This window comes from Streptomyces sp. NPDC006798, assembly GCF_040635975.1.
GTDB lineage: Bacteria > Actinomycetota > Actinomycetes > Streptomycetales > Streptomycetaceae > Streptomyces.
The window spans coordinates 53293-108431 of sequence record NZ_JBEYIS010000002.1 but is presented as its reverse complement, the minus strand read 5'-3'; the positions used below and the strand labels follow the sequence as shown (position 1 = coordinate 108431).

Annotated in this window: 57 protein-coding genes and 1 riboswitch (2 of these 58 only partly in view); of the genes, 23 read left to right on the top strand and 34 right to left on the bottom strand. The window is 72.8% G+C overall.

Features of this window, described 5'->3' with window-relative positions:
* The 4 genes from ABZ714_RS01680 to ABZ714_RS01665 form a co-directional block, all read right to left on the bottom strand.
* Positions 1-274, bottom strand: partial view of a hypothetical protein gene (locus tag ABZ714_RS01680; protein WP_358823105.1) — the start only. It extends 1124 nt beyond the left edge of the window; 274 of the gene's 1398 nt are visible here — the first part of the coding sequence; its start codon is at positions 272-274; the stop codon falls past the left edge of the window.
* Between the two features lie 354 nt (positions 275-628).
* On the bottom strand, positions 629-1123 hold the full coding sequence (locus ABZ714_RS01675) for an NUDIX domain-containing protein (RefSeq protein ID WP_358823104.1): 495 nt from the start codon (positions 1121-1123) through the stop codon (positions 629-631).
* A 9-nt stretch (positions 1124-1132) separates the two neighbouring features.
* Entirely contained in the window at positions 1133-1456 is a 324-nt protein-coding gene (locus tag ABZ714_RS01670) for a hypothetical protein (protein WP_358823103.1), read from the bottom strand.
* Positions 1449-2006: an RNA polymerase sigma factor gene (locus ABZ714_RS01665; RefSeq protein WP_358823102.1), complete on the bottom strand. Its 558-nt coding sequence runs from the start codon at positions 2004-2006 to the stop codon at positions 1449-1451. Before ABZ714_RS01665 ends, ABZ714_RS01670 begins: the two co-directional genes overlap by 8 nt.
* 281 nt (positions 2007-2287) lie before the next feature.
* Here ABZ714_RS01665 and ABZ714_RS01660 point away from each other — a divergent pair, with 281 nt between their 5' ends.
* Positions 2288-2761 carry a carboxymuconolactone decarboxylase family protein gene (locus tag ABZ714_RS01660; protein WP_358823239.1) on the top strand — a complete coding sequence of 158 codons (474 nt, stop codon included), beginning with the start codon at positions 2288-2290 and terminating at the stop codon, positions 2759-2761.
* Positions 2762-2822: 61 nt separating this feature from the next.
* Here ABZ714_RS01660 and ABZ714_RS01655 read toward each other — a convergent pair whose 3' ends face one another.
* Entirely contained in the window at positions 2823-3329 is a 507-nt protein-coding gene (locus tag ABZ714_RS01655) for a hypothetical protein (RefSeq protein WP_358823101.1), read from the bottom strand.
* Between the two features lie 324 nt (positions 3330-3653).
* Complete coding sequence (locus tag ABZ714_RS01650; protein WP_358823100.1) at positions 3654-4868, bottom strand: helix-turn-helix transcriptional regulator; 1215 nt, start codon at positions 4866-4868, stop codon at positions 3654-3656.
* A 235-nt stretch (positions 4869-5103) separates the two neighbouring features.
* On the opposite strand from ABZ714_RS01650, the gene ABZ714_RS01645 reads away from it, so the two are divergent.
* Entirely contained in the window at positions 5104-5643 is a 540-nt protein-coding gene (locus ABZ714_RS01645) for a DUF1062 domain-containing protein (RefSeq protein ID WP_358823099.1), read from the top strand.
* A gap of 691 nt (positions 5644-6334) precedes the next feature.
* Here the strand turns inward: ABZ714_RS01645 and ABZ714_RS01640 are convergent.
* Entirely contained in the window at positions 6335-6757 is a 423-nt protein-coding gene (locus ABZ714_RS01640; protein ID WP_358823098.1) for a DUF6223 family protein, read from the bottom strand.
* A gap of 219 nt (positions 6758-6976) precedes the next feature.
* Between ABZ714_RS01640 and ABZ714_RS01635 the strand changes: the two genes are divergently transcribed.
* From ABZ714_RS01635 to ABZ714_RS01625, 3 genes are all read left to right on the top strand, one after another.
* Positions 6977-8104, top strand: coding sequence for a sensor histidine kinase (locus ABZ714_RS01635; protein ID WP_358823097.1), 1128 nt, complete (start codon positions 6977-6979; stop codon positions 8102-8104).
* On the top strand, positions 8101-8763 hold the full coding sequence (locus ABZ714_RS01630; RefSeq protein ID WP_358823096.1) for a response regulator transcription factor: 663 nt from the start codon (positions 8101-8103) through the stop codon (positions 8761-8763). Before ABZ714_RS01635 ends, ABZ714_RS01630 begins: the two co-directional genes overlap by 4 nt.
* A 335-nt stretch (positions 8764-9098) precedes the next feature.
* Positions 9099-10358, top strand: coding sequence for a lipase family protein (locus ABZ714_RS01625; protein ID WP_358823095.1), 1260 nt, complete (start codon positions 9099-9101; stop codon positions 10356-10358).
* A gap of 92 nt (positions 10359-10450) precedes the next feature.
* On the opposite strand, the gene ABZ714_RS01620 is transcribed toward ABZ714_RS01625, so the two are convergent.
* The 3 genes from ABZ714_RS01620 to ABZ714_RS01610 all read right to left on the bottom strand — a co-directional run bounded on the left by ABZ714_RS01620 (position 10451) and on the right by ABZ714_RS01610 (position 12706).
* The gene (locus tag ABZ714_RS01620; RefSeq protein WP_358823094.1) at positions 10451-10858 is read right to left on the bottom strand and encodes a RidA family protein; all 408 of its coding nucleotides are present in this window, start codon (positions 10856-10858) and stop codon (positions 10451-10453) included.
* Between the two features lie 70 nt (positions 10859-10928).
* Positions 10929-11564 (bottom strand): response regulator transcription factor, encoded by a 636-nt coding sequence (locus ABZ714_RS01615; protein WP_358823093.1) that lies wholly within the window; start codon positions 11562-11564, stop codon positions 10929-10931.
* Positions 11561-12706, bottom strand: coding sequence for a sensor histidine kinase (locus ABZ714_RS01610; RefSeq protein ID WP_358823238.1), 1146 nt, complete (start codon positions 12704-12706; stop codon positions 11561-11563). The genes ABZ714_RS01615 and ABZ714_RS01610 overlap by 4 nt, the downstream gene beginning before the upstream one ends.
* A gap of 406 nt (positions 12707-13112) precedes the next feature.
* On the opposite strand from ABZ714_RS01610, the gene ABZ714_RS01605 reads away from it, so the two are divergent.
* Complete coding sequence (locus tag ABZ714_RS01605; protein WP_358823092.1) at positions 13113-13670, top strand: heme-binding protein; 558 nt, start codon at positions 13113-13115, stop codon at positions 13668-13670.
* Between the two features lie 179 nt (positions 13671-13849).
* Positions 13850-15250, top strand: coding sequence for a M1 family metallopeptidase (locus ABZ714_RS01600; protein WP_358823237.1), 1401 nt, complete (start codon positions 13850-13852; stop codon positions 15248-15250).
* A 147-nt stretch (positions 15251-15397) separates the two neighbouring features.
* On the opposite strand, the gene ABZ714_RS01595 is transcribed toward ABZ714_RS01600, so the two are convergent.
* Positions 15398-15973 (bottom strand): TerD family protein, encoded by a 576-nt coding sequence (locus ABZ714_RS01595; protein ID WP_358823091.1) that lies wholly within the window; start codon positions 15971-15973, stop codon positions 15398-15400.
* A gap of 247 nt (positions 15974-16220) precedes the next feature.
* Between ABZ714_RS01595 and arfB the strand changes: the two genes are divergently transcribed.
* Positions 16221-16652 carry an alternative ribosome rescue aminoacyl-tRNA hydrolase ArfB gene (gene arfB, locus ABZ714_RS01590; RefSeq protein WP_358823090.1) on the top strand — a complete coding sequence of 144 codons (432 nt, stop codon included), beginning with the start codon at positions 16221-16223 and terminating at the stop codon, positions 16650-16652.
* 274 nt (positions 16653-16926) lie between these two features.
* Positions 16927-17535, top strand: coding sequence for an ankyrin repeat domain-containing protein (locus ABZ714_RS01585; RefSeq protein WP_358823089.1), 609 nt, complete (start codon positions 16927-16929; stop codon positions 17533-17535).
* Here ABZ714_RS01585 and ABZ714_RS01580 read toward each other — a convergent pair.
* Together ABZ714_RS01580 and ABZ714_RS01575 are read right to left on the bottom strand one after the other, a co-directional pair.
* Positions 17492-18052 (bottom strand): hypothetical protein, encoded by a 561-nt coding sequence (locus ABZ714_RS01580; RefSeq protein ID WP_358823088.1) that lies wholly within the window; start codon positions 18050-18052, stop codon positions 17492-17494. The two genes, ABZ714_RS01585 and ABZ714_RS01580, sit on opposite strands and share 44 nt — an antisense overlap.
* Positions 18053-18816: 764 nt before the next feature.
* On the bottom strand, positions 18817-19290 hold the full coding sequence (locus tag ABZ714_RS01575; protein WP_358823236.1) for a flavin reductase family protein: 474 nt from the start codon (positions 19288-19290) through the stop codon (positions 18817-18819).
* Positions 19291-19996: 706 nt separating this feature from the next.
* On the opposite strand from ABZ714_RS01575, the gene cdgB reads away from it, so the two are divergent.
* Together cdgB and ABZ714_RS01565 are read left to right on the top strand one after the other, a co-directional pair.
* On the top strand, positions 19997-21673 hold the full coding sequence (gene cdgB / locus ABZ714_RS01570) for a diguanylate cyclase CdgB (RefSeq protein WP_358823087.1): 1677 nt from the start codon (positions 19997-19999) through the stop codon (positions 21671-21673).
* Between the two features lie 289 nt (positions 21674-21962).
* Positions 21963-23015 (top strand): CBM35 domain-containing protein, encoded by a 1053-nt coding sequence (locus ABZ714_RS01565; RefSeq protein WP_358823086.1) that lies wholly within the window; start codon positions 21963-21965, stop codon positions 23013-23015.
* Between the two features lie 38 nt (positions 23016-23053).
* Here ABZ714_RS01565 and ABZ714_RS01560 read toward each other — a convergent pair whose 3' ends face one another.
* Positions 23054-23905, bottom strand: coding sequence for a class II fructose-bisphosphate aldolase (locus tag ABZ714_RS01560; RefSeq protein ID WP_358823085.1), 852 nt, complete (start codon positions 23903-23905; stop codon positions 23054-23056).
* 19 nt (positions 23906-23924) lie between these two features.
* Complete coding sequence (locus ABZ714_RS01555) at positions 23925-24854, bottom strand: 1-phosphofructokinase family hexose kinase (RefSeq protein WP_358823084.1); 930 nt, start codon at positions 24852-24854, stop codon at positions 23925-23927.
* A gap of 642 nt (positions 24855-25496) precedes the next feature.
* Between ABZ714_RS01555 and ABZ714_RS01550 the strand changes: the two genes are divergently transcribed.
* From ABZ714_RS01550 to ABZ714_RS01540, 3 genes are all read left to right on the top strand, one after another.
* Positions 25497-25961 (top strand): helix-turn-helix transcriptional regulator, encoded by a 465-nt coding sequence (locus tag ABZ714_RS01550; protein WP_358823083.1) that lies wholly within the window; start codon positions 25497-25499, stop codon positions 25959-25961.
* A gap of 137 nt (positions 25962-26098) precedes the next feature.
* Positions 26099-26572, top strand: coding sequence for a hypothetical protein (locus tag ABZ714_RS01545; RefSeq protein ID WP_358823082.1), 474 nt, complete (start codon positions 26099-26101; stop codon positions 26570-26572).
* Positions 26573-26653: 81 nt separating this feature from the next.
* On the top strand, positions 26654-27556 hold the full coding sequence (locus tag ABZ714_RS01540) for a hypothetical protein (protein WP_358823081.1): 903 nt from the start codon (positions 26654-26656) through the stop codon (positions 27554-27556).
* A gap of 165 nt (positions 27557-27721) precedes the next feature.
* Here the strand turns inward: ABZ714_RS01540 and ABZ714_RS01535 are convergent, their stop codons facing one another.
* From ABZ714_RS01535 to ABZ714_RS01520, 4 genes are all read right to left on the bottom strand, one after another.
* Positions 27722-28471 (bottom strand): hypothetical protein, encoded by a 750-nt coding sequence (locus ABZ714_RS01535; protein WP_358823080.1) that lies wholly within the window; start codon positions 28469-28471, stop codon positions 27722-27724.
* Positions 28472-28745: 274 nt separating this feature from the next.
* A complete protein-coding gene (gene nagA, locus ABZ714_RS01530; protein WP_358823079.1) occupies positions 28746-29942 on the bottom strand; it encodes an N-acetylglucosamine-6-phosphate deacetylase in 1197 nt (398 codons plus the stop codon).
* Complete coding sequence (locus ABZ714_RS01525; RefSeq protein ID WP_358823078.1) at positions 29942-30880, bottom strand: ROK family protein; 939 nt, start codon at positions 30878-30880, stop codon at positions 29942-29944. The genes nagA and ABZ714_RS01525 overlap by 1 nt, the downstream gene beginning before the upstream one ends.
* A gap of 321 nt (positions 30881-31201) precedes the next feature.
* Entirely contained in the window at positions 31202-31792 is a 591-nt protein-coding gene (locus ABZ714_RS01520; RefSeq protein WP_358823077.1) for a helix-turn-helix domain-containing protein, read from the bottom strand.
* A gap of 140 nt (positions 31793-31932) precedes the next feature.
* On the opposite strand from ABZ714_RS01520, the gene ABZ714_RS01515 reads away from it, so the two are divergent.
* The gene (locus ABZ714_RS01515; protein WP_358823076.1) at positions 31933-32613 is read left to right on the top strand and encodes an SDR family NAD(P)-dependent oxidoreductase; all 681 of its coding nucleotides are present in this window, start codon (positions 31933-31935) and stop codon (positions 32611-32613) included.
* Positions 32610-32771, top strand: a complete 162-nt coding sequence (locus ABZ714_RS01510) for a hypothetical protein (RefSeq protein ID WP_358823075.1) — start codon at positions 32610-32612, stop codon at positions 32769-32771. The genes ABZ714_RS01515 and ABZ714_RS01510 overlap by 4 nt, the downstream gene beginning before the upstream one ends.
* 21 nt (positions 32772-32792) lie before the next feature.
* Here ABZ714_RS01510 and ABZ714_RS01505 read toward each other — a convergent pair whose 3' ends face one another.
* Entirely contained in the window at positions 32793-33059 is a 267-nt protein-coding gene (locus ABZ714_RS01505; protein WP_358823074.1) for a hypothetical protein, read from the bottom strand.
* Between the two features lie 50 nt (positions 33060-33109).
* Positions 33110-33448: a hypothetical protein gene (locus tag ABZ714_RS01500; RefSeq protein WP_358823073.1), complete on the bottom strand. Its 339-nt coding sequence runs from the start codon at positions 33446-33448 to the stop codon at positions 33110-33112.
* Between the two features lie 284 nt (positions 33449-33732).
* On the opposite strand from ABZ714_RS01500, the gene ABZ714_RS01495 reads away from it, so the two are divergent.
* The 3 genes from ABZ714_RS01495 to ABZ714_RS01485 all read left to right on the top strand — a co-directional run bounded on the left by ABZ714_RS01495 (position 33733) and on the right by ABZ714_RS01485 (position 35228).
* The gene (locus tag ABZ714_RS01495) at positions 33733-34050 is read left to right on the top strand and encodes a hypothetical protein (RefSeq protein ID WP_358823072.1); all 318 of its coding nucleotides are present in this window, start codon (positions 33733-33735) and stop codon (positions 34048-34050) included.
* Positions 34047-34355: a hypothetical protein gene (locus ABZ714_RS01490; protein ID WP_358823071.1), complete on the top strand. Its 309-nt coding sequence runs from the start codon at positions 34047-34049 to the stop codon at positions 34353-34355. Before ABZ714_RS01495 ends, ABZ714_RS01490 begins: the two co-directional genes overlap by 4 nt.
* 180 nt (positions 34356-34535) lie before the next feature.
* Complete coding sequence (locus ABZ714_RS01485; RefSeq protein WP_358823070.1) at positions 34536-35228, top strand: N-acetylmuramoyl-L-alanine amidase; 693 nt, start codon at positions 34536-34538, stop codon at positions 35226-35228.
* A 24-nt stretch (positions 35229-35252) separates the two neighbouring features.
* Here ABZ714_RS01485 and ABZ714_RS01480 read toward each other — a convergent pair whose 3' ends face one another.
* Positions 35253-35795: a GNAT family N-acetyltransferase gene (locus ABZ714_RS01480; RefSeq protein ID WP_358823069.1), complete on the bottom strand. Its 543-nt coding sequence runs from the start codon at positions 35793-35795 to the stop codon at positions 35253-35255.
* Between the two features lie 410 nt (positions 35796-36205).
* On the opposite strand from ABZ714_RS01480, the gene ABZ714_RS01475 reads away from it, so the two are divergent.
* Positions 36206-37606: a PTS transporter subunit EIIC gene (locus ABZ714_RS01475; RefSeq protein ID WP_358823068.1), complete on the top strand. Its 1401-nt coding sequence runs from the start codon at positions 36206-36208 to the stop codon at positions 37604-37606.
* 543 nt (positions 37607-38149) lie between these two features.
* Here the strand turns inward: ABZ714_RS01475 and aroQ are convergent.
* From aroQ to thrC, 9 genes are all read right to left on the bottom strand, one after another.
* On the bottom strand, positions 38150-38827 hold the full coding sequence (gene aroQ, locus ABZ714_RS01470; RefSeq protein WP_358823067.1) for a gamma subclass chorismate mutase AroQ: 678 nt from the start codon (positions 38825-38827) through the stop codon (positions 38150-38152).
* Positions 38828-38884: 57 nt separating this feature from the next.
* Positions 38885-39985, bottom strand: coding sequence for a Clp protease N-terminal domain-containing protein (locus ABZ714_RS01465; RefSeq protein WP_358823066.1), 1101 nt, complete (start codon positions 39983-39985; stop codon positions 38885-38887).
* A 281-nt stretch (positions 39986-40266) separates the two neighbouring features.
* Positions 40267-40677 (bottom strand): RidA family protein, encoded by a 411-nt coding sequence (locus tag ABZ714_RS01460; RefSeq protein ID WP_358823065.1) that lies wholly within the window; start codon positions 40675-40677, stop codon positions 40267-40269.
* 147 nt (positions 40678-40824) lie between these two features.
* Positions 40825-42378: an alpha/beta hydrolase gene (locus ABZ714_RS01455; protein ID WP_358823064.1), complete on the bottom strand. Its 1554-nt coding sequence runs from the start codon at positions 42376-42378 to the stop codon at positions 40825-40827.
* A gap of 93 nt (positions 42379-42471) precedes the next feature.
* Positions 42472-44004, bottom strand: coding sequence for an alpha/beta fold hydrolase (locus ABZ714_RS01450; RefSeq protein ID WP_358823063.1), 1533 nt, complete (start codon positions 44002-44004; stop codon positions 42472-42474).
* 1001 nt (positions 44005-45005) lie between these two features.
* A complete protein-coding gene (groL, locus tag ABZ714_RS01445) occupies positions 45006-46628 on the bottom strand; it encodes a chaperonin GroEL (protein WP_358823062.1) in 1623 nt (540 codons plus the stop codon).
* 364 nt (positions 46629-46992) lie between these two features.
* Positions 46993-47196, bottom strand: a complete 204-nt coding sequence (locus ABZ714_RS01440; RefSeq protein ID WP_005315736.1) for a cold-shock protein — start codon at positions 47194-47196, stop codon at positions 46993-46995.
* 551 nt (positions 47197-47747) lie between these two features.
* The gene (locus tag ABZ714_RS01435) at positions 47748-48026 is read right to left on the bottom strand and encodes a MoaD/ThiS family protein (RefSeq protein ID WP_358823061.1); all 279 of its coding nucleotides are present in this window, start codon (positions 48024-48026) and stop codon (positions 47748-47750) included.
* Positions 48027-48190: 164 nt separating this feature from the next.
* Complete coding sequence (gene thrC / locus ABZ714_RS01430; protein ID WP_358823060.1) at positions 48191-49498, bottom strand: threonine synthase; 1308 nt, start codon at positions 49496-49498, stop codon at positions 48191-48193.
* A gap of 17 nt (positions 49499-49515) precedes the next feature.
* Positions 49516-49680: riboswitch (SAM riboswitch) on the bottom strand.
* A 200-nt stretch (positions 49681-49880) separates the two neighbouring features.
* Here thrC and ABZ714_RS01425 point away from each other — a divergent pair.
* The 3 genes from ABZ714_RS01425 to ABZ714_RS01415 are packed head-to-tail and all read left to right on the top strand — an operon-like array spanning position 49881 to position 52924.
* On the top strand, positions 49881-50831 hold the full coding sequence (locus tag ABZ714_RS01425; RefSeq protein WP_358823059.1) for a glucosyl-3-phosphoglycerate synthase: 951 nt from the start codon (positions 49881-49883) through the stop codon (positions 50829-50831).
* Positions 50832-50870: 39 nt separating this feature from the next.
* Entirely contained in the window at positions 50871-51467 is a 597-nt protein-coding gene (locus ABZ714_RS01420) for a hypothetical protein (RefSeq protein ID WP_358823058.1), read from the top strand.
* 29 nt (positions 51468-51496) lie between these two features.
* Positions 51497-52924: a trehalose-6-phosphate synthase gene (locus ABZ714_RS01415; RefSeq protein ID WP_358823057.1), complete on the top strand. Its 1428-nt coding sequence runs from the start codon at positions 51497-51499 to the stop codon at positions 52922-52924.
* 475 nt (positions 52925-53399) lie between these two features.
* Here the strand turns inward: ABZ714_RS01415 and otsB are convergent, their stop codons facing one another.
* The 3 genes from otsB to ABZ714_RS01400 all read right to left on the bottom strand — a co-directional run.
* Positions 53400-54281 carry a trehalose-phosphatase gene (otsB, locus tag ABZ714_RS01410; RefSeq protein WP_358823056.1) on the bottom strand — a complete coding sequence of 294 codons (882 nt, stop codon included), beginning with the start codon at positions 54279-54281 and terminating at the stop codon, positions 53400-53402.
* Positions 54282-54291: 10 nt separating this feature from the next.
* A complete protein-coding gene (locus tag ABZ714_RS01405; protein ID WP_358823055.1) occupies positions 54292-54582 on the bottom strand; it encodes a DUF3263 domain-containing protein in 291 nt (96 codons plus the stop codon).
* Positions 54583-54655: 73 nt separating this feature from the next.
* Positions 54656-55139: the final stretch of an extracellular solute-binding protein gene (locus ABZ714_RS01400; protein WP_358823235.1), read on the bottom strand. Its footprint extends 770 nt past the window's final position; only the last 484 of its 1254 coding nucleotides appear in the window; its start codon lies beyond the right edge, outside the window — the gene reads right to left on this strand; it ends in the stop codon at positions 54656-54658.

Genomic DNA, 55139 nt, shown 5'->3' with positions numbered 1-55139 from the left:
CCGAGTTGTAGAGGTCCTTGAAGAGTTCGAGGGCTTCCCGGGTGGGGACGGTACCGCGCCGTTCGGCCACGTCGTGCAGCAGATGGAGCACGAACTCCCACGGCGGTACGCGGCGTCCGCCGAGGTAGCGGGAGACGGTGGCGGAGTCGTAGGAGCGGCGGACCGCGTACCGCCGGACCGAGACGCCCAGATCCGCGAAGAGTTCCCGTAACGCGCCCGCCAGCGCCGCGACCTCGGGTGCCGTGTCGTCGTCCATCGGCTTGAGTCCGGTCATGGTGTCGCCGTCGCCCCCCGTCCTCACCGCGTCCTGGCCGGGTGCTGCCGATCGGCCGGCAGCACCGTTGCGCCTGCCGCAGCACCGCGCCGTTCCGCGAGTCTGGGGTCATCGTCCCAGACACCGCGGATCAGGAATCAGGAATCAGAAACGGGGACATCGTCATGTCTCGTCACCACCGCCCGCCCGGCACCCGCCCGGCCTGCGGCGCCCCGCAGGGCCGGTGCCGCCATGTGCACGGGGAGGGATGAGCCCGTACGCCTCCGGAGGCGTACGTGACCGCAGGCGTACGGCCCGTCCCCGCGTCCGGAGTCGTACGGGCCCGCCCGTACGACCGCCCGGCGCCCCGCGCCCTCAGAGCCCGAGCCGGACCGGTTCCGCCGGGGCGCCCCCGGCCAGCAGGGCCGTCAGCGGGGTCGCCAGGTCGCGCGGGGCGAAGAGATCCGTACCGTCGTACGAGGCGATCTCGCGCAGCGGCCACCACCGCAGCCCGGTGACGTTCTCCGCGGCGAGTTCGGCCGCCGACAGGGTGCCGCGCGGCTCGAACGCGGCGGTGCGGACGAGAAAGAAGTCATTGATCACGCCGTCGTGGCCCCTGGCGTGCCCCGGGGCCACGACCTCCTGATGCCAGACGTGCGGCGGCTCGCCGTCCACCACGAGCCCGACCTCTTCCCGCAGCTCGCGGCGGAGCGCTTCGAGCAGGCTCTCGCCGGGCTCGATCTTCCCGCCGGGAGCCGCCCAGACCACCATTCCCGGCGGCTCGCGGATCGCGAACCGGCAGAGCAGGACGCGCTCGTCCTCGTCGACGATCAGAGCACGGGCGGCATGACGCAGCTTCACGGAGACCATCGCATCACGCTAACCTCCGCCTCCGCCTCCGCCTCCGCCTCCCGCCGGAACCCCCGTCCCGCTCAGGGTGAGTTCGCACCGCCCGTCGTCCCCGCAGCGCCGCCGCAGCCGCCCCCGGGACAGGGTCTGCGCCAGACCGACCGCCCAGCACATCGGGCAGCCGCGCAGCGCCAGCAGCCCCACCGGGGCCAGCAGCAGACTCCACGGGCCGAGCGGCGGCAGCAGCAGTACGGACCCGGCCAGCGCGCCGAACCCGGCCGCGCCCCGGGCCAGATGGCGGGGGACCGTACGGCTGGAGAAGTCCCCCTTCCGCCGCTCGTCGCCGTCAGACATCGGAACCACCTCGCGGGTCGCCCCCTTCGAGCGACTGCCGGACGGCGGCCCTGGCCCGGTGCAGCCGCGACTTCATCGCCGCGGTGCTCAGCCCGAGGGCGTCGGCGGTCATCCGCCCGCTGTACCCCTGCACGTCCCGCATGATCAGCACCTGCCGTTGGTCGGCCGGGAGTTCGGAGACGGCCCGCGCGACGAGTTCGGCCTCCAGCCGCCGCAGTACGTCCTCCTCGAACGACGGGACGGGCGCGTCGTCGGGCACGGGACCGGGCCCCCGGACCATCAGCCGGGCCCGGCGCAGACACTCGTTCCGTACGATCCGGAACATCCAGGACGCCAGCGCGCCCGAGGCCCGCAGCATCCCGATCTTCCGGTAGAGGATGATCAGCGCCTCCTGCGCGGCGTCCTCCGCGTCCTGCGGGGTGGCGCACAGGGAGTGCGCGAACCGCCGTACGTGCGGATGCGAGCCGGTCAGCAACGCGGCGACGGCCTCCTCGTCGCCGTCCCGGGCGGCGTCGACCAGCAGCTCACCGGGCCAGCCGGGGTCAGCCACGACGGCTCCCGTTCCGCCGCAGCCGCAGGATGAGCAGGCAGGAGCAGACGAGTACCGCCGCCGCGCCGCCGATGACGAGTGCCGTGGTCATGACCACCTCCGGTTCCGTACGGCCCGTGCGTCCGTACGCCCATGAGAGGCACGCTGCCCGCGGAAGGATTCAACCGGCCCGTGACGGATCCGGCGGCCCGGGGAGACGCAGGTCACACCGGGCCCTGTCACATTCCCGTGCTCCACCGAGTCATGTGAGTACAGGCACGACAACGACAGAGGAGCACATGATGGAAGCCCGGCTGAACCTCTTCGGCAGCCCCGTCGCGGCGAAGACCCTGAAGCACCTGGTGAGCGCGGGCAGGGCGATCACCCCGGCGGATCTGTCCGTCACCCTCCAGGAGCTGGTCAGGATCCGCGTCAGCCAGATCAACGGCTGCGGGATGTGCCTCGACATCCACACCAAGGAGGCCATCGCGGCCGGTGAGGACCCGACCCGACTCCACCTGATCGCGGCCTGGCGCGAGGCCACGGTCTTCACCGACGCGGAGCGCGCCGCCCTCGAACTCGCCGAGGAGGGCACCCGGATCGCCGACGCGGGCGGCGGCGTCTCGGACGAGGTATGGGCGAACGCGGCCAAGCACTTCGACGAGGAGCAGTTGGCGGCGCTGGTCGGCACGATCGCCCTGATCAACGCCTTCAACCGGCTGAACGTCATCCTCCGCCAGCCGGCGGGCGACTACGTCGTGGGCCAGTTCGGCTGAGCCGGTCACCCGGTACGGAGACCGCCGCCACGCTCCCGGCGGCGGCCTCCCGGGCCCGCCGTTAGGTGACGGTGGTACGGATCGCCCGGCGGGCGTCGGCCTCCACGGCCAGCGGATCCGCCCCGGCGGCGATCCGCCGGAAGGCTTCCACCCGCCAGTCGAGGGGCAGCCGCAGAATCCGCCGCGCCAGCTCAGGCGCGTCGACACCCCGCAACTCCGCATACCCCGGCATCGGCGGCAGCGCGCCCTTCCCCGCGTACGCCGCGGCCAACGCGACGGCCTCACCGAAGGCCAGCCGCCCCCGGGTCCTGGCACCGTAATGAGCCTCCCGCAGCACGGCCGCCCGCCAGGCCGCCGGAAGCCCCGCCCACCGGTCCAGTAACCCGACAGCCGCCTCCGCGTCCCCGGTACGGTCCGGATCCGCCTCCGCCCACCGCCCCGCCCCCACCGGATCACAGAGCCCGGCGAAATACGCCACATCCATCACCAGACCCGCGATCCGGGGCCCGTACTCCTCCGCCCGGTCCGCATGCGGCCACGCCCGCCCCAGCGCACGGCTGTCCGCCACACACCACCCCAACGCGGCCCGCGTATACCCGGGCAGGGCGTCCCTGACGACCGAAGACATCACCGCACCCCGCACCAAAGGCCCCACCCGCCCCGCCAACCGCACCACCACCGACCACTCCCGCACCCGCCAACACCCCAACACGTCCAACGCCCCACGAACCTCGTCCAAGCCCTGCTGGCGAAGTCCGTGGTTCAGCGTCAGTGGACTCGTCACCGGACACACCCCTTTCGCCGGGCGACGTCTCCGCCCGGACCGTAGTGAGGTGATCGTCGCGGGAAGGGTCACGGCCCGACAGGGACGTAACGTCCTAGTTTGGGAACCCTAGTTGGATACGCCGAGGAATTCGGCGATCCGGCGCAGGCCGTGAGGTGTCCGGCCTCCGGCCTGGAGATCTTTGACGATGGTGACCGCCAGGGTGTGATGCCGTATCCAGGCGGGGGCGATGCTGTGGAGCCGTTCCAGCGCCGCGACCGCGCCTTCGGGGTTGCCCAGGTCGGCATGGGCCCGGGCCACGTCGAGGAGGAGCCAGGTGTGCCAGGAACGCGGGGTGTCCGCGTCGAGGCGGATGCCCTTCGCGAGGGTCAGCGCCTCTGCGGGGCGGGCGTGCTGGACGGCGAGACGGACGCGTTCGATACGTACCGACGAGGGGCTGAACACGGAGACCATCCGGGCGTCGGCCGGGGAAGGCAGTACGGCGAGCCGCCGGGTGGCGTGTTCGGCTTCGAGCATCATCCGGTTCGCGGTGTCGTAGTCCCCGCGCCGGGCCGCACTGGTCGCGGCGGACATCACCAGGCCGCCCCACACCCGGACCTGCTCGACCGAGCTGCCCGGGACCTTCTCGACCGCGTCGGCCGCGCGGACCGCCAGGTGTTCGGCGTCGTCCAGCCGGTTCTGCCGCTGGTAGTTCCAGGCCACGGAGTTGCTGATCATCGGCGCCAGCAAGGGATCGTCCGAATCCCCGGCGGCGCCTATGGCCCGTTCGAGCGCCGAGAGCGCCAGATCCGTCTTTCCCAGCCGGATCGCCAGATGGCCCGCGAGCTGGAGGGCTTTGCCCAATGCCGTCTGCCCCGATGCCCGGTCCTCGGCCCGGCCGACGGACGACGCGAAGCGGGCGTCGGCGACGATCCCCGGCAGTGCGTCCATGAGCCGGCCGAACTCGGCGTCGTGGTACAGGGTCCACCCGGCGGCGATCTCCCGCCGGAGCAGCGGGAGGGAGAGCGCTTCGACCGCGTTCGGCTCCGGCGGCGGCGCGAACAGGGGCGGCATGACGGCCCGGCGGACGGCGACCAGTCGCGGAGGGTCAGCCTCCCCGGTCGACGGCACCCCCGGCGGATCCCCGAGCAGGCTCGTCAGCTCCACGCCCAAGCCGTGGGCGAGCGCGTGCAGGGTGGGCAGCCGCGCGCTGTGTTTGCGCTGCTGTTCGAGCTTTCTGACCACGTCGACGGAGATGCCCGCCCGCTCCGCGAGGGCTTCCTGAGTGAGACCGGCGATCCGGCGGAGGCGGGCGAGCCGCTCCCCGAGGTGCTCAACAGCCATGCGCCCGAGGGTACGCCCGCGTCGCGCGCACGGGCCGCGCCCTCCGGCGACGGCCCGAAAACCGGTGGAGCCGGGGCCGCCGGGCGCCGTACCGTGCCGACGTTCCCAGCCGCCCGCGTGAGGACGTGCCGTTGTACACCGTGTGAGACCTCCCAAGCGCTGATCTGTCGCGCGTCGCCGCTGTGCGCCGCGCCGCTTCTTGCTGCGGATTTCTCACGGGAACCGGTGTATCTCTGTGCTCGAAAACTGGGTGGTCACCCCCACCTGTCTGCCGCTCGTCCGCCGCCGCTGCCATGCGTGCGGCTCCGAACGCTTCCGGGCGAACGGCAAGTTCCGTGTCAACGCCCACCACAAACTCCTCGACGTCTGGCTCCTGGTGCTCTGCACCGGCTGCGGGACCACCGCCAAGCTCACGGTCCTGGAGCGGACGAATGTCCGCGCCGTACGCCCCGGGCTGCTGGACCGGCTGCATGCCAATGACCCCGGCCTGGCCGCCGAACTGCTCCAGGACCCGGGCGTACGGCGCCGGAACCGGATCGCCCTCGACTGGGACGGCGCCTGGCGGCTCGACACCGGCGGACCGGCCGACCCCGACCGGGAGGTGATCGATGTCGAGGTCCGGTTCGGGGCCCGGATCCCGGTCCGGCTGATCGCCGAGGGCTGCGGGCTGCCACGGGCCGAGGTCGAACGGCTCGTCGAGGAGGGGAAGCTCGTCTCGGCGGTCCGGCTGGGCGGCAGGCTCACCGGCGCCTTCGGCTTCACGCTCAAACGCTGAGCGCCTGACCCCTGACCCCTGACCCCTGACCACTGACCCCCGGCCCCTGAGCCCCGGATACCGGGGCCGTCCGGTGCGACTCCGCCGGACGGCCCCGGAACCCGATGGCCCCGAGGCCGTGGCCGTGCGAGCCTGCCCGTGTCGGCGGTCGACGGAGGTGGCGGTGCGATGGAGCGGGACGAAGCCCTGCGGCAGTTGAACGAGCTGGCGTGGGACGGGGTGTGCGGCATCCCCGCCGGGTCCCACCGGCTCATCCGGGCCGGTTTCGACGCGCTGCTCGCGGTCATCGACTCCCCCTCGCTCCCCCTCCTGGCCGGGCTGCTCCGGCGTGAGGAGCCCGAGGCCCGGGCCCTGTTCGAGCAGGTGCTCGACGAGTTGGGGCTGCGCTGGGAGCCGCCCGCCGACCCCGTGGCGGCGCATTGGGCGATGGCCGAGCGTGTCGCCGCGCAGATCGCCGACGGGACGCTCGCCCCCGCCTTCGGTGCCCGTCTCTTCTCCTGGGAGATCGCCCCGAAGCCCTGCGCTTTCCCGAACCGCTGGGCGAACTGGTGGCCTGCGGCATGGAGGTCGTCGATCCCGAAAGGGTGTGGGCCGACTCCGACGAGGAACTCCGCCGGGAGACCGTGGCGGCGGCCGAGAAGTTCCTCGCCTCGCGCCGGGCCGGGGGCGCCGGGGTCTGACGCCCTGCCGGTCAGCCCGTGCGCCGGGCGCGCCTCATCGCTCGTACCCCCACGGCCGTGCCGATCCCGCCCGTGAGTATCGCCGCGTACGCCCCGCCCAGGCCGTTGCCCGTACCGAGGCCGCCGTCCGCGGTGGCCGCGACCACGGCGCCGAGCGCCATACCGCCCAGGCCCGCCGCGACGGCGAGTCCCGCCCCCAGCCTCCCCGTCGTCGTGCCGAGCCGGGCCGTGGGGCGGGCCAGCGCCAGACAGGCGACGGCGATCGCCGCCAGCCCCAGCAGGGCGCCGATGGACGCCCCGGCGCGGCCGAGGCCGAAGTCGGTGATGTCCGCGGCGATCGGCGGGGCCGGGGCATGCGCCGCCGCGGGTGCGGCCGAGACGAGTACTACCAGCAGGGCGGCCGGGACGACGGCGAACGGATGACGGCGGTTCATGAGACGTGCTCCTCGGCCAGCAGGGACGGGACCTTGACGTAACGGGGCGTGACGGGTTCGAGCATGCCTGCCCGGCCCGCTCCCGGTCGTCCGGCGGACGTGGACACTTCGGGCTGCCGCCGATGGCGCGCGAGGGCGCCCGGCTACCACGTACGTGGTAGCCGGGCGCCCTGCCCGAGGAGGACTCGCCGCGGGGCGCCGGGTCGTTAGGGTGCGCGCATGGAGACGGGGGTGTCCGCCCGGTGGAGCCGGTACGGGGACGGGTTCGTCGCCGTCGCCGTGGCGGCGGCGCTGCTGATCACCGGGGCGGCGCGGTACGAGCCGGAGACCGCGCGGGCCGTGACCGGCTTCGTTCTGCTGGCCGTGGGCGGGCTGGCGCTGGCCGCGCGGAGCCGGGCCCCGGTCACCGTGCTGGCGGTCACCGGGCTGTGTGCCGTGGGGCATCAGGCAGCCGGATTCGACGTACCGGCCGTCGCCTATCTGTTCGCCGTGTACGCGGCGGTACGGGCCGGGCATCGAACCGTGTCGATCGTGGCGAGCGTCGCCGTGCTGGCCCTGCTTCCGCTCGCGGCTCTGGCGGCCGGCCCGTACGCCACGGGTGAGGCGTTCGCGCGGGCCCGTGGCGCGCTGGAGATCGCCTGGCTGATCGCGGCGGGCGCGGCGGGCGAGGCGCTGCGGCAGGCCGAGCGGCGGGCCGACGAAGCCGAACGCACCCGTGAGGAGACCGCGCGGCGCCGAGCCGACGAGGAACGGCTTCGGATCGCCCGCGAGTTGCACGATTCCCTCACCCACCAGATCTCCGTCGTCAAGGTGCAGGCCGAGGTCGCCGTGCACACCGCCCGCAGGCGGGGCGAGGAGGTCCCGCCTCCCGTACTGGCTATCCGGGAGGCGGCGCGCGAGGCGACCCGTGAACTGAGAGCAACCCTCGAGGCGTTGCGTGAGGACGGCACCGAACCGCCGCGCGGGCTCGACCAGATACCGGGACTGGTCGAGCAGGCCCGCGGGACCGGTCTGGACGTGACCCTGACCGTCGAGGCGGACCGGCCCGAACTGCCGTCGGCGGTGAGCCGGACCGTCTACCGGATCGTCCAGGAGGCGCTTACCAACGTCGCCCGGCACGCCGGGGCGGCCACCGTCTCCGTCCGGATCGACCGTGGTCCCCGGTCCGTCGTGGTGCTGGTCGAGGACGACGGCAGGGCGGTCCCGGGCGCGGCCCCGGTGCCCGGCCTCGGGCTGCTCGGCATGCGTGAGCGCGTCACCGCCCTCGGCGGGCGGCTGCGGGCGGAGCCGAGGAGCGGAGGCGGCTTCACCGTACGAGCCGAACTCGTCCTGGACGGGGCGCCGTGATCCGGGTCCTGATCGTCGACGACCAGCCGCTGATCCGCGGCGGTTTCCGCGCACTCCTCGATCTGGAGGACGACATCGAGGTGGTCGCCGAGGCCGCCGACGGCGCCGAGGGGCTGCGGCTGGCGCGGGAGAACCTGCCCGATGTGGCGCTCGTCGACATCCGGATGCCGGTCCTCGACGGCATCGCGACGACCCGCCGGATTGCCGCGGATCCCGCCCTGGCCGGGGTACGTGTCGTCATCCTCACCAACTACGGCCTCGACGAATACGTCTTCGACGCGCTGCGCGCGGGCGCCGCCGGGGTCCTGGTCAAGGACATCGTCCCGGAGGACCTTCTGTACGCGGTGCGCGTCGCGGCCCGGGGAGAGGCCCTGCTCGCGCCGTCGATCACCCGGAAGCTGATCGACCGGTACGTCACCCAGCCTCCGCCCGGCCGCACCGCCGGGAGGCTCGCCGAACTGACCACCCGGGAACGCGAGGCCGTCGTCCTGGTCGCACGGGGCCTGTCCAACGGCGAGATCGCCGACCAGATGGTGATCAGCCCACTGACGGCGAAGACGCACGTGAACCGGGCCATGACCAAGCTCCGGGCCCGCGACCGGGCCCAACTCGTCGTCCTCGCCTACGAGACGGGCCTGGTGCGGGCCCAGAACCCCTGACGGCCCCTGACGGCGCCGCGCAAGCGGATCGCGTACGCGGATCCCGCGCGGTTCGGCCCCTGGTCGAGTGCGCCGGGGCGAGGCTCATCAGCCCGTCGAGAAGTCCCCGGCCCCCGCGCGCGGAGGGGAATCCGGGCCCTTCGGTTGTGCGCCACGAGGACGAGACACCAAACGGCCGTCGTCATCGGGGACGACCCCCCGATCGGCCTCCCGGTGCCTTCAGAACGGTGCCGTACGGCGGTTACCTTTCGGTGCGTCGCGTGACGATCATGACCGGGGGCCGCTGTGCACGGCCGCCCCCGGGGTACTCGACCGCATTTCGCGAAGGGACCCCCGTGACCTCTGTACGACCGAAACGACCCCGCCGGGCCGTCGCCGTCGGCACCCGGCTGGTGGCCGTCGGCGTGCTCGCCGCCACCGTCGCCGCCTGCACGGGCGAGGGCTCCGCGTCCGCCGAGGCGTCCCCGGGCGCGTCCCCGAAGGCGTCGGCGCAGACGGCCCAGAAGACCGCCGAGGCCAAAGAGGCGGCGGCGGTACGGGCCGCGAGCGGCAGCGGGCGGCTGGTCTCGGCCGTGGAACTGCCCCCGTCGGCCCGGCCGCACGGCGGGCCCGGTCAGGTGATCACGTACACCTCCACCGGTGCGAACGGCGGGCGCGTCACCGTGTCGGGGATGGTCTTCGCCCCGGCCGGGAAGCCGCCGAAGGGCGGCTGGCCGGTGGTCTCCTTCGCCCACGGGACCGTCGGGAACGCCGACGGCTGCGCCCCGAGCCGGGTCGACGCCCACGAGTTCGCCGGCTATCCGGAGATCCGGCACTGGCTCGACAGCGGCGTCGCCGTCGTCGCCACCGACTACGAAGGGCTCGGCACCCCCGGTCCGCACCCCTATCTGCATGCCCGCAGCGCCGCTTTCGGCACGATCGACATCGTGCGCGCCGCCCGGCAGGCCGGGATCGGGACCTCGGAGACCTGGGTCGTGACGGGCCAGTCCCAGGGCGGCCACGCGGCGATCAGTACGGCCGTGTACGCCACCCGCTACGCCCCCGGTCTCGACTTCCGGGGCGCCGTCGCCACCGCGCCGCCGACGACCATGTCCCGGCTGGTGTCGGACCGTTCGGACTCCGCCTCGGAGGAGCGGATCGCCCGTACGGCGCTGTATCCGCTGGTCACCGAGGGGTTGCGGGCGCTCGGCCCGCGATACGACTACACCGGACTGTTCTCCGGCCGGGGCCGCGCGCTGGTTCCGACGGCCCGCGGGAAATGCGCCCTCGATCTGGTCGAGCAGGTCGGACGGGCGGGCCTGAACGACGACAACATCTGGAAGCGGCGGCCCGAGACGGTACCCGGGCTGCTGAACGTTCTTCGGACCCGGGCCGACCTGCCGGTCGTCCGGCTGGACCGGCCCCTCTTCGTCGGCCAGGGCGCGAAGGACGAGATCGTGCAGGCCCCGGTGGTGGCCGCGTACGCCGACGCCCTGCGGAAGGCCGGTTCACCGGTGACGTACCGGGAGTACCCGACGGCGACCCACTACACCGTCATGGACGCGTCGGAGGCCGAGACCACGGCCTGGCTCAAGGCCCGGCTCGGGGTGCGCTGACCCGGTAGCCGGGCCGGTAGCCGGTAGCCGGTAGCCGGTAGCCGGGGGCGCGGCCGGGCACCGGGACATCCAGCCGCCCCCGGCCCGCCCCGTCAGCCCGCCGCGCCCTCGTCGAGTACCGCGTCCACCTCGATCTCCACCAGCCACTCCGGCTCGATGAACCGGGACACCTCGACGAAGGTGCACGCGGGCCGGATCTCCCCGAATCGCTCGCCGTGGGCGCGGGCCGCGTCCCGCCAGACCGAGATGTCCGTGAGCATGATCCGGGTCCGTACGACATCGGCCGCCGACCCGCCCGCCGCCTTCAGCGCCGCCTCCGCGATGTCCAGGCACCGCACGGTCTGCGCGTACGCGTCCCCCGGCGCGACCGTCCTGCCGTCCTCCCCGATCGGCGCCGTACCGGCGACCGCGACATGGGATCCCTTCCGCACGGCCCGGGAGAAGCCGATGGCCGCCTCGAAAGGTGAGCCGGAGGGGACGTTGTGGCGTATCTGTTCCATCAGCTCAAGATCCCCGTACGGCGGGGCTGTTGAAACCACTAGGACCACCCGCCCCGCCGCCCCCGGCGGGCTACGGCAGCAGCCGTCGTTCCTTCGCCACCGCCACCGCGCCCGCGCGCGTGTCGACGCCGAGCTTCGCGTAGATCCGGCCCAGATGTGTCTTCACCGTGGCCTCGCTGATGAAGAGCGCGCGGGCGATCTCCCGGTTGCCGAGGCCACGCGAGAGCTGGCCCAGGATGTCCGTCTCGCGGTCGGTGAGCGTGGGGGTGCCCGTGCCGCGCATGCGGTCCATCACGCGGGACGCGACCGGGGCCGACAGCGCCGTACGGCCCTGGGCCGCCGAGTGGATCGCGGTGAACAGCTCCTCCGGGCGCTCCGCCTTCAGCAGATAGCCGGTGGCGCCCGCCTCGATGGCGCGGGTGATGTCGGCGTCCGTGTCGTACGTCGTCAGGACCAGGACGTGGACGTCGGGGGAGGCGATCCGGCGGGTGGCCTCCACCCCGTCGATCCCGGCGCCGAGCTGGAGGTCCATCAGCACCACGTCGGGGCGGAGCTTCCCGGCCATCGCGACGGCCTCCTCGCCGCTGCCCGCCTCGCCGACGACCTCGATGTCGGGCGTGCTGCCGAGGAGGGCGAGCAGCCCGGCCCGTACCACCGCGTGGTCGTCGCAGAGCAGGATCCGTACAACGGTGTCTCGGGGGGTCACTGGGGCTCCAGGGGGATCGCGGCGGAGACGACCGTGCCCTCACCGGGCACGGACTCGATGGTGAGGACGCCGCCGAGCTGCCCGGCCCGGGCCCGCATCGCGGCGATGCCGTGGCCGCGGACGCCGGGCGGGGCTTCCGCGGCGGCGGGCGGCAAGCCCCGGCCGTCGTCGGCGACGTCGAGCACGACCTGGTCGTCGAGGTGGGTCAGGGTGATCGTGGCGAGCGACGCGTCCGCGTGCTCCCGGGCGTTGGCCAGCGCGCCCTGCGCGATCCGCAGCAGCGCCGACTGCGTCCGGTCCGGCAGCGGGACCGCCGGGGCGCCGTCGACCAGCAGCCGGACCCGTAGCGCGCCGGACGACTCCCGGTCGGCGAGTACCCGCAGGGCCTGCGCCAGTCCGCCGCCCGCCGCCAGGTCGGCGGGGGCCAGGTCGTGGACGAAGCGGCGCGCCTCGGTGAGGCTGCGCTCCGCGATGGACTCGGCGGTACGGACATGGCCCCGGGCGGCCCCCGGGTCGCTGTCCCAGGTCCGTTCCGCGGCCTGGAGCAGCATCTGCTGGCTGGACAGGCTCTGGGCGAGCGTGTCGTGGATCTCCATGGAGAGCCGCTGCCGTTCGGCGAGGGTGCCCTCGCGGCGTTCGGTGGCGGCCAGCTCGCGCCGGGTCCTGATCAGATCGTCGACCAGGGCCTGGAGCCGGTCGGCCTGGCGGCGCATATGGAGGAAGACGCCGGTCGCCAGGGCCGCCACGGTCGGCGGCAGCAGGAACAGATTCGGGTCGAGACCGTGCCGCAGCTGCCATTCCGCGTAGACGACGAGGGCCGTCAGTACGCCGACGAGCGCGATCGCGGCGGGCGCGGGCAGGGTCCGCAGCCCGGTGTAGATCAGCGGTACGGCACACCACGCGAAGCTCGGCGCCAGCAGCACGATCACCACCCAGCAGCCGACGGTCAGCCCGAACCCGGCCGGCTCGGCCCGGCGCGCCCCGGCCGGGCCGAGGGGCGCGGCGAGCCGGGGCGCCGCGAGCTGGAGTACGGCGAGGGCGGCGGCGAGGCCGGTCACCCAGGGGAGCCGGGGGCTGTCGGGGTGGTTGAGGACGAACCGGAGCAGCGCGCCGCCGAGGAGGGTGAGGAACGCGATGTTCATCAGGGCGTCGAGCCGCCGGTCGTCCCGGCGCGCGCCCCGGTCGGTGACCGCGGGCCGGGGGTCGTCGGGTCCGGGTCCGGGGCCGGTGCTGGTTCCGGGTCCGGTCTCACGCCGCATGCTGGTCGTCCTGGTGTGCTCGTAGCGCCGGGTTCGTACGGCTGGTTTCGTACGGCCGGGTTCTTACGGGGGCGGGGCGCGGGTGCGCGCGACAAGGCCCACTCGCATCGTGACCCGGCCGGGACCCGGCCGCATCAGCCGATCGGTCGACCCGGCCGTCCTCCATCATGCACGCGGCGACGACCCGGTACGCCGACGGCCGGGGCCCGGTTCCGCCCGGAGGATCGATGGCAGACGGGTCGACCGGCCCGCGAACCGCAGGAACCACCGCAGCCAGGAGTCAGGTCCCATGAAGAAGATGTCGATCCGCGCCCGTGTCGTCGCCGGTACCGTCGCCGCCGCCGCGATCAGCGCCGGAACGTTCGGCGCGGTGTCCGCGAACGCGTCCGCCCCGGCCGCCGAGTCCCGCGCCGCGGTCAAGGCCGACACCCACAACCGCAACCTCCAGCAGACCACCCACCTCACGATCGACGCCGCGACCAAGGCCGCGCGGGCCGCCCTGGACGCCGCCGAGCGCTCCGGCCAGCGGGTGACGGTCGCCGTGGTCGACCGCAACGGCAACACCATCGTCACCCTGCGCGGCGACGGCGCGGGCCCGCAGTCCTACGAGTCCGCCGAGAAGAAGGCGTTCACCGCCGTGTCGTGGAACGCCCCGACGTCCGAGCTGGTCAAGCGGCTGGAGTCGACCCCGAACCTGAAGGACATCCCCGGCACCCTCTTCCTCGGCGGCGGCACCCCCGTCCAGGCGAAGGGCGCCCCGATCGCGGGCATCGGCGTCGCGGGCGCCCCGAGCGGCGCGCAGGACGAGGAGTTCGCCAAGGCGGGCGCGGCGGCCCTGGGCCGCTGACCCGCCCGCCGGGCGGCGGTACGGGGCGCGGCGGCCGGGGTTCCCCCACCGGGCCGCCGTGTCTTTGCCGGTCGTGGACCGTATCCACGACATCGGCCGACCGCCTTACCGCGGCCCGCCCCGCCCCTTACGGGGGTTTCGCGAGGCGGGGCGCGGCCTAGGATCCCGGCATGCTGCGGATGCCTCGGTGGGTGCGGGTCGTGGGGGCCGTGCTGGGCGCGGCCGTCGTGGCGGTGGGCGGCGGCGGATGTACGGTCGGTGAGCTGGGCGGGGTGCGGGGCGAGCCCGGGGCCGCCGGAGTGCGCGATCCCCTCTTTCCCAAGCTCGGCAACGGCGGCTACGACGTACGGCGCTACCGCCTCGCCCTCGACTACGACCCCGCCTCCGGGCGGCTCGTCGGGACCGCCGAGATCCTGGCCCGCGCGGACCGGGAGCTGAGCGCCTTCAATCTCGATCTGCGCCGGCTGACCGTCGACGGGGTGACCGTGGACGGCGCGCCGGCCGCCGCGCGCCGGGCCGGGGACGAGCTGACGATCCGGCCCCGGGACGACATCCGGCGCGGCGCCGACTTCCGTACCGTCGTCCGCTACTCCGGGCTGCCGAGGGCCGTCACCGACCCCGACGGCTCCGAGGAGGGCTGGCTGCGGACCGCTACCGGGGCCGTGGCGCTCGGGGAGCCCGCCGGGTCGGCCGCCTGGTTCCCGGGGAACCACCATCCGAGCGACAAGGCCGCCTACGAACTGGCGGTCACCGTGCCCCGGGGCGTCACCGCCGTCTCCAACGGCGAACTCGTCCGCGAGTCCGCCACCGGCCGCGACGACACCACCTTCGTCTGGCGCTCCGCCGAGCCCATGGCGTCCTATCTGGCGACCCTCGTCATCGGGCCGTACGCGATCACCCGGGCCGGGACCGCCGACGGGCTGCCCGTCGTCAGCGCCGCCGACAGGTCCGTCGCCCGCGCCACCGAGGGGGTGGCGAAGCGGGTGCCGGAGTTCCTGGAGTGGGCCGCCGGACGGTTCGGGCCGTATCCGTTCTCGTCCGCCGGGGTGATCGCCGTCCCGGACGGTATCGCCGGGTACGCCCTGGAGACCCAGAACCGGCCCGTCGTCCCGGCCGGGATGTTCGACGTGACGACCGTCGTCCACGAACTGGCCCACCAGTGGTACGGGAACTCCGTCTCCCCGGCCACCTGGCAGGACATCTGGCTCAACGAGGGCTTCGCCACCTACGCCGAATGGCTCTGGGCCGAGGACCGCGAGGGCGTCCCGGCCGGGGACTCCTTCGCGGAGGCGTTCGACGACGACACCAACTGGGCCTTTCCGCCCGCGAAGCCGCCGTCCCCGGCGCAGCTCACGGAGGCGCCGGTCTACGGGCGGGGCGCGATGGTGCTGCACCAGGTGCGGCGGGCGGTCGGCGACCGGGACTTCTTCGAAATGCTGCGCGGCTGGCCGACCGTCCACCGGCACGGCAACGCCTCGACCGCCGACTTCACCGCCTACGCGGAGCGGGTGTCCGGGAAGGACCTGGGGAAGGTGTGGGACGTCTGGCTGTACGGCGACGGGCGCCCGGCCAAGCCCTGAACGGGGTGTCCCCGTATGCCAGGACGCGAAGACGCGAAGACGCGAGGACACGGAGACGCGAAGACGCGAAGGCCCCGCCCCGCCCGGGCGACGGGCTGGAGCGGGGCCGACTCGCCGCCGAAGGCGCGGCGCCGGGGGGGCGTGGCGTCAGAGCGCGACGCCGAAGTCCCGCGCGATGCCCTCCAGGCCCGACGCGTAGCCCTGGCCGACCGCGCGGAACTTCCACTCCGCGCCGTTGCGGTACAGCTCGCCGAAGACCATCGCGGTCTCCACCGCGGCGTCCTCGCTCAGGTCGTAGCGGGCGATCTCGGCGCCACCGGCCTGGTTGATGATCCGGATGTACGCGTTCCGGACCTGGCCGAAGTTCTGGCTGCGGGTCACCGCGTCGTAGATCGAGACCGGGAAGACGATCTTGTCGACATCGGCGGGCAGGCCCGCGAGGTTGACATTGATCTGCTCGTCGTCGCCGCCGCCCTCACCGGTGCGGTTGTCGCCGGTGTGGACGATGGTCTGGTCCGGCGTCGCCCGGTTGTTGAAGAAGACGAAGTGGCTGCCGGAGACGACCGTGCCCGCCGGGTTCACCGCGATCGCGGAGGCGTCGAGGTCGAAGTCCGTGCCCGTGGTCGTACGGACGTCCCAGCCGAGGCCGACGGTGACGGCGGTCAGACCCGGCGCCTCCTTGGTCAGCGATACGTTGCCGCCCTTGGTCAGGCTTACTGCCATGTGGGACATCCCCTTTTGTGAGCTGTGTGCGCGTCGTCGTGCCCGGGCCCGGCCGCCGCCCCGAAACGATTCGTCCCGGATCGGGTGGGCCGGTCCCCGTCCGAAACTACCTCTGACCCCCATCACGCCGACAGACCGGTACCGGGTTCCACATCCGTCCCCTCCGTTCCCGGGCCCGCCAGGGGTGTTCCGGGGGCGGCGGAAAAGCGGGATGACGGATCCGGGGTCGGCGCGGGATCATGGGGGCATGTCCGGGCCCTATGTCATCCGCGGCTCGGTCTCCCTTCCGGAGGCCGAGCTGATGTGGCGTTTCTCCAGATCGTCGGGGCCGGGCGGACAACATGTAAATACCAGCGACTCGCAGGTCGAGCTGCGGTTCGACCTCGCGGCCACGGACGCGCTGCCCCCGGTCTGGAAGGAACGGGCGCTGGACCGGCTCGCCGGGCGGCTGGTCGGCGGCGTGATCTCCGTCCGGGCCTCCGAGCACCGCTCCCAGTGGCGCAACCGGGAGACGGCGGCGGTCCGGCTGGCCGCGCTGCTCGCCGAGGCGACGGCTCCGCCGCCCAAGCCGCGCCGACCCACGCGGATTCCGCGCGGGCTGAACGAGCGGCGGCTGCGGGAGAAGAAGCAGCGCTCGGAGACGAAGCGCGGCCGGTCGTCCCGTAACGACTGGTCCTGACCGGGCCGCCCCGACCCGCCGGGGCACCCGTACACCGACGCCTTCCGCCCGCCGCGTCCGACCGTCTGCCCCGCTGGCCCGCCACGGCGCCCGTACACCACCGCTCGCTGCTCGCCGCCCGCCGCGCATCCGACGATCGGACGACACCGTGGTCCGCCGGGTGGGCCGCGCCCGGTGGCCGGTGCGGCGACCGCGTCCGGGGCCGCCGGGGCGCACAGTGGGAGGTACGGCGCGCGGGTCACCGGGCACCGACCCGACGACCAGGAGTCCGCAGATGACCGCCGACACCGCCGCCGCCGCGCTCCTCGACGCCGCCCGGCGCGGGGACGCCACCGCCGTACGGGCCGCGCTCGCCGAGGGCGCCGATCCCGACGTCAGGGACGCGGAGCTGCGTACCCCGCTGCTGCTCGCGGCCGTCGGCGACCATGTCGAGGCCGCCCGTGTCCTGGTCGCGGCCGGTGCCGATCCCGACGCCCAGGACACCAGGCACGACAGCCCGTGGCTGGTGACGGGGGTTACCGGCAGTGTGGCGATGATGCGGGCCCTGCTGCCCGCGAACCCGGACGTCGGACTGCGGAACCGCTTCGGCGGGGTGTCCCTGATCCCGGCGGCCGAGCGGGGGCACGTGGCGTACGTCCGGGCCGTGCTGACCGAGACCGGGATCGACGTCGACCATGTCAACGACCTGGGGTGGACGGCCCTGCTGGAGGCGGTACTCCTCGGCGACGGCGGGCCCGCGCACCAGCAGGTCGTACGGATCCTGCTCGCGGCGGGCGCCACTCCCGGACTGCCGGACGCGGACGGCGTCACCCCGCTGCGGCACGCCCGCAGGCGTGGGTTCACGGAGATCGCGGCCCTGCTGGAGGCGGCTCCGGCGGAGTAGGTCCGTCGCCCCCGGAGCCGTGGGCGGTGTCCACGTCGGCCCATAAGTCCCGCAGGTCCCGTGCGCCCCGGGCATCCCGGGAGCCTCTGATACGGCGGGCCGCGAACGTCAGGACGACGGAGGCCGTGGCGAAGGAGAGCGCCACCGGCGTCACATAGCCGGGTACGTCGTCGGTGACGTACGTCGCCCCGTCCTCCGTCTCGCAGACATAGCGCAGCGGCAGGAACTCGACGCCGTGCTCGGCGAGGGATTCCGCGGTCTCGGTCGGGCAGACCCGCAGGGGCGCCGGGCCGCCGCCGGTGTCGGCCGCGTCCAGGGTGGCCGCGACGGCGCCGAGCATGCCCCAGGCGTAGACACCGGCCGCCGCGGCGCCCGTCAACGCGGCGGCGGAGGACAGCAGCGACGCGCCCGCGTCGGGCCCCCGCGACCGGCGGACGTCGAGGGCCGCCCCGACGCTCCGGGCGAATAAGTACACGGTCGACGCCAGGGCGGCGAGCAGAACCAGGGTCACCAGCATCCGGTCAGTTCACCAGCCCGGCCCCGGTCCGGGCCCGTGGTTTTACCGGACCTCCCCAGCCGGTGCCGAGGCACGGCGCGTTCATCCGGTTCAGCAGGTGGACGCCGTCCCGGCCGGGGACCGTGGTGCGGGCAGCCGTACCCGGACACGCCCCATCTGTTCCGGCCGCCGTCGCGGAGGCCGACGCCCGCGGCCCGCGACAACCGCGTGATCGGAGGGGACTGTTCGTGCCGCCGATTCGTCGGACGTGCTGGGCGGCACCCCAGGAAGTCGTTCCGGAGGTGATTCCGGTACGGGCCCGGTCGGCGGCCGGGCGGCCGGCGGCGGCGGTACGAGACGGGGAGCGGTCCCGGCCGGCCGACCGCCCTCCGGACCGAGAGCCAGTACCGGGGCCAGGGCCGGGATCAGTGCCGAGCGGCGGGGCCGGGGCGGTTCCGAACTGGGCGGCACGCTGCGGATGCTCCTCGATCCGGCCCCGCCGCAGGGGTATTCGCCGGACTTCCCGACCTGGTGCTCCGCCCGGCGACGGCGGGTGCCGCCCCGGCCGCGACGGTGGCGCGTGGCTCTTCGTCCGGCCCGGGACCGGGTTCCGTTTAGGGTTCCGGTTCGGCTGATGCCGCTCGCGGGAACGGGTGCGGGGCGGTGTCATGCCGGCACCGGGCCACAACAGTCCGAAGGCGCCACGGCACGGCGGTACGGAGGCACGGCGGTACGAAGGCGCCACGGCCCGGCGGCACCCCCGCGCGGCCCATCCTGCCCGCCCGTCAGCTCAGGTGCCGGTACCGGCCGCGGAAGTACATCAGCGGGCCGCCCTCCGCGCTCGGCAGCCCCACCGACAGCACCCGCCCGATGACGAGGGTGTGATCGCCCGCGACCACCCGCTGCTCGGTCCGGCACTCCAGGGTCGCCAGCGCGCCGCCGACCAGCGGTGAGCCGCTGATCTCGCCCCGCCGGTACGGGATGTCCTCGAAGAGGAGCCGGTCGCTCAGCCGCCCCTTCATCGCGAACCGGCCCGCGATGTGCCGCTGGCTCTCGGAGAGCACCGACACCGCCCAGAGGGGCTGTTCGTCGAGCAGGTCGTCCATCCGGGAGCCGTTGCGCAGACTGACCATCACCAGCGGCGGATCGAGGGAGACCGAGACGAAGGCGGTCGCCGTCATCCCGGCGTCCTCGCCGTGCGGTCCGGCGTCCTCGTCGAACGCGGTCACCAGCACCACGCCCGCCGCCAGCCGGGACATGGCGGCCCGGAAGTCGTCGTTGCTCACCCCCTCAGCATGGGGGACACCGGGGGCCGGAACATGTCCGGCGGCGGGGCCGGGGGGAGTCGTATGCAACACACACGGAACGCTAACCGGACGAAACGGCGCGCCGCATCGGGCCCCGGGGGCTGCGTTGGTCCTAGGACCAAGGTCCCGGCGCGGTTCGGGGGCGGTTCGCCGGTGGTCCGGCAGTGATTCGTCGGTGATTCGACAGTGATTCGTTGGTGGTTCGCCGCCTCTCAAGCCCCGTACGAAACCGGTGTCCCGGCCGTCACGGGGCGGCGGACCCGCCGGGCCCGGAACCCGGCCCTGCGGCCCCTGGAGCCCCGCGGAGGCCCCCGGAAGCTCCTCCCCGCACACGCTCCGGGCGCCCCCGGGAGCGCCCCGGGACACGCTCCCGTACGCCCCCATCACCCTCCGTACACAGAACCGATTTGCACTCCGAAAACGCTGGTAAAGGCCAAAAGCACATCCCCGTACAACCGGGATACTCTCATCATTCCATGTGACTTGAGTCACAGAGGGCGGTATTTGTTGACCCTGTGTACCGAGTGGACAGCTCGCTGTGATTCAGTGGCCGGGAAACCACATCGGCGAACCGGCGTGGAACGACCGTATGAAGACCGCAACACGAAGGCCGAAGAGATACCTGGAGTCTGCTGTCGAGGTCTCGGGGAGAGCGAGCATGGAGACCGAGTCGGAGCCCTACGTCCGCCTTGCGACCTTGCGGCAGCTGCACAAGGTGGTGGCTGAACTCACCGGAGCCGGCAGCCTCGCCGACACGCTCCAGAACGTGGCCGACGGCGTCGTGTCCGGCCTCGGCTACGAACTCGCCTGCGTCAACCTCGTCCGCTCCGACGGCGATCTCGTCGTCGCCGCCTTCGCCGGAAGCTCCGCCGCAGAGGCCCTGATGACCGGCCGGGTCGGCCCCCGGGCCTCCTGGGACCGGCGGCTCTCCATGGGCGAGGCATGGGGCGATCTGCGGTTCATCCCGCACACCGAGGGCTGGGTGCTGATCGAGGACGACGTCCCGCAGTGGCACACCGAGGGCCCCGAGCCCCGGTTCGAGGACGAATGGCACCCCCGCGACCGGCTCTACGCGCCCATGCGCGGCTCCGGCGGCAACCGCGAGCTGCTCGGCGTGATCTCGGTCGACCGGCCCCGCAACGGCCGCCGCCCCGGCCCCTGGGGCCAGGAAGCCCTCCAGATGTACGCCTCCCAGGCGGGCATCGCGATCAGCAACGCCCGGCTGCGAGCAAACATGCAAAGGGCACTCGTCCGGCTGGAACGCGAACAGCAGGCGCTCCGGGCCAGTGAGGAGTCCTTCCGGCAGGCGTTCGAGTACGCCCCCAGCGGGATGGCCATCGCCGAGATGGGCGGCGACCAGCACGGACGGCTGCTCCGGACCAATGACGCGCTCTGCCGCCTCCTCGGCCGCCCCGCCTCCGTACTGCGCCGCTACTCCTTCGCCGACCTGGTCCACCCCGAGGACGTCGGCACCCTGCTGCGCACCTCCGCCGAGGGCGGCCGGGCCGAGATACGCCTCGGGCGGCGGGACAGCAGCTATGTCTGGGTCTCCCTCCGCAACTCCGTCGTCGCCGACACCGCCGACGGCCCCCGCTTCCTGCTCACCCATGTCGAGGACATAGAGGACCGCAAGCGCCATGAACTGGCGCTGGCGCACCGCGCCTCGCACGACGCCCTGACCGGCCTGCCCAACAGCGCCGAACTCCGCTCCCGGCTCAGCGCCAAGCTCTGCGACCGGCCCCAGGCGCCGCAGGGCCGCCCGGCCGGGGAGGGCGCGTACGACTACGAGTACGAGGGCGCCTACGACTTCGACTACGACCACGACGCCGACACCGAGGCGATCTTCAACACCGAGGGCTACGCCTTCGGCCAGGCGGGCCACCCCTACGACCACCATGTGCACATCACGGTGCCCGAGGGCGGCGCCGAGGACGGTACGAAGGGGCTCGCGGTCCTCTTCTGCGATCTCGACGGCTTCAAGTCGATCAATGACCGGTTCGGCCACCAGGCGGGCGACGAGGTACTGATCGAGGTGGCCCGGCGGCTGACCACCGGCGTCCGCGAGGGCGACACGGTCGCCCGGCTGGGCGGTGACGAGTTCGTGGTACTCGCCGACGGCCTCGGCATCGCGGACGCCGAGGACCTGGCGGTCCGGCTGCGGAACGCGATCGTGCTGCCGATCCGGGCGGGCGGGCGGGCGGTCCGGGTCGGCGCCAGCTTCGGAATCGGCTGGGCGAGCTGCGGTATGACCGTGGACGAGGTGCTGACCTCGGCCGACGAGCGGATGTACAAGGAGAAGCGGTCGCGCTCCAAGGTCCACCGGCGCGCGGGCTGACCGAGGTGAGGCGTACCACCGCGCGCGCCGGGGACCGGCCGGACGCGCTCCGCGCCCGCCGTGGTCCCGTCCGCCGCCCGTGCCCGCGTTGTACCCGTCCTGTGTCCATCCGCTCATTGACCCGGCGTCCAACGTCCGTACGCTCTGTGGGAGAAGCGGGCGCGCGGGCGCCCGGCCGGGACCGTCCCGTCCGTACCGATCGCGGTCAACACCGAACGATTGGTTCATTCGAACCGGGTAGGCTCGCCGAGTCGGCGTACCGCCGGCGACATGGTGAGGAGTGACAGGGATGACGGCCGCGAACAACGGCGGAGGCAGGCCCAACGGCAGCACGCCCGAGGACGACGACCCGTTCGGCTACCTGTACGAGGACGGGCAGGCCGCGGGCGCGACCAGGCCCGGCCAGGCGCGCGGGGGCTACGGCTACCCCGGGCCCGCCTCGCAGCCCGGCGTCCCCAGAACGTCGTACAACCAGGTCAGGGCGGTCGGTGAGCGGCAGTACGGCCACCACCAGCAGCAGGCCCCGCAGCAGCCCGGGTACGGCTATCCGCCGCCCCAGCAGCAGGCGTACGGGCAGCAGCAGCCGTACGGGCAGCCCGCCGCGCAGTACGCGGCGCCCGAGACCTACCCCGGCGGCACCGGACCCGGCAGGCACGGCTCCGGGCCGCCCACCGTCCCGGGCGGCGCCCACGGCTCCGGCGGCCGGGGCCGCGGCCCCAACACCAAGGGCCTGCTGATCGGTGCCGTGGCGGTCGTCGCCGTGGTGGTGGTGGGTATCACCGTCGCGATCATCACCAAGGACGCCCCCAAGGACACCTCGGAGGACAAGCAGACCGTCGGCGGCCCCGCCAGCCCCGCGCCCTCCGCGTCGGACGACAAGGGCAAGGACCCCGACAAGGAGAAGGAGAAGGAGGAGGAGACCGGCCCGCTGCCCAAGCAGGACGCGGTCACCCTCCAGCTCGGCGGCAACGCCACCACGGACACCTCCATCGAGGGCGCCGAGGGCACCGGCGGTGCGTATGTCACCCAGTTCAACCAGGTCGGCTCGTCCGTGAGCTGGAAGGCGAAGATCCAGCAGTCCGGGGAGTACCGGCTCTACGTCCGCTACACGATCCCCGCCAAGGACGCGCTGGCCACGCTGACCATCAACGGCAAGGCCAACACCAACCCCATCGGGCTGAAGAACTTCATCGGCTCCAGCGACCCGGCGCTCGACAAGAACTGGCAGACGACCTGGGCGCCGGTCTCGCTGAAGGAAGGCGAGAACGAGATCAAGATCTCCTGCGAGACCGGGGACCAGTGCGATGTGAACCTGGACTGGCTGGAGGTCCGCAAGCCCTGACGGGCCTTGTCGGAGACCCCGGGGCCGCCCCCGAGGTCTCAGCCCGGCAGCAGCCCCAGAAAGCCCGCCACCGTCCCGGCCATCGCCTCGCGAGCCGGGACGAGGTGTTTCCGGGGGTCGACGGTCCCGGGGTGGGCGGCCAGATACTCCCGTACCGCCCCCGTGAAGGCGGTGTTCAGCGCCGTCCCCACATTGATCTTCACCATCCCGGCGGCGATCGCCGCCCGGATCTCGTCGTCCGGTACGCCCGACGAGCCGTGCAGGACCAGCGGTACGGGGACCGCCGCCCGCAGCCGGGCGATCAGCCCGTGGTCGAGGGCCGCCGTCCGCTCGGTCATGGCGTGCGACGAGCCGACGGCGACGGCCAGCGCGTCGATCCCGGTCTTCGACACGTAGGCGGCGGCCTCGTCCGGGTCGGTCCGCACCCCCGGGGTATGGGCGCCCGGCGGCGGCTCGCCGTCCTTGCCGCCGACCCGCCCCAGCTCGGCCTCCACCCAGACCCCGTGCCGGTGCCCGTAGGCGGTCATCCGGGCGGTGACGGCCAGATTCTCCTCGTACGGCAGGGCGGAGGCGTCGAACATCACCGAGCCGAAGCCCTCGCCGGGCGCCGCCTCCAGCAACTCGGGGGTGACCACATGATCGAGATGGAGCGCGAGGGGCGCGGTGGAGGCGCGGGCCACGGCGAGCGTGGCGGCGGCGATCGGGGCGAGCCGGCCGCCGTGGAAGCGGACCGCGTTCTCGGAGATCTGGAGGACGGCGGGCCGCCCGGCGCGCTCGGCGCCCTCGGCGACGGCCTCGGCGTGCTCCAGCGTGATCACATTGAACGCGGCCACCCCGGTCCCGGCGCCGACGGCCGTCTCGACCAGCTCACGTGTACTGACGACGGGCATATCTCCCCTTGCGTACGCGCTAGTTCGGCTCCGTGTGCCGCACCACGGTGACATCGGTCAGCAGCCGCTCATAGGCCGCGGCGTCGAACTCGCCCGCCGCGGGGGCGAGAACAGTGGCCGCGGAGAGCGCCACGGCCCGTACCAGCCGCTCGGGCCACGGCACCCCGTCGACCAGACCCGCCAGCAGGGCGGCGACCGCGGAGTCACCGGCCCCGGTGGGATTGCCCCGGACCGGCGCGGACGGCGCGGCCCGCCACACGCCGTCGGCCGTGGCGGCGAGCAGCCCGTCGGCCCCGAAGGACGCGGCGACGGCGCGCGCGCCCCGCCGCCGGGCCCCGAGCACGGCCCGGAGCGGCTCCCGGGCACCGGTCAGCCCGGCCAGCTCGTCGGCGTTGGGCTTGACCAGATCGGGCCGGGCCGCGATACCCCGGCGCAACGGTTCGCCGTCGGTGTCGAGGACGACGGGCACATCGTGGGCGTGCGCCCGGCGGACGAGTTCGGCATAGGCGCCGACATGGATCCCGGGCGGCAGACTCCCGCAGAGGGCGACCGCGTCGGCATCCTTCAGCAGGGCCTCGTAGACCCCGGTGAACCGGGCCCACTCCTCGGGCGAGACCAGCGGCCCCGGCTCGTTGAACTGCGTGGTGTCACCGCCGGACCCGTCGACGACGGCGACCGTACGACGGCTGGTCCGGGCGACCGGGACGAGCGCGTCGTACGGCGCGAGCGGCGCGAGCAACTGCCGCAGCACCGTCCCGGCGGGTCCCCCGGCGAACCCGGTGACGACGGTGTCGTACCCGAGCGCGGCCAGCACCCGGGCCACGTTGATGCCCTTGCCCCCGGGGCGCTCCACGACGTCCGAGACGCGATGCGAGGCGCGGGGGGTGAGGACGGGCACCCGGTAGGTGATGTCGAGGGCGGCGTTCAGGGTGACGGTCAGGATCGCCATCGTAGTCACCACCCCTATCGGCATCGGGTCGGCTCGGGCTGACCCGGCGCTGCTCGGATTCCGGCTAGGTCCTGATCATGCCAAACGGCGGTCCGTTGGCCCAGACCCCGTGCCGTGGTCCGGCCGGATCCATCCGAAACTTCCTTTCGGGCGGTTCTGTGGGGGATTCGCCCCGGGGGACCGCCGCGCCCTTCGAGCCGCTGGGGCAGGGGCCCTCGGGGGGTTCGGGGGGCGGCGCTCGCGGGCTCCTCCCCGGCATCACCGGGTAATGGCGGGGGGCGCTGCGCCGGTGATAACCGCACCTCCGGGCCCGTATACCGGGTTCGCGGTTTCCCGCCATGGTTTCAAGGGGCACGGGGCTGCGGAACGCTGTCCCGGACTCGATGCCGTGATGGCCCCCGTCGAATCGACTACCTGGGAGTGTGAATGGAGAAGTCCCGACGGCGTTGCGGAAATATCAGATACTCCCGTGATCCGGTCCGGCTCGGCGGATCCCGACTCTGTACGCAAGACGCGGCCGGCGGAGAAAAGAGAGGCCGTGGCCGCAGACCGGCGCGTCAAGGCTCCGAAGCCATTCTGAACGAGTTCCTGGGCGCGTTGAAGTCCCATGCCCCGGGTTGCACCCGACCGGAATTGCGGTCATTGCAGCAATCCCTGCTCGATGTGATGTCCGCGTTTCTCGCCCAATGCCCAGACGCGGCGGAAGCGCGACGGGCCGATTCCGGTGGCGGGGAAGCGGTCGGAGGCGCGGTCGGAGGCGCGGGCCGGGTCACCCTCCGGGATATCCGCTCGTTCATCGAGACCCGTCTCGCGGACCACGACCTCACCCCGCAGATCGTCGCGGACCACCACCACATCTCACTCAGCACCCTCTACGCCCTCTTCCGCGACCAGGAGGAGGAAGGCGTCGCCGCCTGGATCCGCCGACGCCGCCTCGAACGGAGCCGGGCAGACCTCGCCGTCGTCAACCGACGGCAGCAGCCCATCCACGCCATCGCCGTGCGGTGGGGCTTCACCGACGGCGCCGCCTTCAGCCGGGCGTTCCGCCAGGCGTACGGCATCAGCCCCCGGGCGTTCCGGCAGCGGGCCGGGGCGGGTGATAGGTGATACACGCACGGCCAAGTTCTCCACACGGACGGCCAACTCGGTTCCCCGCCGCCTCCCTAATGTGTGAGTCGCCCCGAAGAACCACCTAGCTCGTTTCGGGATCAGAGCCCGCAGGGGCCCGAACTCATAAGGAGATCATGGTGAATCGCATCGCGACGAGGAAGGCGACGGCGGCTGCCGCGCTGCTGGCGGTCATGGGAATGGGAGTGGCCACGGCGGGGTCGGCCGTGGCGGCCGACAAGTCCGGCGGGGTCGATTCCGTCTCCGCTCCGGCGGCGGCGGTCAGCGCGCCGGTATCGGCGCAGGCGGGTGCGCTCCACCTCTGGGGCAGTGAGCACTTCAGCGGTCACACGGTCCATTTTACCGCCAGTAACAGTTGGCTCGGCGACAACCGCTGGGATGGCACCAATACCTCGGTCGACAACGGTGCCAACTCCGCCCAGAACACGAGGACTCGTCCCGTGGTCGGGTACACCATCGGTAGCACGACCGGAGCCTGCGGCGGCGACTATCTCCGCATTTTCGGCGGTCAGGCGTATTGGACCCTGGATTTGCGGCCCTGGGGTGGGAATAACTTGAACAACACGTTCAGCTGCCTCGTTTTTGAGTAGATCGTTCCTCCACAGGTGCCCCGGCGCATGCGGGCCGGGGCACCCCGCCGTGCCGTGACCGCTCACCCCGAAAGGGCTCCGGTGAACCGCGCCCGCCGTATCACTCTTCTCGCCTCGTCCGCGGTCGCCGTCGCGGTGGCCATCGCCCTTCTCGTCGCACTCGCCCCCGGTGACCGGCCGTCCGCCGCACCGCGCCCCACACCAGACCCCGCCGTACCCGCGAGCCGGGTGGACATCTCGACCCTGGTGCTTCCGTTCGACATCTATGAGACGACTCCGTACGAGGTCCAAGTCATCGAGCAGGCCAAGGACCGGCTGCTCGGCGACTGTATGCGCGAGCTGGGTATGTCCTGGACACCGTTGCCCGTGCTCAACAGGTCGGATACAGAGGGCCCGCACGATCGTCGCTACGGGCTCGCCGATCCGGGTATCGCCGCCCGCTACGGCTACCATCTGCCGCCGCTCACCCCGACCCGAAAGCGACTGGAGGCCGTGTACACCGACCGCGCCAACCTTCCACCTCGGGAGCGAAATGCCGCGTACGGGCCCAACGGCTCGACCGGAGGCTGCTGGAAGAAGGCCGATGAGCGGATGTTCCGTGACGCCGAACGCGACCAGACGTCCCTGCTGGCCGGGCATTCGGCACAGACCTTCGACGCGGCCCGTCGGCATCCACACGTCTCCAATGCCGACAAGCGGTGGAGCGCCTGTATGAAGAAGGCGGGCCACACCTATACCGACTCCTACCAGGCGCTCGGCGACCCCGCCTGGGGCAAGTCGAAGCGGCCCACCGCCCGGGAGCGGGCCGCCGCCGTCGCCGATGTGCGGTGCAAGCAGGAGACCGGCTTCCTCACCACCTGGATCCGGGTCGACCGGGAGGTGCAGAACGCGGCCGTCCGGAAGAACCCGGCCCTCTTCCGGGACCTGGCGAAGGCCCGGACCGCTCAGCTCGCCCTCGCGCGGGAGATTCTGCGGCGGCCGTAGGGCACCTCCGGGTGTCGCCTGGTCGCACCCGGCGTGTGAGCCGGCCCGTAGAGCCGCCCGGCTCGCTTCCGGGATCACTGCCCGCAGAGGCCCGAATTCATGAGGAGATCACGGTGAACTGTTGAGGCATCTCTTCCCCCGGGATCACGCCAAGGCGTCGCCGGGTCAGCCGATCGGTGCGCTCATTCCGCCGTCGGCGGGGCCTCCGACGTGCTTCGCGGCGGTCGAGGGGATCGAGCCGTTGGCGATGAGCTGTCGTACGCCCGCCAGGTCGAAGCCGACCAGCTTGCCCTGGTTGGTGGTCGTGCTGTAGCCGCCGTTGGGCGCGCACATGACGGGCTTGTCGCCGTACGAGGTCGCCACGCACTCGTGCGCCGCCACGGTGCCGTCGCCGTTGAGGTCCTTGTTGGGGTGGTACAGCCCGAGGACGTGGAGCAGTTCGTGTGGGAAGACGTTGTGCAGCATGTACTCGGGCAGGTACCAGCCGGTCCAGTACTCCGAGTTCATCTGGACGTGGCCGCCTCGGGCCGCGTTGTCGCCGGTCCAGCAGGCCAGGGCGCGGGACGCGCCGGGCTGCCCCAGCGGGCGGTAGATCTCGGCGAACTGGATCGTGCCCTGGGGCGGGCACACCTCGGGGGCGACGTTGGTGACGCCGCCGATGGATATGTTCACGCCTTCCGCCTGGAGCTGGGCGAGCGAGCGGGTGAGGAACGGGGTGTACTTGGTCTTGAGCTCCGTCGAGGTGAAGGTGATGGTGAAGACGGAGCCGGGCGCGATGCTGGTGACGCGGTGATGGGCCATCAGCTTCCAGCCGTTGCCCTCCAGCGGGCGTCCGGCGGCTACCGCCGGGTTGGCGGTCAGTAAAATCAGGAACGCCGCGACGACGGCGCCGACGACGGAGATTCTCGACTTCATCTCTTCGATTCCTCTGGCTTCTCGGATCCGGATGGGACGAACGCGGGAACGCTCCCGCGATTCCGTCCGCCCGAGTGGTCGTGTCACCAGGGGAGTTGAAGATCCCGCGCCGGCTCATGCTAGGCAGTGCGCGGCCCCCGTAGGAGCCCGGTCGGCTATCACGCGCACATTGGCGCGGAATGCGTGCTGGTTCGGCGCCGGATCACAAGTGGCGCACCGGACGCGTACGGGCCCGGGACGACGTCCCGGGCCCGTAAGGGTTTCTGCGAGCGGGTTACTTCGGCTCGACGATCCATTCGCCGCGCCGCATGACGCCCTTGAGGACGAAGTCGGCGTCGAGGATCACCAGGTCGGCGTCCTTGCCCGGCTCCAGGGAGCCGATGCGGTCGTAGAGGCCGAGGAGTCTCGCCGGGTTGACCGAGATGGCCCGGACGATGTCCTCGACCGGCAGCAGGTCGACGGTCGCGGCCCGGCGGAAGGCGGTGTCCAGGGTGAGGGTCGAGCCCGCGATGGAGCCGCCCTCGACCAGCCGGGCGACGCCGTCGGTGACGTCGACGGCCAGCGGGCCGAGCTGGTAGAGGCCGTCCTTGAAGCCCGCCGCGTCCATCGCGTCGGTGATGAAGGCGACCCGGCCGGCGCCCGCGCGGTGGAAGGCGAGTTCGAGGGCGGCCGGGTGGAGGTGCGTACCGTCGTTGATCAGTTCGACGGTGACCCGCTCGTCCTCCAGCAGCGCCGCGATCGGGCCGGGCGCGCGGTGGCCGAGCGGCGGCATGGCGTTGAAGAGGTGGGTGGCGACGGTGGCGCCCGCGTCGACGGCCTCGACGGTCTGCTCGTACGTGGCGTCGGTGTGGCCGATGGCGGCGATCACGCCGTGCTCGGCGAGCAGCCGTACGGAGTCGATGCCGCCGGGCAGCTCGGTGGCGAGGGTGACCATCTTGGCCGTGCCCCGGGCGGCGTCGATCAGCTTCCGGACCTCGGCCGGGTCGGGGTCGCGCAGCAGCTCTTCGCTGTGGGCGCCCTTGCGGCAGGGGGAGATGAACGGGCCCTCGAAGTGGATGCCCGCGAGGTCGCCCTGCTGGACGAGTTCCGACAGCTCGGTGGCGCGCCGGGCGAGGAAGCCGCTGTCGGCGGTGACCAGGGACGCGACGACGGTGGTGGAGCCGTGCTCGCGGTGGGTGCGGACGCCGGTGAGCACCTCGTCGGCGGTGCCGGAGGTGAAGGAGGCGCCGCCGCCGCCGTGGTTGTGGAGGTCGACGAAGCCGGGGACGATCCAGTGCCCGGTGAGGTCGACGGCGGGCGCGCCGTCGGGCGCGGGGGCCGCCCCGGCCGCGGAGATCTTCGTACCGTCGACGGTCACGGTCCCGTTCTCGACCGTCCCGCCCGGCAGGACGACCCTGGCTCCGGTGAGGATCGTGCTGTCGGCGCGGGCGGCGCCCGCTGCGCTGTGGGCGAGTGCGGCGCGTGCGGCCATTAGGCGGTTACCTCCGAGTCGGTGGCGATCAGATCCCAGGCGAGCAGTCCGGCGCCCAGACAGGCTGCGGTGTCGCCGAGGGCAGCCGGGACGATGGCGGGCAGCTTCTGGAACGTGACGCGCTCCTCGACGGCGGCCCGAAGTGGTGTGAACAACGTTTCCCCGGCCTCGGCGAGTCCGCCACCGATGATCAGGGTCCGTGGGTCCAGCAGGGTGAGGGCCGTGACCAGTCCGGCGGCCAGCGCGTCCACGGCGTCCCGCCAGACGGCGATCGCCCGGGGGTCGCCGGACTCGACGGCCTTGGCGCAGTCGGCGGCGTCCGCGTACGGGTCTCCGCTGGCCTCGGCCCAGGCACGTGTCACCGCGGCGGCGGAGGCCAGGGTCTCCAGACAGCCGCGCTGACCGCAGCCGCAGTCGGGCCCGTCGGGCCGGACGACGACATGCCCGATCTCGCCCGCGTAGCCGTGGGCCCCGGCCTCGATGGAGCCCTCGATGCCGATGGCGCCCGCGATGCCCGTACCGAGCGGTACGAACAGGAACCGGTCGTCGCCCTTCCCGGCCCCGATCCGCCCTTCGGCGAAGCCGCCGGTCCTGACGTCGTGCCCGAGGGCCACCGGGATCCCGCGCAGCCTGCGGCTGATCAGGTCCCGCATGGGTACGTCGCGCCAGCCGAGGTTGGTCGCGTAGACCGCGATCCCCCGCTCGGAGTCGACGATCCCGGGCACGGCGACCCCGGCGGCCAGGGCGCCGCGTCCGAAGTGGGTGACTCCGTAGTCGAAGAGCTCCTCGGCGAAGTCGAGGATCGACTGCACGACGGCGTCGGCTCCGCGCTCGCGCCCCGTCGCCCGCCGGTCCTCGTGCAGGAGCGTGCCGTCCACCCCGACGAGGGCGGCTTTCATACCGGTGCCGCCCACATCGAGGGCGATGACATGTCTCACGCCCATAGTTTGGCTGGCGACCGGGGATAGGTCTAGTCCACTACATCTAATTGTTGCGGAGTCATACAAATGATGGGCCGGAGATTCGACGGGATATATCGCATCAAGTCTGGTCAATCCGCTTGTGGACGGTCCCGGAGGGGAGTGTTCCGATGGGGGAGGGAGTGGGGGTGAAGCGTGCTGGTTCAGTAAGCGCTTTCGGGGAGCGGGGGCGCTTCGGGGCCCGTGGGGGGAGCGAGGGTGCCGGTTTCGGCCCCGGCCCCGTACGGGATCTCCGCGCCGGCCCCGCTCGCGCCCGCCCCGCTCGCCCGTTCGCCCGGCTCAGTGCTCCGGCGCCCGCAGCCCGTCCAGCAGGATCGCCAGCCAGCGCCGCCAGGTCTCCGACGGCGGGGCCCCGGGCGGCGGCATCACCGTGTCCAGCATCGCCGCGATCGACGGGATGTCCGCCGCCGTGACGTCCTTCCGCAGGGTGCCCTGGGCGTGGGCGCGGGCGACGAGGGCCGTGCAGTGGGCCGCGATCTCCGTCCGGGCCCGGGCGACACCGGCCGCGCCCGTACCGCCGCCGCGCATCATCTCGCGCAGGCCGCGATTGGTCGCGGCGCGGGCGAAGGAGGTGGTGAGGAAGGTGCCGAAGGCGGCGAAGGCGTCGTCCTCGGCGGCGGCCCGGGCGGCGAGGGCCGCGATCTCTCCGAGTTCACCGGCGAAGACGGCGTCCGCGAGGGCCTGCTTGTCGGGGAACTTCCGGTAGACCGTGCCGACGCCGACCCCCGCGTGGTGGGCCACGTCGTTCAGGGTGGCCGCGAGTCCGCGGGCCGCGAAGACCTCCCGGCCCGCCTCGACGATCAGCCGCCGGTTCCGTTCGGCGTCCCGCCGCAGCGGCCGGGCCTCCTCGTTGGGCCGTGCTCCGTCCATACCCGCGCCTCTCCCTCGGTCGACCGGTCGAATCGGTCAGGCCGACCGATCACGTGAAGTGGATAGATCTTATCCGCTTTGATGTTACGGTATCCCCCAGGGAAGCGGATAACTTCTATCCGGATCAGTGGGGAGTCGGCATGCGGACCGTGGTCGTCACGGGAGGTACGGACGGACTGGGCAAGGGACTCGCCCTGCACTACTTACGGCGCGGCGCCCGCGTCGTCGCCGTCGGCAGCACCCCCGCGAAGGGCGAGGCCCTGCTGGCCGAGGCGGGCCCGGCGGCGGACCGGGCCGTCTTCCTCCGCGCCGATCTGACCTCCGTCGCCGCCGCCCGTGAACTCGCCAACCGGATCGCCGCCGACCACGCCCCCGTCGACGCGCTGATCCTCTGCGCCCAGCGCTACCGGCTCACCGGCCCCCGCGTCCTCACCGCCGAGGGCTTCGAGCGCGGCTTCGCCCTCTCCTATCTGAGCCGTTACGTCCTCGGCCACGGACTCCGTGCGTCCCTGGCGGCATCGCCCCGGCCGGTCGTACTGAACGTCGCCACCCCCGGCGTACCGCTGGGCCGGATCCACTGGGACGACCTCCAGCTCACCCGCCGCTACTCCGGACCGCGCGCCGTGCTCCAGTCGTTCCGCGCCAACGACCTGCTCGGTGTCTCCTTCGCCGAGCTGTACGGAAAGGGCCCGGTCCGCTACGTCACCTACAACCCGGGTGTCGTCGCCACCGGGATGCCCGACCGGGCGCGCTGCGGCCCGTCGCGAAGGCGTCGTTCCGGGTCCTGGCGACGCCGGTGCCCAAGGCGCTGCCCCCGATGACCCGGCTGATCGACGACCCGCCCGCCGAGCCGTTCACGGCGTACCGGGGCGACCGCCGGATCCGCACCGACCGGGCAGCCTTCGACCGCGACGCGGCACTCCGGCTGCACTGCCTCACCCGCGACCTGCTGGAGACGGTGCCCGGGGCGCGCGGCTGAGCGGGGCCGGGGACCCGGGTGCTACTTCCTGACCAGCCGGGCGGCCCCGGCCCCCGCGTCATCGCCGTCGCCGTCGCCCGCGCCTGTGTCGATCCGGTACTCCTCGACGACCAGCGCTATCCGCTCGTACGCCGCCGCCTGATCACCCTCCACCGCCAGCTCCGGAACGTCGACCTCGGTGGCGCTCTGCCCCGGCCCGAGCGGCGGATTGGCGGGCGGCGTGCCCGGCGGATGGGCGACGGCGCCCACGATGGCGCCCTCCTGGTCGTGTACGACTGTCAGCAGCATCGGACATCCCTTCGCACCGTGACCGCACCTCGTGGCTTCACACCTTGACTTCACACCTTGACCAGGGAGACCCAGAGGGTCACGTACCGGACCGTGGGCTCACCGACATTGGTGAGCGTCACCCACAGCACGTACTCGAAAAAGATCAGATCGCCCTGGACGTGCGGAATCTTCTGGAGGTACGTCTCCTGGGCCCAGACGGCCGTCCGGTTGTGGCCGTACCCCTCGGGCGCCTCCGTCCCGGGGTGGGCGGTGGCGGTGACGGTCCCGTCGAACGGCTCGAACGGCCCGACCGTGATGGTCTTCGCGCCCCCGGTCGGCAGGCACTGAGGCCCGATCAGGGACTTCATGTCCAGGAGATACGGCCCGAGGAAGGAGATCGTGGCCATGGTGACGCGCCTCCGGACGGTGGGCGATGAACGGCGTCCCGACGTTTCCGGCGGGTCCGGGCACTCCCCCTTCCACCGTAGGCGCGTCGGGTAGGCGCCGCATGCGGGCGGGGGCGGGTCGCGCGGCACGAGCCGGGCCGGGCCCCGGCCCGGCGCCCGGTTATCACCAGGTGGCCGTCCTACCGGCCGCCGCCCGCCGCCGGAATCCTTGAATCAGCGACCATCCGGTCGAGTTCGCGTACGGCCTGTCCCGTCCCGACCGACCGCCCGCCCCGGAGGCCGTGATGATCGCCGATCCCTTCACCGACCCGGCCGCCGCCCTGCACGGCGCGTACGAGGCCGATCTCGCCCCGCACCGCGCCCTGTTCGAGTCCGCCGAGCCGCTCCGTACCGTGCTGTCACCGGTCTGCGAACCGGCGCTGTTCGCGTACTGGATCCGGCGGTACGGCGCCTGCGGCGCGGTGACGGCCGCGCCGCCGGGGGAGCCGCCCGAGGGGCCGGGGTTACGGAGCGCGCGGGTCTGCGCCGAACTCCACGCCGAGGTCGTCGTCGGCGCGACCCCCAGGCGAGACCCGCCGTCGAGTACGAACTCGAACGGATGACGGTCGTCGCGGGCCCCGGGCTGCTGGCCAACTGCCGCCGGGTCCTGGGCCCCGACCCGCACCCGTACCGCTTCCTCGCCGACCGCGTCGAACACCACGGCGGCCGGAGGGCGTTCAGCAGCCGCCGGATGCGGGAGGTGCTGGGGGCGCAGCCCTATCTGCTCCCCGCGATGACGGACGCGGGCCGGCGGGCCCTCGCGGCGTACGGCGGCTTCGTCACGGAGACGGTCGCCCTGGCGGCGGCGGACGCGGAGGTGGCCCGTACGGCGGCGGACGCGGAGGTGGCCCGTACGGCGGCGGGATGACCCCGGGCCCCCTTCCGGCGGCCCGCCCGGCACCCGCCCCGGCACCCGGCTTCCGGGACCGGTGTTGCCGTCCCATCACATCCCCGTACCGGGGCGATCATGTTGCCGGGTCACCCTCGTCGCCATGCCGATCTCTTGGAAACCCGGTGGGACCACGTCCGACGCCGGTCCGGGCCGCCCGTGAGCCCGGCGCACCGGCGCCCGGCGCGGCGCGGACTGCTCGTCCTCGGCGGCGGATTCGTCCTGGCGCCCGTGTCGGCGGCGGCGTTCCTGGTCGCGACGGACCGGACGGCGCCGCGCCCGTCCGCCGCGCGCCCGCAGTCCCAGGACGCCCCCCGCCCCCGGTTCGCCTCGGCCGCGCCTCCGCCCCGGCCCTCGGGCTGGATGGACGGCGTCGCGCGGAAGCCGATCACCGGGAACTTCACCCCGGAGGGCCGGACCGCGCAGCGGGGCCTGATTCTCCACGTCCAGGAAGGGGAGGGATCGCTCCACGAACGGTTCTCCACTCCCGCGTACCGCAGTTCGGCCCACTTCTGGGTCTCCCAGGCGGGCGAGATCGAACAGTACGTCTCGATCCACGACCGCGCCTGGACCCAGCGCGCGGGCAACGCGGCCTGGGCGTCGATCGAGACGTCCGGCTTCGCCCGGAACCCCCTCACCGGCCCCCAGGTCGAGGCGGTCGCCCGGGTCTACACCTGGGGAGTCCGCGTCCACGGCTGGCCCGTCGAGGTCACGGACTCACCGGACGGCGCCGGCCTGGGCACCCACTCCATGGGCGACGCGGCCTGGGGCGGCCACGCCTGCCCCGGCACTCTGCGGTCGGCCCAGCGCACGGCCGTGATGGACCGGGTCCGCCGGGCCCTGTCCGCATGACGACCCGCCCCCGGCCCGGTCCGGTCAGCGGATGGCCCTGATCATCACGGTGAGTTCCGGCGCGTCGGCCGACGCCCGGCTCCGGCCGATGTCCGCGTACCCCCACGACCGGTAGAGCGCGTGGACCCGGCCGTCCCCGGCGGCCGGATTGACCATGAGCGTCACATACGTCTCGCCCCGGGCGGCGTCGAGCAGCGCGTCGTGCACCCGGCGCGCGGTCCCGGTCTTCCGCCAGGCGGCCCTGACCCCGAACTCCCGCAGCGCCAGGGCCGGGTGCCCGGTGTACCGCTCCGGCGGCTCCGGGGTGGTGCGCAGCCAGTGGCGGTGGCCGGGCTCGATGGTGTTGCCGTACGCGTATCCGACCGGTTTCCCGTCGGAGTAGGCGAGTACGGCCGTGAAACCGGGTTCGGCGCCGTGCCGGTCCAGCCGCTCGCCGAACGCGGCGAGCCCGTAGTTCGGCAGCTGGAGGAGCGGGGCGCGGACATCGGCGTAGACCTCGAAGAGATCGTCGCGGACGGCTTCGACGGCGGTGAAGGTACGCAGTTCGGCGGTGCGGGCCGTGGTCATGCGGCGGGCCTCCGGAATGCCGGTCGGGACTCTGCGCGGGCGGCACGGCAGAAGGCCCCGGTCTCCTCGCGGAGGCCGGGGCCTTCTTGTTGAGCGCTGGGCAGGCCTTGCACCTGCATCCCCCCACGGGAAGTGGGGTGTCTTTCCTTGGACCACCAACGCGCGAGCCGCTTCTCCGGGTTTCCCCGGCGCGTCTTCTGTGAAGATCATACCGCATGCCGCCGGTGGTTCGGAAACGCGGCGCGAGGACCGACGGATCGTCACCCGGACGGCCGGACAGGGTTCGTGCGGCTCCGGAACGGCCGGCGGACGTGTGTCCGGAGGGCGTGCCGCGGCGGACGTGCCGTCACTCCGGTGAACCCGCCGGACGGAGCGGACGGTCTCGAGGCGGCCGGGGTAGATATCAGCACATGACCGGACAGGGGCATGATGCCCGGGAGACCGCCCGCGCCCTGCTGGAGTACGTCGGCGGTGCCGCGAACGTACACGGAGTCGCGCACTGCATGACCCGGCTGCGGCTGCGGATCGGCGACCCGGGCGCCGTACGGGAGGACGAGCTGCGCGGGCACCCCGCCGTCCTGGGGGTCGTGGCGGACGGGGGCGCGTACCAGATCGTCCTCGGGCCCGGGGTCGTCGACCGGGTGACCGCCGCCTTCGAGGAGCTGGCCGCGCCGGACCCGCCGGACGCGCCTGCCGGAGGGGGCGGTGGCGGGGCCGGCGGGGTCAAGGCTCTCCTGCGGCGGGTGGCGAATGTCTTCGTACCGCTGATCCCCGCCCTCATCGGCTGCGGAATCGTCGCCGGGATCACGGGCGTCCTCGCCAACCTCGGAACCGTACCCGGGCTCACCCCCGCCCTCGCCGCGATCTCCGGCGGCTTCATGGCGCTGATCGCCGTCTTCGTCGGCTACAACACCGCCCGCGAGTTCGGCGGCACGCCCGTACTCGGGGGCGCGGTCGCCGCCGTCGTCGTCTTCCCCGGGGTCGAGCGGATCGAGGTCTTCGGCGAACGGCTCCACCCGGGGCAGGGCGGCGTCCTGGGCGCGCTCGGCGCGGCGCTGGTCGCCGTGGCCGTCGAGCGGTTCTGCCGGGGGCGGGTGCCCGCCGCGCTCGACGTCCTCGTCACCCCGGCCGTCACCGTCGTCGTCGCCGGGCTCGCCACCCTCTACGGACTGATGTACGCCGCCGGTGAGGTCGCCGCGGCCGTGGGCGCCGCCACCGACCTGCTGCTGTCGGCGGGCGGAGCCGTCGCCGGATTCGTCCTCGGCGGGCTCTTCCTGCCACTGGTCATGCTCGGACTCCACCAGGCCCTGATCCCCGTCCACGCCACCCTCATCGAGCAGCAGGGCGCGACCGTACTGCTGCCGATGCTCGCGATGGCGGGCGCGGGCCAGGTCGGCGCGGCGGTGGCGGTGTACGCGCGGCTGCCCCGCAACCCGGTGGTACGCGGAACCGTCCGCTCCGCCCTCCCCGCCGGGCTCCTCGGCGTCGGCGAACCCCTGATCTACGGGGTCTCCCTCCCGCTGGGCCGCCCGTTCGTGACGGCCTGCGTCGGGGGCGCCTTCGGCGGCGGCTTCGTCGGCGCCTGCGCGATGCTCGGCGACCGGGTCGGCGCGACCGCCATCGGCCCGTCGGGATGGGCCCTCTTCCCCCTGCTCAGCGGCGACGGGGGGATGTGGGCGACGGCTGCGGTGTACGGCGGCGGGCTGCTCACGGGGTACGCGGTCGGCTTCGCCGCGACGTACTGGTTCGGGTTCACCCGCGCGATGCTCATGGAACACGACCGCAGTCCATCGGGCGCGGAAGCCCGTTGACTCCTCGCCGTGTCGATCGCGTCCACCCGGGCCGCGCCCGGCAGCCTGATCTTGTTCGCGGTCTGCGGACCGCCCGCGGCCGTTCGCGCGGTTCCGCCCCCTGTGCCTTCGTCGATGGGGGGGACCCCCGGCGCCTTGGCCCTCCGGGTGAGGCCCCACTGCCCGGGTCTCACCCGACAACCGCGCGTTGTCGGCGGTCTGCGGACCGCCCGCGGCCGTTCGCGCAGTTCCCCGCCCTGAACGCTCTCCCCGGGACCGTCCCTGAGAACTGCGCGAACAACCACCGACGGCGTGCGGGCGGGACTCCTCCGGCGGAGGCACCGTCCCGGGCCGGGGAGCAATGACATCACTTGTGGTGCCTCGGCCTCCGGGGCCGCCGGTCCACGCGCCCCCCGCGCGGGTGGACCGACGGCCGCCGGACGGTTCCGGAGCGCGCGAGCGGTGACCACCCGTACCGGTGGAGTGCCGCCGCGTGCCGCCGCCGTCCGTTCGCGGTCGGACGGTGGGGTACGCGGTCGGTTCATCCGCCGGTACGGAGCTTCGTCACCGGCTCGCGCACACCGACGGGACCGCCCGTACGAGCGCCCGGGTGCGCAGCCGGTCGAGCTGCTTCTCCTGACGTACGTGTACGGCGGTCACGGCCAGTACGCCGAGGCAGGAGCGGGCGGCCCGGGCCCGGTCCGATACCGCGACGGCGCGCACCAGTTCGGTGTTGACGCGGTTGATCTCCTTGCGGATCTCCGTCAGGTCGGGGCGCTCGGCGGGCGCCTTCGACGGGTCCTCCGTCCACTGCCGGTGCAGCTCCCGCTGGACCAGCTTGTTCGCCTCGATCTGGTCGCGGAAGATCGCGACCGTCGCCTCCGGGTCGGCTCCGGCCGCCACCGCCTGCTGCCGTACGGAGTCGAGGACGACCTGTTCACGGGCCGGGTCGTCGATGGGGCTGTCGGTGCCCCATTTCGCCGCCGCGACACGATCGGCGGTGGCCAGCCGTTCGGCGGAGAGCCTGGTCAGCGCCAGCAACTGCCCGTAAGCAGAGGCGGAGGCAGAAGCAGAGACCGTAGCCGGTACGGGCGGTGCCGCCAGGCGGGCGCTCGCCGGGCCGGTCCCCGCGGCCAGTACCCCGGCCGCCACGACGGCGGAGAGCGCGATCCGGGCCGAGACCCGGCGGGCGGTGGCGGGCGCGGCCCCGGTACGGGTGGTGTGTGCGGTGCGTTCGGACATGGTGTCGGTCCCCTCGGTTCGACGGTGTGTGCCCGGCGGTGGTCGGCCGCCGGTCGGTCACTGCGGGCCCGTGTCCCCCAGGAGCCGGACGAGCCGCCCGGCACGGGTCCCGTCCTGCATGAGGGACTCCACCAAGGGCCCGGTTCCGTCGTCCGAACGCACGTCCTCCAGCAGAGACTTGACGGGTACGGCGTCCGTACCCAGGTCGGGACCGGCCGCGAGAGCCGCCCGTACGGTCGCGTAGTCGAGGCCCGTGGCCGCCAGCCGAGCGCCGCCGAGCTGCCGTACGTCGGGGCCGGTCACGCCCTGCCGGGCGAGCAGCGGGTGTGCGGCGGCGACCTCGTGGGTGGCGAGGGCGGCGAGCAGGGCGTGTTCGGTGCCCACCCGCCGGTGCCCCAGCGACCGGGCCTGCTCGTAGGTCTCGTGGTGGACCCACTGAGCGGGTGCGGCGGCCCAGTTGACGCCCCGGAGCAGCCAGCGCCGGAGCCGGTTCACGGGGTACTGGCGGCGGCCGATCAGCCTGTCCCGGGTACTGTCCAGCGCCGGGTCGAGGCGGCGCGCCGGAACCCCCGTACCCGGCGCGCCCTCGCCCCCCGCCGGGCCCGGACCGTCCGCCGGACCCCTCTCCGGAACGCGGCCGTCGAGCCGGGCCCGTACCGCGTCCGGTGTCGTACCGCAGAGCGCCAGCACTTCGGCGTACCGGCCCTCGGGCTGGTTCAGCAGCCCCCGCAGCAGATGCTCGGGCCGTACCTTGGCGATACCGCCGTCCGCCGTCCGGGCCTTTGCCGCCGCCAGTTCGACGGCATGGCCGAAGGCCCGGCCCGCGATACCGGTCAGCAGCCGGTTCCCGTCCCCGTCCTCACCGACGACGTCCAGCGACGGCACGCTGTGCCCGATGTCGTCGTCCCCGGCCCAGTCCCCGGCCGAGCCCCCGGCCCACTCCTCCGCGCCGGGGTCGTCGCGGCGCTCGCGCAGCACCGCCGCGACCATGGTCGTGGTGACGCCCTCGGCGGCGAGCGCGTCCTTGGCCGGGCTCTTGGTGCCGGCGATCCCCGCCAGCAGATGCTCGGTGCCGATGGTGTCGGTGTCCGTCGCGCCCCACGCGGCGCCGAGGACGCCGATCACCCGCCAGCCGATGTCGAGCTGTTCGCGTTCCATGCCGTCCTCCCCGCTGGTCGTCGCCGTACGCCGTGCTCACGGCTTTCTTCGTGCCGGGTACAGATTCGCCGGTACGGGGAAGGTGCCGCGTCCGCCATTGGTCGTCCTCGCCGACGACGAAGGTCGTTCGGCGGGTGCCGGGCGGCGGGCGGTGGTCGGACCCATGAGGACCCATGGGGAACGGCCCGGACCCGGCGCGTACGGGCCCGGGCCGCTCGGCGGTCCGATGGTCGGTCGGTCTGGGGGTCTGTCGATCTGTCGATCCGGGGTCTGTCCGTCGGTCAGTCCGGCAGGGACGCCGTCAGGTCCACCTCGACCAGCTGGCCGGGGTAGCCCAGCTGGGCCACGCCCAGCAGGGTGCTCGCGGTGGAGAACGCGGGGGCGATCACGGACTCGTTCAGCCGGTCCCACGCCTTGGCGAGTACCACCTCGTCCGGGCTGACGATGTAGATCACCGAGCGGACGACGTGCTCGGGGCCCGCGCCCACGGCGGCGAGGGCGGTCAGCGCGTTGGCCGCGACCTGGTCGATCTGGGCGTCCAGATCGCCCTCTCCGACGACGTCGCCGGAGAGGTCGAGCGGGCACTGCCCGGAGAGATAGGCGGTACGGCCCGCCTCGACGACGGTGATGTGGTGGTAGCCGGGGGTGGAGTGGAGTCCTTCGGGATTGACGCGTTCGATCTTGTCGGTCATGCCCCCATCCTCCGGACCGCAACGGATGTACGCACTCCGTTTTCTCGGAGGGGTTTCCCGCGGGGCGCGGGAACGCCCTCCCGCCGGACCGGCGGGAGGGCGTCAACCGCGGAAGCGGCCGTCAGGGGCGGCTCGCGAAAGCGGTTGTCAGAAGCGGTCCCCCGGGATCCCCGGGATCGACGGCAGTCGGTCCCGCCCCGGCCTCTCGGCCGCGGGACCGGTCGGCGGATTCGCCGCACAGGTCACGTCCTTGCCCGGCAGCTCGCCCGTGACCAGGTACTTCGTGGTGACGGCATCCGCGCACTCACTGATGCCGTACCGGTAGACGCCGTGCGCCTCGCCCTCGTCGACGGTGACCATCCGGGAGCCCTTGAGCGCCCGGTGCATGCCCTGCGCGGTGAAGAGCGGCGTCTGGGAGTCCCATTCGGCCTGCACGATCAGCGACTTCACCGAGTTGTTCACCTTCGTCGTGGGCTCGGCGGGCCGGTCCCAGAAGGCGCACGGGCCGATGTTGGAGACATGGTCCCCGAAGACGGGATACCGCTTGGCGTCCCGGGCCGAGTCCTTGGCGTAGGTCGCCGGGTTCTTCGGGTAGGCGGCGTCACCGCAGGCCACCGCGTGGAAGGAGGAGATGTCGCTGTCCGGCATCTCGTAGTGGGGGTAGGGCGGCACGGGCTTGCCGTCCGCCGCGTCCTTGAACAGGCGCAGATAGACCGCCCCGTTCTCCTTGTAGAAGAAGCTCGGCCGCATGAACTGCCGTACCTGCGCGCCGTTGAAGGTGCTCTCCCCGAAGCGCAGCGGCTCCCGGTCGGCATGGGCGACGACGTCCCAGAAGGTCTTCGCCACGGCCTCGGGGGTGGAGCCGAAGCCGAGCCGGGCGTTCTCCTTCGCCGCCCAGGTCAGCCAGCGGTCGTACGCGGGCTCCGCGCCGCTCGCCCAGGTCTGGAGCATGCCGCGCCAGGCCAGCTTCGGATCGACGGCGCTGTCGAGCACGATCCGGTCGGAGCGGTGCGGGAACATCTGGGTGTAGACGGCGCCCAGATAGGTGCCGTACGACACCCCGATGTAGTTGATCTTCTTCTCGCCGAGGGCGGTCCGGATGGAGTCCATGTCCCGGGCGGTGTTCCGGGTGTTGAAGTGCTGGAGGTCGGTGCCGTACTTGGCCCGGCACTTGTCCGCGAAGCCCTTCGCCCAGGCGACGCTCGCCGGGAACGCCGCCTTGCTGTACGGGTCGAACAGCTTCCGCTCACCCGGGGCCGTACCGCACTCCACGGCGTTGCTGGCGCCCACTCCGCGCGGGTCGAAGCCGATCAGGTCGTAGCGGTCGAGTACGGACCGCGGCAGCCGCTTGCCCCAGTCCAGCGGGTCGCGGAGGCCGGAGCCGCCGGGCCCGCCGGGGTTGAAGAGGAGTACGCCCCGGCGGGCCGACTGGTCGGCGGCGGCGACCCGGGAGACCGCCACGTCGATCTTCTTGCCGCCGGGGTCCCGGTAGTCCAGCGGCACCTTCAGGGTGGCGCACTGGAAGTTCGCGGGCTCGTCGGCGGAACACCGCTTCCAGTCGAGCCGCTGAGTCGCGGCCGATGCCGTCGTCGCCGTACCGGCCGTGGGCGCGGCGGACGCCGGGGCGACGGCGGTGATCAGCGGGGTCAGGGTGGCCACGGCGGTCGCCGCGGCCACGGGTATGAATCGTCGTGCGCGCACGTACGTTCCTCTCCGGGGGGTCGGTGGTCGCTTTCGGTGTTGTTACGGGACCGGACGGTCGGGGCGGTCCGCTCGCGGCGCGGGCGCCGCGGGTCAGCCGCGCGCCGTCCGGGGTGTGAGGATCGGCGGTTCGATCCGCCGGTCGGGGTTCTCGGCGACACCCGGGTCGGGGCGGCACAGGGTGTCCCGCGCGGGCAGCCGGCCGGTGACGAGATAGGTGTCGGCGTGCCGCTCGGCGCAACTGCTGCCGCCGGTGCCGTAGACGACATGGCCCTCGCCCTCGTCGACCAGGACCAGCCGGGCGCCCTTCATGGCCTTGCGGAGCCCGGTCGCGTCGGGCAGCGGGGTCTGGGAGTCCCACTCGTTGTGCAGGATCAGCGCGCCCACCCGGTTGTCGACCTTCGTGGTGGGTTCGGCGACCCGGTCCCAGAAGGCGCACGGGGTGATGTTGGAGGCGTAGTCGCCGAAGACCGGATAGCGGACCTTGTCCCGGGCCGCCCGGCGGGCGTACGACGCCGGATCCGTCGGCCAGTCGGCGTCGCCGCAGGTCACGGTCCACAGGGCGGAGGCGAAGTCCTCGGGGATCGGATGTACGGGCGGGGCGCCGGTGACGGGCTTCCCGGCCGCCGCCTCCTTGAGGACCACGAGATACTCGCTCGCCTTCGCCCTGATGAAGAAGGACGCGCGCATCGAGTTGCGGATGGTGTCGCCGTCGTAGCGCCGCCCCTCGGCCTCGATCGGCTGCCGCTCGGCCCGGCGGACCAGCTCCCAGAACGTCCCGGCGACCGCCTCCGGGGTCCGGCCCAGCCCGTAGCGCGCATCGCGTTCGGCGGCCCAGCGCGTCCACCGGTGGAACGCCTTCTCGGTCTCCGGCGCCCAGAGCCGGAAGTCCTCCTGCCAGACCCGCGCGGGGTCGACGGCGCTGTCGAGCAGGATCCGGTCGGACCGGTCAGGGAAGAGCTGGGTGTAGACGGCGCCGAGGTACGTTCCGTACGAGATCCCGAAGTAGTTGAGCTTCCGCTCGCCGAGGGCGGCCCTGATGGAGTCCATGTCACGGGCGGTGTTCCGGGTGTTGAAGTGCTTCAGCCCGGCCCCGAACCTCGCCCGGCACTTCTCCGCGAAGGACCGGGCGAGGGCGGTGTCCCGGGCGAACGTCTCCTTCTTGTAAGGGCGTTCGATCCCGGCCTCGTCCGGGGTCAGACCGCAGACCACGGGGGTGGACCGGCCGATGCCGCGCGGATCGAAGCCGATCAGGTCGTACCGGTCGAGTACGGCCTTCGGCAGCAGCCCCCGCGCCATACCGGGGATGTCGAGCCCGGGGCCGCCGGGTCCGCCCGGGTTGAAGAGCAGCACACCCCGGCGGAGGGCCGGATCGGTCGCCGGGATCCGGGAGATCTCGACATCGATCTTCCTGCCGCCGGGGTTCCGGTAGTCCAGCGGCACCTTCAGCGTCGCGCACCGCAGCTCGGGCGCGGCGGCGGTGGGACAGTCCCGCCAGTGGAGCCCCCGGGGCTCCTGTGCGGTGGGCCCGGGCGAGGCACTCGCCGGGGCGCCGCCGAGCAGCGGCGCCAGCACGGCGAGCACGCCGACGGCGATGAGGGGTAACGGACGTCGTCTTACCTGCACGAGGTGTTTCCTTCCGTGGGATACGGGACGGCACTGCCGCGAAGATCTCGCCGCGGTCTGCGGCCCGTCGGTGGCCGTTCGCGCAGTTCCTCGCGCCCCTAAATGCTCTTCCGGAGCGCCGCTCTGAAGAGGCGCTCGTCCTTCAAGGCCGGGCAGAGATGCAACCAGGGGCTCGGGGAACTGCGAGACAAGCCACAGGCGGTCCGCAGGCCGCCGACAACGCCCGCCCGGCTGGGCGGATGGCGGGGCGCCCAGGTCCCGGATGCCGAACGCATGGAACCTTCTATCGCGTCGGCCGTGCGGAGGCCGCGGTCCCGGACCCGAGGTACCTCAGAAGGGGCCGCCGCCCGGGGCGAACGGCGTAGGCGCCCGGAGCGCTCCCGGCCCCGGTCTCGCTCCAGTTCCAGCGGTACCCGGCGTGGCGACGGCCACCGCCGGGGTCAGGGTCGTCAGCACACTTGCCGCCAGGGCGGGTACCAGGCGTCTCACCTTCACGGAAAAATTCCTTCCGCCGGGTTTCCGGAACACCCACGACCCTGCCCGACGGCCCGACGGCCGCGAATCATCCCGGGAGTCGGCGTCGTATATGCCTGGGGTCCCATGGCATCCGGTAGCGGTCATTCCTCAGGCGCAGCGGAATTCGGCCAGACTCGGGGATCGATTACCGGCCGACGGTGAGCGGGAGGGTGATTTCCGGCCGATTGTTTCCAGTCATCGGGTGTTCGTCGGACGGGTTGCCGCGCGGATCGCCGGAAGGGCATCGTCCCTATTCCGGCAGGCATTCGGGCCTTGATTCCCGACGGGATTCCGGCCCGGCCGGACCGGTCCGCCGACCGGCCCGCCCGGCCGGAATCGCACCGGTCCCGGAGCGGATTTCCGGCAGTACTCCCGTACGGGGCGCGGCGGGTTTTCCACGGACACGCCGAAGGGCGGCACCCCTGGGAGAGGGGTGCCGCCCTTCGGGACGACCGGTCTGCCGATCCTGGGAGGGAATCCCGGGATCAGAAGTCCATGTCACCGCCCGGCATGCCGCCCGGAGCGGCCGCGGCGGCCTTCTCCGGCTTGTCGGCGATGACGGCCTCGGTGGTGAGGAACAGCGCGGCGATCGACGCGGCGTTCTGCAGCGCGGAGCGGGTCACCTTCGCCGGGTCGAGGATGCCCTCGGCGATCATGTCCACGTACTCGCCGGACGCGGCGTTCAGGCCGTGGCCGGGGGTCAGGTTGCGCACCTTCTCCACCACGACACCGCCTTCGAGGCCGGCGTTGACCGCGATCTGCTTGAGCGGGGCCTCCAGGGCGAGCTTCACGGCGTTGGCGCCGGTCGCCTCGTCACCCTCGAGCTCCAGCTTGTCGAAGACCGAGGAAGCCTGGAGCAGAGCCACGCCGCCACCGGCGACGATGCCCTCCTCGACGGCCGCCTTCGCGTTGCGCACGGCGTCCTCGATGCGGTGCTTGCGCTCCTTCAGCTCCACCTCGGTGGCGGCACCGGCCTTGATGACGGCCACGCCGCCGGCCAGCTTCGCCAGACGCTCCTGGAGCTTCTCGCGGTCGTAGTCCGAGTCGGAGTTCTCGATCTCGGCGCGGATCTGGTTGACCCGCCCGGCGACCTGGTCGCTGTCACCGGCGCCGTCGACGATGGTGGTCTCGTCCTTGGTGATGACCACCTTGCGGGCGCGGCCCAGCAGGTCGAGACCGGCGTTCTCCAGCTTGAGGCCGACCTCCTCGGAGACGACCGTGCCGCCGGTGAGGATGGCGATGTCGTTCAGCATCGCCTTGCGGCGGTCGCCGAAGCCCGGGGCCTTGACGGCGACGGACTTGAAGGTGCCGCGGATCTTGTTGACGATCAGCGTCGACAGGGCCTCGGCCTCGACGTCCTCGGCGATGATCAGCAGCGCCTTGCCGGACTGCATGACCTTCTCCAGCAGCGGGAGCAGGTCCTTGACCGAGGAGATCTTGGAGTTGACGACGAGGATGTACGGGTCGTCGAGGACGGCCTCCATACGCTCCATGTCGGTGGCGAAGTACGCCGAGATGTAGCCCTTGTCGAAGCGCATACCCTCGGTGAGCTCCAGCTCCAGACCGAAGGTCTGGGACTCCTCGACGGTGATGACGCCTTCCTTGCCGACCTTGTCCATGGCCTCGGCGATCAGCTCGCCGATCTGGGTGTCGCCGGCGGAGATGGAGGCGGTGGAGGCGATCTGCTCCTTGGTCTCCACGTCCTTGGCCTGCTCGAGGAGGGCACCGGAGACGGCCTCGACGGCCTTCTCGATGCCGCGCTTCAGGCTCATCGGGTTGGCACCGGCGGCGACGTTGCGCAGGCCCTCGCGGACCAGCGCCTGGGCGAGCACGGTGGCCGTGGTCGTACCGTCACCGGCGACGTCGTCCGTCTTCTTGGCGACTTCCTTGACCAGCTCGGCGCCGATCTTCTCGTACGGGTCCTCGAGCTCGATCTCCTTGGCGATGGAAACACCATCGTTGGTGATCGTGGGGGCGCCCCACTTCTTCTCGAGGACGACGTTACGGCCCTTGGGGCCAAGGGTGACCTTGACGGCGTCGGCGAGCTGGTTCATCCCGCGCTCGAGACCGCGCCGTGCCTCCTCGTCGAACGCGATGATCTTTGCCATGTGAAGTGTCCTCCACGGACTGGGTGGGAAGCTCTTTCGGACCGCGCCTGCGCCCGCGACGGACGGCCTGCCGTGCCGTGCGGCTCCATGCGCCACACGGTCGGCGGACCTCACCGACTCGGTCCTTCAGTAGCACTCTCACCCGGAGAGTGCTAACGCCAATGATTAGCACTCGACCCCCGAGAGTGCAAGCGCCTGTGGGTGGGGCAAGGGGGTACCGGCCAGTGGGGGACGGGGGGCCGCGGGGGCGCCGCAGGGCCGCCCGGGGCGGGAAAACGCGAGGGTCCGCACCCCGGCGAGCGGGGTGCGGACCCTGTTCGGTGCGTGCGTGCGCCGGTGACGCGTGCGCGCGGCGGACGGTCGGTCAGACCGCGAGCTTGACCATGTCGGCCTGCGGACCCTTCTGACCCTGCGAGATCTCGAACTCGACCCGCTGCCCCTCCTCCAGGGTGCGGTAGCCGTCCATCTGAATCGCGCTGTAGTGGACGAAAACATCCGCACCACCGTCGACCGCGATGAAGCCGTAGCCCTTCTCCGCGTTGAACCACTTGACGGTGCCCTGAGCCATGCCTAACTCCCCTATTACTGGCCCTTGCACAGGACCGCACCTCGCGGACCCTGGGTCAGACCTCACCGGACCTCACAGAGTGCGCCGGAACGCGTCGACCGCGGCTGAATGTATCTGCACAACTGCCCTCTGCAACAGGTCAATCGGACGAGAAATCCTGAAGGCTACTATCGGGTAATTGGCCTGAATTTATGGAATTCCGGGGCAAATCCGGCCGGACAAAAGGAACCTATGAGACAGAGCGATGCCAGACATTGGCTGCTTCTTATCGAGCCCGGGCGCATTCTCATACCTGGCCACTGATGCCGGATTGCGGGGCGTTCCCCAACTCTAGCGTGCTCAACCATGCAGAATGGCCCCCTCCGGATCTCTTACGGAGGGGGCCATTCCCATTACTGAGGGTCATGCGCCGGGGGGTTCAGGACACGGACCGTGTCCGGGGGCGTACGGCAGCGCGCGGGGCGCTCACCCCGGCGCGTTCCGTCCCCGGCGCGTCCGGCGGGCGGGTGCGCCCGGCCCCGTACGCCCGCCGGACGGGCGGGTTCGCGGGTTCAGCAGCCGCCGGCCACGGCGGGGATGATCGAGATCCCGGCGCCGTCGGGCGTGGCGGTCTCCAGGCCCTGCTCGAACCGGACGTCGTCGTCGTTGACGTAGACATTGACGAAGCGGCGCAGCTTGCCCTGGTCGTCGAGGACCCGGGCGGCGATCCCCGTGTGGTTCTTCTCCAGGTCGGCGATGACCTCGGCGAGGGTGGCGCCCTCGGCGGCCACCTCGGCCTTGCCGTCGGTGTAGGTGCGCAGGATGGTCGGGATGCGGACGCTGACGCTCATGGTGAGTGGGGCCTTCCTCGGACGGGAGCGGTACGGAAGCGGTACGGGGGAGTGGGGCGGGTCGCCCGGCGGCGTGGTCGGCCCGGGGCCGGGCCCGGGGGCCGGACCGGCCCGCGAACCGGCCCTGGACCGGCCCGCGACAGGTCGGGGCCGGCCGGGGACCGTCAGCCTGCCAGGCCCGCCTCGCGGAACGCGTCCAGGCTCGGCCGGATGACGGCGGTGGGCCCGGTGGTCGGGGAGACCGCGTCCAGCGTCTTCAGCCCGTCGCCGGTGTTGATGACGACGGTGGTCAGCGCCGGGTCGAGCACCCCGGCTGCCAGCAGCTTCTTCGCCACGCCCACGGTCACCCCGCCCGCGGTCTCGGCGAAGACGCCCTCGGTCCTGGCGAGCAGCTTGATCCCCTCGACCACCTGCTCGTCGGTGACGTCCTCCACCGCGCCGCCGGTGCGCCGGGCGATGTCGAGGACGTACGGCCCGTCGGCCGGGTTGCCGATGGCCAGCGACTTGACGATGGTGTCCGGCTTCACGGGGCGTACCACGTCGTGTCCGGCCTTGAAGGCGGCGGAGACCGGGGAGCAGCCCTCGGCCTGCGCGGCGAAGATCCGGTACGGCTTGTCCTCGACCAGTCCGAGGCCGATCAGCTCCTTGAGCCCCTTGTCGATCTTGGTGAGCTGGGAGCCGGAGGCGACCGGGATGACGATCTGGTCCGGGATCCGCCAGCCGAGCTGCTCGCAGATCTCGTACGCCAGGGTCTTGGAGCCCTCGGCGTAGTACGGCCGCAGATTGACGTTGGTGAAGCCCCAGCCCTCGCCGATCGGGTCGCCGATCAGCTCGGAGCAGAAACGGTTCACATCGTCGTACGTGCCCTCGATGCCGACCAGGTCGCCGCCGTAGACGGCGGCCATGACGACCTTGCCCTGCTCCAGGTCGTGCGGGATGAAGACGCAGGAGCGGAATCCGGCCCGGGCGGCGGCGGCGCCGACGGCGCCCGCGAGGTTGCCGGTGGAGGAGCAGGAGAGGGTGGTGAAGCCGAAGGCGCGGGCGGCCTCGACGGCGATCGCGACGACCCGGTCCTTGAAGGAGTGGGTCGGGTTGCCGGAGTCGTCCTTCACGTACAGCTCACCGGTGACGCCCAGCTCGGCGGCGAGCCGGTCGGCCTTGATCAGCTGGGTGAACCCGGGGTTCAGGTTCGGCTTGGTGGCCACGTCGGCGGGGACGGGCAGCAGCGGCGCGTACCGCCAGATGTTCTCCGGTCCGGCCTCGATCGCCTTCCGCAGCGCCTCCGGGTCACCGGCGGGCAGCTCGTACGCCACCTCCAGCGGGCCGAAACAGGCGGCACAGGCGAAGACGGGGCCGAGGGGGGTGCGCTCGCCGCACTCGCGACAGGAGAGGGCGACGGCGGTGCCGAGGTCCACCGGGGCGGTGTCGGCGGTGGTGGTGTGTGCGGTGCTTGCGACAGTCTGCGCAGCCATGGAGGCGAGGCCCTTTCTCCTCATCTTCCTCATGGCGCATCTCGCCATGAGACGGATTTGGCACCTTCCCGAGCCGGGAGCCTCGCGGCGCCCGCGCGCTGTGCGCGCCGCGGCGACGGAGACCGGCTGGAGGGTTGCCGGGGCTTCAACGGGCCGTATCCCTCTGCCCCTCTGGATGAGCGGTATTCGATTGTGGGACGCGGGACCCCGGCATGCGACCGGCGTACGCGTTGTTCAAGACTGTAACCGAAGGCCCGGAGGGTTGAGATAGTCGTCCGTACCGCGAGATGGATCACATGCCCCGGTCAGCGCCCCGGCGCGGGGCGGCCGGACGGACGGCCGGCGACGACGAGTGACGACGAGTGACTGAGGAGTAGGGCACGTGCTCGAAGAGGTAGAGCGCTGGCTGGCGACGCGTACCTGGTCGGCGGCGGACCGTCCGCCGTCCCGGCTGCTCGCCGCCAAGCGGTCGGCCAACCCGTCGCCGACGGTGAGCGTCGTACTGCCCGCGCTCGACGAGGAGGCCACGGTCGGGGACATCGTCACCGTCATCCGCCGTGAGCTGATGGAGCGGATCCCGCTCGTCGACGAGCTGGTGGTGATCGACTCCGGCTCGACCGACCGGACGGCACAGGTCGCGGCGGCGGCGGGCGCGCGGGTGGTGCACCGGGACGCGATCCTGCCCCGGATACCGGCCCTGCCCGGCAAGGGCGAGGTGCTGTGGCGGTCCCTGATGGTGACCCGGGGCGACATCGTCTGCTTCGTCGACGCGGATCTGCGGGACTTCTCGGCGGACTTCGTCTCCGGGATCGTCGGACCGCTGCTCACCGACCCCGATGTGCAGTTCGTGAAGGCGATGTACGACCGCCCGCTGGGGGAGGCCCCGGGGCAGGGCGGCCGGGTGACCGAGCTGGTGGCCCGCCCGCTGCTCAATCTGCACTGGCCGTCGCTGGCCGGGTTCGTCCAGCCGCTGGGCGGGGAGTACGCGGCCCGCCGCTCCCTGCTGGAGCGGCTGCCGTTCCCCGTGGGCTACGGGGTGGAGCTGGCGCTGCTGGTCGACGCGCTGCACACGGTGGGCCTGGACGCGCTGGCCCAGGTGGACGTCGGCTCCCGCAAACACCGCCACCAGGACGGCCGGGCGCTCGGCCGGATGGCGGCGGCGATCTACCGTACGGCGCAACTGCGACTCTCCCGGGGACATTTGGTCCGGCCGTCGCTGACCCAGTTCGACCGGGGCGAGCGGGGGTTCGTGCCGGTGACCCACGAGGTGGACACCGTGGAGCGCCCGCCGATGCGCGAGATCGGTGAGTATGCGGCGCGTCGCGCGGCATAAGGCGCACTTTTCCGGTAATCGGGGCTGAATATCCTATGTATGGTTTATGCCCGCATTGCCCAGCCCCGGAATCCGTCGTCGGCCGTGCCCGCCCCCGCCGCCGTTCCCGGCGCGGCCCGGCCCCGCGTGCCGAGGGTCGCCCGTATCCCGCACGGCCGGACGCCGTACCGGAGGCCGTCCGCCGGCCGCGGCCCCAGGGGCACCCGGGGCGCCCCGCCCCGGCGCCGCCGCCGGGGCCTGCGCCTCGCCGGGCTGCTCGCCCTCCTGGTCCTGGTCGTCGCGGCGGTCGCGGGCGCGGCGGCGCCCCAGGCCGGGGCGCCCCCGGGTGCGCGTAGCGGGACGGAGCCGGTCGCCGCGAGCGGTCCCGGCGGGACGGAGACCGCCGCCGCCTCCGCGTCCGCCCGTACGGCCGGGCAGGCCGGACCGGTCGCGGGGGCCGGTGAGACCGTCGCCGCCGGGGTGCCCGAGGCGCCCGGGCACGCCCCCACCCTCGCCCCCACCGGCCGGGACGAAGGGCCCGAACGCCTCTGGCTGCTCGGCGGCCTCGGGGTCGCCCTCGCCGCCGCCGGAGTGGTCGCCGTCGCCGCCGTACGCGGACGGCGTGAACCGCGCCACGACGGCCGAACGGACGTTTGACCCGGCGCGCGGAAGGCTAAGGCCACATCATGGTCCCCCAGCCCCCGGCCGGCCCGGCCGACGCCCACGCTCCCGCCCGCGCCCGTGTTCTCGTCGCCTCCAACCGGGGGCCCGTCTCGTACACCCTCCGTGACGACGGCGGACTCGACGCCAGACGGGGCGGCGGAGGCGTCGTCTCCGGGCTCTCCGCCATCGGCGCCCGCGACGACTCCCTCTGGGTCTGCTCCGCCCTCGGCGACGGCGACCGCGAGGCCGTCCGGCGCGGCACCGCCGAGCCCGGCGTCCTGATGCTGGACATCGATCCGGACATTCACGCCGACGCGTACAACGGCATCGCCAACTCGGTGCTCTGGTTTGTCCACCACATGCTCTACCAGACGCCGCTGGAGCCCGTCTTCGACGACGAGTTCCGGCGGCGGTGGCGGGCGTACGAGACGTACAACCGCGCCTTCGCCGAAGCCCTCGCCGAACGGGCCGCCGACGGGGCGGCCGTCCTCGTCCAGGACTACCACCTCGCTCTCGTCCCCGGACTCCTCCGCGAACTCCGCCCCGACCTGCGGATCGGCCACTTCACCCACACCCCGTGGGCCCCGCCGGACTACTTCCGCCTCCTCCCCGACGACATCGCCGAACAACTCCTGCGCGGACTCACCGGCGCCGACCGCACCTGCTTCCTCACCCGCCGCTGGGCCGACGCCTTCACCGCCTGCTGTACGGAGATCCTCGGCCCCGACGCCCTCAAAGGCACCCGGACCGGGGTCCACGGCCTCGGCGCCGACGCCGGCTTCCTGCGCGAACGGGCCCACCGGCCCGATGTCGACGAACGCCTGGCCGCCCTGCGCGAACAGATCGGCGGCGCCGACCGGAAGACGATCGTCCGGGTCGATCGCACGGAGCTGTCGAAGAACATCGTCCGAGGGCTCCTCGCCTACCGCCATCTGCTGGCGACCCGGCCCGAATGGCACGAACGCGTCGTCCATATCGCCTTCGCCTACCCGTCCCGCCAGGACCTCGCGGTCTACCGCGACTACACGGCGGAGGTCCAGCGGCTCGCCGACGCGATCAACGAGGAGTACGGGGTCCCGGGCTGGACGCCCGTCGTCCTCCACGTGAAGGACGACTTCGCCCGCTCCCTCGCGGCGTACCGGCTCGCCGACGTGGCCCTCGTCAACCCGATCCGCGACGGAATGAACCTCGTCGCCAAGGAGATCCCCGTCGTCTCCGACGCGGGCTGCGCGCTCGTCCTCTCCCGCGAGGCGGGGGCGTACGAGGAGTTGGGCGCGGACGCGCTGGTGGTGAACCCGTACGACGTGATCGCCACGGCGGGCGCGCTGCACGAGGCCCTGACGCTCCCGGCGGAGGTCCGCGCGGACCGCACGGCCCGCCTGGCGTCGGCGGCGACGGCGCTTCCCCCGTCCCGCTGGTTCCTCGACCAGCTGGAGGCGCTCACGGGTTGACCCCGGGTCCCCTTCCCAAGGGCGCTCGGGCGGCCACGGTCCCTTCGGCGATGGGGGGACCCCCGGTGCCTCGGCTCTCCGGGTGAGGTCCCGCGCCGTCCGCCCAGCCGGGCGAAGGTTGTCGGGCGACCGCGCGCGGTCTGTGGCTTGTCGCGCAGTTCCCCGCGCCCCTAAATGCCCGCCGCGCCCGGCGTCCGCAGGTTTTCCCCGGTCTGCGGACCGTGGTGGGTTGCTCGCGCAGTTCCCCGCGCCCCTAAATGCCCGTCCGGGCGCCGCCCCTGAAGAGAGGCCAGGCCCTTGGTAGGAGGGCGCCGCCTCTTTACGAGGGCGGTGAGGAGGACAACCAGGGGCTCGGGGAACTGCGAGACACGCCACCCACGGTCCGAAGACCGGGAACAAGCAGTAGTCGCCGGGCGCGCCCGGGTTTGGCCGGGGCGGCACGCGAGGGTCTCCGAGTCGGCGGCGCCCGGGGGAGTCAGCGGGAGGGCAGCTCCGTCGCGAGGGTGTCCAGGAAGGCGACGACCTCGCGCGGGCCCGCGAGGAGGATGTCCGCGCGGTCGGCCAGGTCCGTGACCTCCGTACTGCCGCTGCACACCAGCACGCCCGCCAGCCCGTCCGACCGCAGCTTCTCCACCGCCGCGTACGCCGGGAGATCGCCCAGGTCGTCGCCCGCGTAGAGGACCGTCTCGGCGCCGACCTCGCGGACGTACTCCGCGAGCGCGACCCCCTTGTCCATGCCGGGCGGGCGGAGTTCGAGGACCATCCGGCCGGGTTCGAGGACCAGGCCGTGCCGCGCCGCCAGCGCCGCCAGGGGTTCCCGGAGCGCCTCGAACGCCGCCGCCGGGTCCTCGGCCCGCCGGGTGTGGACCGCGACGGCCTGCCCCTTCTCCTCGATCCAGGTGCCGCGCCACGCCCCGTGCCGGTCGAGGCAGCCGGGGAGTTCCGCCCGGACGGCCGCGACTCCGGGGTGCGGCGCCGGGGTGTGGACCGTACTGCTGACCGCGTCCCATCGTTCGGCGCCGTAGTGGCCGAGTACGACGAGGTGCGCGAGGGCCTCGACCCCGGCGAAGCCGCCGTACCGTACCGCCACGCCCGCCGGACGTCCGGTGACCACGGCGACATGGCCGACGCGCGGCGCGAGCCGGGAGAGGGCCGGGACGGCGCCGGGGTGGGCCCTGGCCTGCTCGGGGTCGGGGACGATCTCGGCGAGCGTGCCGTCGAAGTCGAGTGCGATCACGGCCTTCTCGGGCCGGGCCAGCAACGCGGCGAGTCCGTCCCGCCCGGCGGGCGTCGACGGCTCCGGGAGCCCGCGTGCGGATGACGGTGAAGCGTCCGGGGAGTGCGGAGAGCTGCCCATGCCCCCGACCCTATCGGCGCTCGCGTTTCCCGTCTCTCACCCGTCGGAGCCGGTTGACGGTGACCGGATCGTGCGCCAGGGCCCGTTCGTCGTCCAGGAGTGCGTTGAGCAGCTGGTAGTAGCGGACGGGGGACATGCCCAGCTCCTCCCGGACGGCTCGTTCCTTGGCGCCGGGTCCGGCCCAGGAGCGCCGTTCCATGGCGAGTACGGCCCGGTCGCGGTCGGTCAGCTCACGGGCGGTACGCCCCGTACCGCCCCCGTCCCCGGCGGCGGGCTCGGCGTCGGCATCGGCATCGGTCATACCGTCCAACATAGGCGCCGCCACCGACAGCCGCCCGCCACGCTCCCCCGCCCGCTGCCGCCCTCCGGGCGGGCTACTCCTCCGCCTGCTCCGCTTCCTCGGCCTTCTTGTCGATCCCGTCCAGGACCGCCTTCGGGTTCCCGCCCGGTGCCACCGCCCGCCCGATGTTCTTCTTGAGATCGGCGCTGACCGACGCCCAGGACGTCTTGCCGACCGGCGGCAGTACGGAGTCCGGCAGCTCGTCGAGGAAGCCCTTCAGCTCCCGGTACTTCGGGTCCTCCCGCATCGCGTCGAACGCGCTCGTCGTCACCGGCAGCAGATTGTTCTGCGCGGCGAAGGCCATCACGTTCTCGTCGGTGTAGACGAAGTCGAGGAACTTGCCGATCTCGGCCCGGTTCCCGTTCTCCTTGAACGCCATGATCCAGTCGGCGACGCCCATCGCGTGCTGCGGCTTCCCCTCGGGCCCGGGGATCGCCACCGTACCCAGCTCGATGCCCGCCTTGGCGGCGATCCGCAGCAGCGACGGATGCCCGTTGAGCATGCCGACCTCGCCCCGG

Coding starts and splice junctions, on each gene's coding strand:
- ABZ714_RS01675 (WP_358823104.1), bottom strand. CDS start 1,123: ATGGTCTCCGTGAAGCTGCGTCATGCCGCCCGTGCTCTGATCGTCGAC.
- ABZ714_RS01670 (WP_358823103.1), bottom strand. CDS start 1,456: ATGTCTGACGGCGACGAGCGGCGGAAGGGGGACTTCTCCAGCCGTACG.
- ABZ714_RS01660 (WP_358823239.1), top strand. CDS start 2,288: ATGGAAGCCCGGCTGAACCTCTTCGGCAGCCCCGTCGCGGCGAAGACC.
- ABZ714_RS01650 (WP_358823100.1), bottom strand. CDS start 4,868: ATGGCTGTTGAGCACCTCGGGGAGCGGCTCGCCCGCCTCCGCCGGATC.
- ABZ714_RS01640 (WP_358823098.1), bottom strand. CDS start 6,757: ATGAACCGCCGTCATCCGTTCGCCGTCGTCCCGGCCGCCCTGCTGGTA.
- ABZ714_RS01635 (WP_358823097.1), top strand. CDS start 6,977: ATGGAGACGGGGGTGTCCGCCCGGTGGAGCCGGTACGGGGACGGGTTC.
- ABZ714_RS01620 (WP_358823094.1), bottom strand. CDS start 10,858: ATGGAACAGATACGCCACAACGTCCCCTCCGGCTCACCTTTCGAGGCG.
- ABZ714_RS01610 (WP_358823238.1), bottom strand. CDS start 12,706: ATGAACATCGCGTTCCTCACCCTCCTCGGCGGCGCGCTGCTCCGGTTC.
- ABZ714_RS01605 (WP_358823092.1), top strand. CDS start 13,113: ATGAAGAAGATGTCGATCCGCGCCCGTGTCGTCGCCGGTACCGTCGCC.
- ABZ714_RS01600 (WP_358823237.1), top strand. CDS start 13,850: ATGCCTCGGTGGGTGCGGGTCGTGGGGGCCGTGCTGGGCGCGGCCGTC.
- ABZ714_RS01595 (WP_358823091.1), bottom strand. CDS start 15,973: ATGGCAGTAAGCCTGACCAAGGGCGGCAACGTATCGCTGACCAAGGAG.
- arfB (WP_358823090.1), top strand. CDS start 16,221: ATGTCCGGGCCCTATGTCATCCGCGGCTCGGTCTCCCTTCCGGAGGCC.
- ABZ714_RS01585 (WP_358823089.1), top strand. CDS start 16,927: ATGACCGCCGACACCGCCGCCGCCGCGCTCCTCGACGCCGCCCGGCGC.
- ABZ714_RS01580 (WP_358823088.1), bottom strand. CDS start 18,052: ATGCTGGTGACCCTGGTTCTGCTCGCCGCCCTGGCGTCGACCGTGTAC.
- ABZ714_RS01575 (WP_358823236.1), bottom strand. CDS start 19,290: ATGTCCCGGCTGGCGGCGGGCGTGGTGCTGGTGACCGCGTTCGACGAG.
- cdgB (WP_358823087.1), top strand. CDS start 19,997: ATGGAGACCGAGTCGGAGCCCTACGTCCGCCTTGCGACCTTGCGGCAG.
- ABZ714_RS01565 (WP_358823086.1), top strand. CDS start 21,963: ATGACGGCCGCGAACAACGGCGGAGGCAGGCCCAACGGCAGCACGCCC.
- ABZ714_RS01560 (WP_358823085.1), bottom strand. CDS start 23,905: ATGCCCGTCGTCAGTACACGTGAGCTGGTCGAGACGGCCGTCGGCGCC.
- ABZ714_RS01555 (WP_358823084.1), bottom strand. CDS start 24,854: ATGGCGATCCTGACCGTCACCCTGAACGCCGCCCTCGACATCACCTAC.
- ABZ714_RS01545 (WP_358823082.1), top strand. CDS start 26,099: ATGGTGAATCGCATCGCGACGAGGAAGGCGACGGCGGCTGCCGCGCTG.
- ABZ714_RS01535 (WP_358823080.1), bottom strand. CDS start 28,471: ATGAAGTCGAGAATCTCCGTCGTCGGCGCCGTCGTCGCGGCGTTCCTG.
- nagA (WP_358823079.1), bottom strand. CDS start 29,942: ATGGCCGCACGCGCCGCACTCGCCCACAGCGCAGCGGGCGCCGCCCGC.
- ABZ714_RS01520 (WP_358823077.1), bottom strand. CDS start 31,792: ATGGACGGAGCACGGCCCAACGAGGAGGCCCGGCCGCTGCGGCGGGAC.
- ABZ714_RS01515 (WP_358823076.1), top strand. CDS start 31,933: ATGCGGACCGTGGTCGTCACGGGAGGTACGGACGGACTGGGCAAGGGA.
- ABZ714_RS01510 (WP_358823075.1), top strand. CDS start 32,610: ATGACCCGGCTGATCGACGACCCGCCCGCCGAGCCGTTCACGGCGTAC.
- ABZ714_RS01505 (WP_358823074.1), bottom strand. CDS start 33,059: ATGCTGCTGACAGTCGTACACGACCAGGAGGGCGCCATCGTGGGCGCC.
- ABZ714_RS01500 (WP_358823073.1), bottom strand. CDS start 33,448: ATGGCCACGATCTCCTTCCTCGGGCCGTATCTCCTGGACATGAAGTCC.
- ABZ714_RS01495 (WP_358823072.1), top strand. CDS start 33,733: ATGATCGCCGATCCCTTCACCGACCCGGCCGCCGCCCTGCACGGCGCG.
- ABZ714_RS01490 (WP_358823071.1), top strand. CDS start 34,047: ATGACGGTCGTCGCGGGCCCCGGGCTGCTGGCCAACTGCCGCCGGGTC.
- ABZ714_RS01480 (WP_358823069.1), bottom strand. CDS start 35,795: ATGACCACGGCCCGCACCGCCGAACTGCGTACCTTCACCGCCGTCGAA.
- ABZ714_RS01475 (WP_358823068.1), top strand. CDS start 36,206: ATGACCGGACAGGGGCATGATGCCCGGGAGACCGCCCGCGCCCTGCTG.
- aroQ (WP_358823067.1), bottom strand. CDS start 38,827: ATGTCCGAACGCACCGCACACACCACCCGTACCGGGGCCGCGCCCGCC.
- ABZ714_RS01465 (WP_358823066.1), bottom strand. CDS start 39,985: ATGGAACGCGAACAGCTCGACATCGGCTGGCGGGTGATCGGCGTCCTC.
- ABZ714_RS01460 (WP_358823065.1), bottom strand. CDS start 40,677: ATGACCGACAAGATCGAACGCGTCAATCCCGAAGGACTCCACTCCACC.
- groL (WP_358823062.1), bottom strand. CDS start 46,628: ATGGCAAAGATCATCGCGTTCGACGAGGAGGCACGGCGCGGTCTCGAG.
- ABZ714_RS01440 (WP_005315736.1), bottom strand. CDS start 47,196: ATGGCTCAGGGCACCGTCAAGTGGTTCAACGCGGAGAAGGGCTACGGC.
- ABZ714_RS01435 (WP_358823061.1), bottom strand. CDS start 48,026: ATGAGCGTCAGCGTCCGCATCCCGACCATCCTGCGCACCTACACCGAC.
- thrC (WP_358823060.1), bottom strand. CDS start 49,498: ATGGCTGCGCAGACTGTCGCAAGCACCGCACACACCACCACCGCCGAC.
- ABZ714_RS01420 (WP_358823058.1), top strand. CDS start 50,871: ATGGTTTATGCCCGCATTGCCCAGCCCCGGAATCCGTCGTCGGCCGTG.
- ABZ714_RS01415 (WP_358823057.1), top strand. CDS start 51,497: ATGGTCCCCCAGCCCCCGGCCGGCCCGGCCGACGCCCACGCTCCCGCC.
- otsB (WP_358823056.1), bottom strand. CDS start 54,281: ATGGGCAGCTCTCCGCACTCCCCGGACGCTTCACCGTCATCCGCACGC.
- ABZ714_RS01405 (WP_358823055.1), bottom strand. CDS start 54,582: ATGACCGATGCCGATGCCGACGCCGAGCCCGCCGCCGGGGACGGGGGC.